56 protein-coding genes and 2 pseudogenes (1 of these 58 only partly in view) are annotated in these 57324 nt (G+C 56.7%); 48 read left to right on the top strand and 10 right to left on the bottom strand.

All coding sequences use genetic code 11. The features are described 5' to 3' along the window. The 13 genes from flhF to DNK06_RS05385 all read left to right on the top strand — a co-directional run. A protein-coding gene (gene flhF, locus DNK06_RS05445) for a flagellar biosynthesis GTPase FlhF (protein ID WP_131179023.1) crosses the window boundary here: on the top strand, window positions 1-48 show its final stretch. 1260 nt of this gene lie to the left of the window's left edge; 48 of the gene's 1308 nt are visible here — the last part of the coding sequence; the start codon falls outside the window, past its left edge; it ends in the stop codon at window positions 46-48. A gap of 94 nt (window positions 49-142) precedes the next feature. Beyond that, window positions 143-973: a MinD/ParA family protein gene (gene fleN, locus DNK06_RS05440; protein WP_207389959.1), complete on the top strand. Its 831-nt coding sequence runs from the start codon at window positions 143-145 to the stop codon at window positions 971-973. After that, window positions 970-1713, top strand: a complete 744-nt coding sequence (fliA, locus tag DNK06_RS05435) for an RNA polymerase sigma factor FliA (protein ID WP_131179022.1) — start codon at window positions 970-972, stop codon at window positions 1711-1713. The genes fleN and fliA overlap by 4 nt, the downstream gene beginning before the upstream one ends. A 378-nt stretch (window positions 1714-2091) precedes the next feature. Next, entirely contained in the window at window positions 2092-2466 is a 375-nt protein-coding gene (locus tag DNK06_RS05430; protein WP_175154250.1) for a chemotaxis response regulator CheY, read from the top strand. A gap of 19 nt (window positions 2467-2485) precedes the next feature. After that, window positions 2486-3274 carry a protein phosphatase CheZ gene (locus tag DNK06_RS05425; RefSeq protein ID WP_131179021.1) on the top strand — a complete coding sequence of 263 codons (789 nt, stop codon included), beginning with the start codon at window positions 2486-2488 and terminating at the stop codon, window positions 3272-3274. An 11-nt stretch (window positions 3275-3285) separates the two neighbouring features. Continuing rightward, window positions 3286-5475: a chemotaxis protein CheA gene (locus DNK06_RS05420; RefSeq protein WP_131179020.1), complete on the top strand. Its 2190-nt coding sequence runs from the start codon at window positions 3286-3288 to the stop codon at window positions 5473-5475. Between the two features lie 42 nt (window positions 5476-5517). Beyond that, the gene (locus DNK06_RS05415) at window positions 5518-6633 is read left to right on the top strand and encodes a protein-glutamate methylesterase/protein-glutamine glutaminase (RefSeq protein WP_131179019.1); all 1116 of its coding nucleotides are present in this window, start codon (window positions 5518-5520) and stop codon (window positions 6631-6633) included. After that, window positions 6633-7373, top strand: a complete 741-nt coding sequence (locus tag DNK06_RS05410; RefSeq protein ID WP_131179018.1) for a flagellar motor protein — start codon at window positions 6633-6635, stop codon at window positions 7371-7373. The genes DNK06_RS05415 and DNK06_RS05410 overlap by 1 nt, the downstream gene beginning before the upstream one ends. A gap of 2 nt (window positions 7374-7375) precedes the next feature. Beyond that, entirely contained in the window at window positions 7376-8248 is an 873-nt protein-coding gene (gene motD, locus DNK06_RS05405; RefSeq protein WP_131179017.1) for a flagellar motor protein MotD, read from the top strand. Between the two features lie 52 nt (window positions 8249-8300). Beyond that, window positions 8301-9089 (top strand): ParA family protein, encoded by a 789-nt coding sequence (locus tag DNK06_RS05400; RefSeq protein ID WP_131179016.1) that lies wholly within the window; start codon window positions 8301-8303, stop codon window positions 9087-9089. A gap of 92 nt (window positions 9090-9181) precedes the next feature. After that, window positions 9182-10009 carry a CheW domain-containing protein gene (locus tag DNK06_RS05395; protein WP_131179015.1) on the top strand — a complete coding sequence of 276 codons (828 nt, stop codon included), beginning with the start codon at window positions 9182-9184 and terminating at the stop codon, window positions 10007-10009. Between the two features lie 86 nt (window positions 10010-10095). Further along, window positions 10096-10575: a chemotaxis protein CheW gene (locus DNK06_RS05390; RefSeq protein ID WP_131179014.1), complete on the top strand. Its 480-nt coding sequence runs from the start codon at window positions 10096-10098 to the stop codon at window positions 10573-10575. A 1-nt stretch (window position 10576) separates the two neighbouring features. Continuing rightward, complete coding sequence (locus DNK06_RS05385; protein WP_131179013.1) at window positions 10577-10975, top strand: DUF2802 domain-containing protein; 399 nt, start codon at window positions 10577-10579, stop codon at window positions 10973-10975. Between the two features lie 342 nt (window positions 10976-11317). Here DNK06_RS05385 and DNK06_RS05380 read toward each other — a convergent pair whose 3' ends face one another. Together DNK06_RS05380 and fliK are read right to left on the bottom strand one after the other, a co-directional pair. Continuing rightward, the gene (locus DNK06_RS05380) at window positions 11318-11659 is read right to left on the bottom strand and encodes an EscU/YscU/HrcU family type III secretion system export apparatus switch protein (RefSeq protein ID WP_131179012.1); all 342 of its coding nucleotides are present in this window, start codon (window positions 11657-11659) and stop codon (window positions 11318-11320) included. Next, entirely contained in the window at window positions 11656-13185 is a 1530-nt protein-coding gene (gene fliK / locus DNK06_RS05375) for a flagellar hook-length control protein FliK (RefSeq protein ID WP_131179011.1), read from the bottom strand. Before fliK ends, DNK06_RS05380 begins: the two co-directional genes overlap by 4 nt. Before the next feature lie 167 nt (window positions 13186-13352). Between fliK and ccmA the strand changes: the two genes are divergently transcribed. The 10 genes from ccmA (at window position 13353) to DNK06_RS05325 (ending at window position 20652) form a co-directional block, all read left to right on the top strand. Next, window positions 13353-13988, top strand: a complete 636-nt coding sequence (gene ccmA, locus DNK06_RS05370; protein WP_131179010.1) for a cytochrome c biogenesis heme-transporting ATPase CcmA — start codon at window positions 13353-13355, stop codon at window positions 13986-13988. Then, entirely contained in the window at window positions 13985-14656 is a 672-nt protein-coding gene (gene ccmB, locus DNK06_RS05365) for a heme exporter protein CcmB (protein WP_131179009.1), read from the top strand. Before ccmA ends, ccmB begins: the two co-directional genes overlap by 4 nt. A gap of 69 nt (window positions 14657-14725) precedes the next feature. Continuing rightward, window positions 14726-15484 (top strand): heme ABC transporter permease, encoded by a 759-nt coding sequence (locus tag DNK06_RS05360; RefSeq protein WP_207389960.1) that lies wholly within the window; start codon window positions 14726-14728, stop codon window positions 15482-15484. Beyond that, entirely contained in the window at window positions 15481-15657 is a 177-nt protein-coding gene (gene ccmD / locus DNK06_RS05355) for a heme exporter protein CcmD (RefSeq protein WP_131179007.1), read from the top strand. Before DNK06_RS05360 ends, ccmD begins: the two co-directional genes overlap by 4 nt. After that, entirely contained in the window at window positions 15654-16118 is a 465-nt protein-coding gene (gene ccmE / locus DNK06_RS05350; protein ID WP_131179006.1) for a cytochrome c maturation protein CcmE, read from the top strand. Before ccmD ends, ccmE begins: the two co-directional genes overlap by 4 nt. After that, on the top strand, window positions 16115-18088 hold the full coding sequence (locus DNK06_RS05345; protein ID WP_131179005.1) for a heme lyase CcmF/NrfE family subunit: 1974 nt from the start codon (window positions 16115-16117) through the stop codon (window positions 18086-18088). Before ccmE ends, DNK06_RS05345 begins: the two co-directional genes overlap by 4 nt. Further along, window positions 18085-18621: a DsbE family thiol:disulfide interchange protein gene (locus DNK06_RS05340; RefSeq protein WP_131179004.1), complete on the top strand. Its 537-nt coding sequence runs from the start codon at window positions 18085-18087 to the stop codon at window positions 18619-18621. Before DNK06_RS05345 ends, DNK06_RS05340 begins: the two co-directional genes overlap by 4 nt. Continuing rightward, window positions 18618-19103, top strand: coding sequence for a cytochrome c-type biogenesis protein (locus tag DNK06_RS05335; protein WP_131179003.1), 486 nt, complete (start codon window positions 18618-18620; stop codon window positions 19101-19103). The genes DNK06_RS05340 and DNK06_RS05335 overlap by 4 nt, the downstream gene beginning before the upstream one ends. Beyond that, window positions 19100-20311 (top strand): c-type cytochrome biogenesis protein CcmI, encoded by a 1212-nt coding sequence (gene ccmI, locus DNK06_RS05330; protein WP_131179002.1) that lies wholly within the window; start codon window positions 19100-19102, stop codon window positions 20309-20311. Before DNK06_RS05335 ends, ccmI begins: the two co-directional genes overlap by 4 nt. Beyond that, window positions 20308-20652 (top strand): hypothetical protein, encoded by a 345-nt coding sequence (locus tag DNK06_RS05325; protein ID WP_131179001.1) that lies wholly within the window; start codon window positions 20308-20310, stop codon window positions 20650-20652. Before ccmI ends, DNK06_RS05325 begins: the two co-directional genes overlap by 4 nt. Window positions 20653-21693: 1041 nt before the next feature. On the opposite strand, the gene DNK06_RS05320 is transcribed toward DNK06_RS05325, so the two are convergent. Together DNK06_RS05320 and DNK06_RS05315 are read right to left on the bottom strand one after the other, a co-directional pair. Then, window positions 21694-22455, bottom strand: coding sequence for a siderophore-interacting protein (locus tag DNK06_RS05320; protein WP_131179000.1), 762 nt, complete (start codon window positions 22453-22455; stop codon window positions 21694-21696). A gap of 4 nt (window positions 22456-22459) precedes the next feature. Then, window positions 22460-23008, bottom strand: a complete 549-nt coding sequence (locus DNK06_RS05315; protein ID WP_131178999.1) for a PadR family transcriptional regulator — start codon at window positions 23006-23008, stop codon at window positions 22460-22462. Window positions 23009-23160: 152 nt separating this feature from the next. Here DNK06_RS05315 and DNK06_RS05310 point away from each other — a divergent pair, with 152 nt between their 5' ends. The 4 genes from DNK06_RS05310 to DNK06_RS05295 all read left to right on the top strand — a co-directional run bounded on the left by DNK06_RS05310 (window position 23161) and on the right by DNK06_RS05295 (window position 27444). Then, on the top strand, window positions 23161-24000 hold the full coding sequence (locus DNK06_RS05310) for an IclR family transcriptional regulator domain-containing protein (protein WP_131178998.1): 840 nt from the start codon (window positions 23161-23163) through the stop codon (window positions 23998-24000). A 293-nt stretch (window positions 24001-24293) separates the two neighbouring features. Continuing rightward, window positions 24294-25112: an SDR family oxidoreductase gene (locus tag DNK06_RS05305; RefSeq protein ID WP_131178997.1), complete on the top strand. Its 819-nt coding sequence runs from the start codon at window positions 24294-24296 to the stop codon at window positions 25110-25112. Window positions 25113-25611: 499 nt separating this feature from the next. Next, on the top strand, window positions 25612-26784 hold the full coding sequence (locus DNK06_RS05300; protein ID WP_131178996.1) for an MFS transporter: 1173 nt from the start codon (window positions 25612-25614) through the stop codon (window positions 26782-26784). A gap of 231 nt (window positions 26785-27015) precedes the next feature. Then, entirely contained in the window at window positions 27016-27444 is a 429-nt protein-coding gene (locus DNK06_RS05295; protein WP_131178995.1) for a hypothetical protein, read from the top strand. A 110-nt stretch (window positions 27445-27554) separates the two neighbouring features. Here DNK06_RS05295 and DNK06_RS05290 read toward each other — a convergent pair whose 3' ends face one another. Continuing rightward, window positions 27555-27791, bottom strand: a complete 237-nt coding sequence (locus tag DNK06_RS05290) for a YheU family protein (RefSeq protein ID WP_131178994.1) — start codon at window positions 27789-27791, stop codon at window positions 27555-27557. Between the two features lie 512 nt (window positions 27792-28303). Between DNK06_RS05290 and ihfB the strand changes: the two genes are divergently transcribed. From ihfB to DNK06_RS05270, 4 genes and pseudogenes are all read left to right on the top strand, one after another. Continuing rightward, window positions 28304-28603 carry an integration host factor subunit beta gene (gene ihfB / locus DNK06_RS05285; RefSeq protein WP_131178993.1) on the top strand — a complete coding sequence of 100 codons (300 nt, stop codon included), beginning with the start codon at window positions 28304-28306 and terminating at the stop codon, window positions 28601-28603. A 115-nt stretch (window positions 28604-28718) separates the two neighbouring features. Continuing rightward, window positions 28719-29001: pseudogene (locus tag DNK06_RS05280) on the top strand (type II toxin-antitoxin system RelE/ParE family toxin). Beyond that, the gene (locus tag DNK06_RS05275) at window positions 29001-29288 is read left to right on the top strand and encodes a HigA family addiction module antitoxin (RefSeq protein ID WP_131178992.1); all 288 of its coding nucleotides are present in this window, start codon (window positions 29001-29003) and stop codon (window positions 29286-29288) included. Before DNK06_RS05280 ends, DNK06_RS05275 begins: the two are co-directional and overlap by 1 nt. 126 nt (window positions 29289-29414) lie before the next feature. Then, complete coding sequence (locus DNK06_RS05270; protein WP_131178991.1) at window positions 29415-30965, top strand: MBL fold metallo-hydrolase; 1551 nt, start codon at window positions 29415-29417, stop codon at window positions 30963-30965. Window positions 30966-31266: 301 nt separating this feature from the next. Here DNK06_RS05270 and DNK06_RS05265 read toward each other — a convergent pair. After that, a protein-coding gene (locus DNK06_RS05265; protein WP_131178990.1) for an IS5 family transposase occupies window positions 31267-32120 on the bottom strand; the annotation gives its coding sequence in 2 pieces (ribosomal slippage) (window positions 31267-31778 and window positions 31778-32120; 855 coding nt in all). Window positions 32121-33157: 1037 nt separating this feature from the next. Between DNK06_RS05265 and tviB the strand changes: the two genes are divergently transcribed. From tviB to DNK06_RS05180, 17 genes are all read left to right on the top strand, one after another. Beyond that, on the top strand, window positions 33158-34435 hold the full coding sequence (gene tviB / locus DNK06_RS05260) for a Vi polysaccharide biosynthesis UDP-N-acetylglucosamine C-6 dehydrogenase TviB (protein ID WP_131178989.1): 1278 nt from the start codon (window positions 33158-33160) through the stop codon (window positions 34433-34435). A gap of 73 nt (window positions 34436-34508) precedes the next feature. After that, window positions 34509-35627, top strand: a complete 1119-nt coding sequence (locus DNK06_RS05255; RefSeq protein WP_131178988.1) for a glycosyltransferase family 4 protein — start codon at window positions 34509-34511, stop codon at window positions 35625-35627. Continuing rightward, window positions 35628-36839: a glycosyltransferase family 4 protein gene (locus tag DNK06_RS05250; protein ID WP_131178987.1), complete on the top strand. Its 1212-nt coding sequence runs from the start codon at window positions 35628-35630 to the stop codon at window positions 36837-36839. It abuts the gene before it with no gap. Window positions 36840-36887: 48 nt separating this feature from the next. Further along, window positions 36888-38045 carry a UDP-N-acetylglucosamine 2-epimerase gene (gene neuC, locus DNK06_RS05245; RefSeq protein WP_131178986.1) on the top strand — a complete coding sequence of 386 codons (1158 nt, stop codon included), beginning with the start codon at window positions 36888-36890 and terminating at the stop codon, window positions 38043-38045. Continuing rightward, the gene (gene neuB / locus DNK06_RS05240; RefSeq protein WP_131178985.1) at window positions 38042-39115 is read left to right on the top strand and encodes an N-acetylneuraminate synthase; all 1074 of its coding nucleotides are present in this window, start codon (window positions 38042-38044) and stop codon (window positions 39113-39115) included. The genes neuC and neuB overlap by 4 nt, the downstream gene beginning before the upstream one ends. Further along, on the top strand, window positions 39112-39825 hold the full coding sequence (locus DNK06_RS05235) for an acylneuraminate cytidylyltransferase family protein (protein ID WP_131178984.1): 714 nt from the start codon (window positions 39112-39114) through the stop codon (window positions 39823-39825). Before neuB ends, DNK06_RS05235 begins: the two co-directional genes overlap by 4 nt. A gap of 1 nt (window position 39826) precedes the next feature. After that, window positions 39827-40798 (top strand): Gfo/Idh/MocA family oxidoreductase, encoded by a 972-nt coding sequence (locus DNK06_RS05230; RefSeq protein WP_165493612.1) that lies wholly within the window; start codon window positions 39827-39829, stop codon window positions 40796-40798. Further along, complete coding sequence (locus tag DNK06_RS05225) at window positions 40795-41754, top strand: Gfo/Idh/MocA family oxidoreductase (RefSeq protein ID WP_131178982.1); 960 nt, start codon at window positions 40795-40797, stop codon at window positions 41752-41754. The genes DNK06_RS05230 and DNK06_RS05225 overlap by 4 nt, the downstream gene beginning before the upstream one ends. Beyond that, complete coding sequence (locus DNK06_RS05220) at window positions 41747-42604, top strand: hypothetical protein (protein ID WP_131178981.1); 858 nt, start codon at window positions 41747-41749, stop codon at window positions 42602-42604. Before DNK06_RS05225 ends, DNK06_RS05220 begins: the two co-directional genes overlap by 8 nt. 525 nt (window positions 42605-43129) lie before the next feature. After that, window positions 43130-44386: a hypothetical protein gene (locus DNK06_RS05215; protein ID WP_131178980.1), complete on the top strand. Its 1257-nt coding sequence runs from the start codon at window positions 43130-43132 to the stop codon at window positions 44384-44386. Then, a complete protein-coding gene (locus tag DNK06_RS05210; protein ID WP_131178979.1) occupies window positions 44364-45782 on the top strand; it encodes a hypothetical protein in 1419 nt (472 codons plus the stop codon). The genes DNK06_RS05215 and DNK06_RS05210 overlap by 23 nt, the downstream gene beginning before the upstream one ends. A 62-nt stretch (window positions 45783-45844) precedes the next feature. Beyond that, entirely contained in the window at window positions 45845-47986 is a 2142-nt protein-coding gene (locus DNK06_RS05205; RefSeq protein WP_131178978.1) for a glycosyltransferase family protein, read from the top strand. Between the two features lie 28 nt (window positions 47987-48014). Beyond that, window positions 48015-48608: a sugar transferase gene (locus DNK06_RS05200; protein WP_131178977.1), complete on the top strand. Its 594-nt coding sequence runs from the start codon at window positions 48015-48017 to the stop codon at window positions 48606-48608. After that, complete coding sequence (locus DNK06_RS05195) at window positions 48605-49222, top strand: acetyltransferase (protein WP_131178976.1); 618 nt, start codon at window positions 48605-48607, stop codon at window positions 49220-49222. Before DNK06_RS05200 ends, DNK06_RS05195 begins: the two co-directional genes overlap by 4 nt. A gap of 11 nt (window positions 49223-49233) precedes the next feature. Then, window positions 49234-50409 (top strand): DegT/DnrJ/EryC1/StrS family aminotransferase, encoded by a 1176-nt coding sequence (locus DNK06_RS05190; protein WP_131178975.1) that lies wholly within the window; start codon window positions 49234-49236, stop codon window positions 50407-50409. Window positions 50410-50475: 66 nt separating this feature from the next. Continuing rightward, complete coding sequence (locus tag DNK06_RS05185; RefSeq protein WP_131178974.1) at window positions 50476-50925, top strand: hypothetical protein; 450 nt, start codon at window positions 50476-50478, stop codon at window positions 50923-50925. A gap of 284 nt (window positions 50926-51209) precedes the next feature. Further along, the gene (locus DNK06_RS05180) at window positions 51210-53204 is read left to right on the top strand and encodes a polysaccharide biosynthesis protein (protein ID WP_131178973.1); all 1995 of its coding nucleotides are present in this window, start codon (window positions 51210-51212) and stop codon (window positions 53202-53204) included. A 455-nt stretch (window positions 53205-53659) separates the two neighbouring features. Here the strand turns inward: DNK06_RS05180 and DNK06_RS05175 are convergent, their stop codons facing one another. From DNK06_RS05175 to DNK06_RS25265, 4 genes and pseudogenes are all read right to left on the bottom strand, one after another. After that, window positions 53660-55408 (bottom strand): GGDEF domain-containing protein, encoded by a 1749-nt coding sequence (locus DNK06_RS05175; protein WP_131178972.1) that lies wholly within the window; start codon window positions 55406-55408, stop codon window positions 53660-53662. Between the two features lie 492 nt (window positions 55409-55900). After that, on the bottom strand, window positions 55901-56302 hold the full coding sequence (locus tag DNK06_RS05170; protein WP_131178971.1) for a helix-turn-helix domain-containing protein: 402 nt from the start codon (window positions 56300-56302) through the stop codon (window positions 55901-55903). Between the two features lie 8 nt (window positions 56303-56310). Next, window positions 56311-56595, bottom strand: a complete 285-nt coding sequence (locus tag DNK06_RS05165; RefSeq protein WP_131178970.1) for a type II toxin-antitoxin system HigB family toxin — start codon at window positions 56593-56595, stop codon at window positions 56311-56313. A 612-nt stretch (window positions 56596-57207) separates the two neighbouring features. Further along, window positions 57208-57324, bottom strand: a pseudogene (locus tag DNK06_RS25265) (IS5/IS1182 family transposase); the annotation flags it as partial.

The raw sequence follows: 57324 nt of genomic DNA, 5'->3' as shown, positions 1-57324 counted from the left end.
GATATGTTTGCAGGCTTGTATCAGGATCCGGCACGACGCGCGGGATGATCATGCTGTGTGGCGAAGCGCTGGTTGCGGTCGTCCCGGCAGCGCACAATGGCCCTATGGCTTAAAGCGAAGATAGATAAGGTGTGTAGATAACATGGGTATGCATCCCGTACAGGTGATCGCGGTGACCGGCGGCAAAGGCGGCGTTGGCAAGACCAATGTGTCGGTGAATTTGTCGTTGGCGCTGGCGGATCTCGGTCGGCGCGTCATGCTCATGGATGCCGATCTGGGGCTGGCCAACGTCGACGTGCTGCTCGGTCTGACGGCCAAGCGCACCCTGGCTGACGTGATCGAGGGTGAGTGCGAGCTGCGCGATGTCATCCTGCAGGGGCCTGGCGGCATTCGTATCGTGCCTGCGGCCTCCGGCACCCAGAGCATGGTGCAGCTCACGCCCATGCAGCACGCTGGCCTCATCCAGGCATTCAGCGATATCAGCGACAACCTCGACGTACTGATCGTGGACACCGCCGCCGGTATCGGCGACTCGGTGGTGAGCTTCGTGCGCGCCGCCCAGGAAGTACTGGTGGTGGTGTGCGACGAGCCGACCTCGATCACCGATGCCTACGCGCTGATCAAGCTGCTCAATCGTGACCACGGCATGAATCGTTTCCGGGTGCTCGCCAATATGGCGCACAGCCCGCAGGAGGGCCGCAATCTGTTTGCTAAGCTGACCAAGGTCACCGACCGTTTCCTGGATGTCGCGCTGCAGTATGTGGGGGCGGTGCCTTACGACGAGTCGGTACGCAAAGCCGTACAGAAACAGCGTGCGGTGTATGAGGCGTTCCCTCGTTCGAAGTGCGCGCTGGCGTTCAAGGCGATTGCCCAGAAGGTTGACGCATGGCCGTTGCCGGCCAATCCGCGAGGCCATCTGGAGTTCTTCGTCGAGCGCTTGGTGCAACAACCGACTGCAGACACGGCTGTATGACGACAGCCTCTGGACTCCGCATGTATAGCAAGACACAGGCACGGGATTCACAGCATCAATTGATTGAGCGTTACGCGCCGTTGGTCAAGCGCATTGCCTATCACCTGCTGGCGCGTCTGCCCGCCAACGTGCAGGTGGATGACCTGATCCAGGCCGGAATGATTGGCCTGCTCGAGGCATCCCGCAACTATGACGCTGGCAAGGGCGCCAGTTTCGAGACCTTTGCCGGGATTCGCATTCGTGGCTCCATGCTCGATGAGGTGCGCAAGGGCGATTGGGCACCACGTTCGGTACACCGCAACAGCCGGATGGTCAGCGACGCAATTCGAAAAATCGAAGCGAGAACCGGAAGAGACGCTAAAGATCAGGAGGTTGCTGCCGAACTCCAATTGAGTCTCGGGGATTACTACGGCATTCTTGGCGACACTTTGGGCAGCCGCTTATTCAGTTTCGACGACCTGTTGCAGGAAGGCGAGAGTGGTGGGCTGCAGGAAGACACGAGTTCCCTGCACCACGGGCCTTCGCATGAACTGGAAGATGATCGTTTCCAGGCGGCTCTGGTCGATGCCATCAGCAATCTGCCTGAGCGTGAACGGTTGGTGTTGTCGCTGTATTACGATGAGGAATTGAACCTCAAGGAAATCGGCGAGGTACTGGGGGTTAGTGAGTCGCGAGTCAGCCAATTGCACAGTCAGTGTGCCGCGCGTTTACGCGCGCGGTTAGTGGATTGGCGCGCATAAGAGTTTTTTCAAGGGTAGAGCTCAGCAAGGGTTAGGCGCCCCCGCGAAAGCAGGTGGGGAAGCGGTCGGAGTCGCGGGCGACTTACTGTTGGTAAAAATGAGCACTACTCGCTTCTGGCCCGCACTGACGTGCGTTAGCCGCAAGCGGCTTGTCGACTGGGCTGGCAACCCAGGGTGTTTTCAACGCAGCAGGGCCGACACGCAGCAGGCCTTGCGCATATTTTTGAGAATTGGCAGGGCGCTGAAAAACACAGTGAACGCAGCAAAGCAGGGCGCAATGGTTTTGTGGCGTTCCGCCAGGCCGGTTTCACGATTTATAAGCGCTTCGGAATGCTGAACGCGTTTTAGGACTGTACGGAGGTCGACTTGGACAAGAACATGAAAATCCTCATCGTCGATGATTTCTCGACGATGCGACGGATCATCAAGAACCTCTTGCGTGATCTGGGGTTCACCAACACGGCGGAAGCTGACGACGGCACCACCGCATTGCCGATGCTGCAAAGCGGTAGCTTCGACTTTCTGGTGACCGACTGGAACATGCCGGGCATGAGCGGTATCGACTTGCTGCGTGCAGTGCGTGCGGATGAGCGCTTGAAGCAGATGCCGGTGCTGATGGTTACGGCAGAGGCCAAGCGCGATCAGATCATCGAGGCCGCCCAAGCCGGTGTGAACGGCTATGTGGTCAAGCCATTCACCGCTCAGGTGCTCAAAGAAAAGATTGAGAAAATATTCGAGCGGGTCAACGGCTGATGTCTGCCGCGAGGTTGTTATGGAACACGATGATTCTCAAGAGGCCGGCCTCGAGTCGACCCTGAAAAGCAATGCCCGCCAACTGGTAAACAGCCTTGAACAAGGCAACTTTGGTGAAGCGATACAGCTGATCAATGAACTGAACAAGGCGCGCGACCGGGGTCTTTACCACGAAGTCGGCAAGCTCACGCGTGAGCTGCATAACGCCATCGTCAATTTTCAGCTCGATCCCCGGGTGCCTCACGCCCAGGAAGTCTCGCAGATATCCGACGCCACCGAGCGGCTCAATTACGTCGTGACCATGACCGAGCGCGCAGCCAATCGCACCATGGATCTGGTCGAGCAGAGCGCGCCACTGGTCAATGACCTGAGCAGCGAAGCCGATGCCCTGAGCGAGGATTGGGGGCGTTTCATGCGCCGTGAAATGGGGGCTGAGGCTTTCCGTGAGCTGGCCAAGCGCATCGAGCTGTTTCTTGCGCGCAGCCAACGCGACAGCAGCAAGCTGTCCGGGCATCTCAACGACATTTTACTGGCGCAGGACTATCAGGATCTGACCGGGCAAGTGATCAAGCGTGTCACGCAGCTGGTGACCGAGGTAGAGAGCAACCTGCTGAAGCTCATGTTGATGGCCAGCCAGGTCGATCGCTTCGCCGGTATCGAACACAATCACGACGAGTTGCGTGTCGAGCAGAACAAACAAAAAGATGCGTCCCACGGTGAAGGTCCGCAGATTCATGCCGATAAGCGTGATGATGTCGCATCCTCCCAGGACGACGTCGACGATTTGCTGTCCAGCCTGGGATTTTAGGAGCACGTCATATGAGCTTCGGCGCCGATGAAGAAATCCTCCAGGATTTCCTGGTAGAGGCCGGCGAGATTCTCGAGCAGTTGTCCGAGCAATTGGTGGAGCTGGAAAGCCGCCCGGACGATATGAACCTGCTCAATGCGATTTTTCGGGGATTTCACACGGTAAAAGGCGGGGCCGGTTTCTTGCAGCTCAATGAGCTGGTGGAGTGCTGCCATATCGCCGAGAACGTGTTCGACATCCTGCGCAAGGGTGCGCGTCGTGTCGACTCGGAATTGATGGACGTGGTGCTCGAAGCACTGGATGCCGTCAATGGCATGTTCACCGAAGTGCGCGAGCGCACCAAGCCGACACCGGCCTCTCCCGAGCTGCTGGCAGCTCTGGCGCGCCTGGCCGAACCCGCTCCTGCCGCAGCGTCTGCCCCGGTCACGGTCGTTGCACCAGTCGAGCCGGCCGCAGAGGCATCGACGGACATTACGGACAGCGAATTCGAACAATTGCTCGATGCCCTGGGCGATGAGCCACAACCGCAGGCGAGCGGCTCGGACGACGAAATCAGCGATGATGAATTCGAATCGCTGCTTGACCAACTGCATGGCAAGGGACAGTTCGCGACCTCCGCAACGCCCGCTGTCGAGGTGCCTGCGCCGGTCAGTGCCGCGAGCGGTGGTAACGGCGACGATATAACCGACGACGAATTCGAAGCCTTGCTCGATCAGTTGCACGGTAAAGGACAATTCGCCAGCACGCCGGCTGAGGCGCCTGTATCGGCTTCTCCTGCCGCACCCGCCAGTTCTGCGGCGCAGGGCGATGAAATCACCGACGACGAGTTCGAGGCACTGCTCGATCAGCTGCACGGCAAAGGCAAGTTCGTCGAGCCGACCGCCATTGCGCCCATTGCACCTGCTCCGAAGCCCGAAGCCAAGCCCGTTGCGCCTGCCGCCAGCAAGGCAGCTCCTGCGCCGGCGGCCAAGGTCGAGCCAGCCAAGGCAAAAACAGCAGCCGCACCGGCCGCCGCCGCTGCGCCAGCGAGTGAGGCGGAAACCACGGTACGGGTCGACACCGCACGCCTGGACGAGATCATGAACATGGTCGGCGAACTGGTGCTGGTGCGTAACCGCCTGGTGCGCCTGGGGCTCAACAGCGGCGACGAGACCATGTCCAAGGCCGTCTCCAACCTCGACGTGGTCACCGCCGATCTGCAGACGGCAGTCATGAAGACCCGCATGCAGCCGATCAAGAAGGTCTTCGGGCGCTTCCCGCGGCTGGTTCGCGACCTGGCTCGTCAGCTGAAGAAGGAAATCAACCTGGAGCTGGTTGGCGAAGAGACCGATCTGGACAAGAACCTGGTCGAAGCGCTGGCCGATCCCCTGGTGCACTTGGTGCGCAACGCCGTCGACCATGGCGTGGAAAGCCCGGAAGAGCGCGAAGCCACCGGTAAGTCGCGCACCGGGCGAGTGGTGTTGTCTGCCGAGCAGGAAGGCGACCACATCCTGCTGATGATTACCGATGACGGTAAGGGGATGGACGCCGACGTGTTGCGCAGCAAGGCCGTGGAAAAAGGCCTGCTGGACAAGGATGCGGCCGACCGCCTGACCGATCTGGAATGCTACAACCTGATCTTCGCCCCCGGTTTCTCGACCAAGACCGAGATTTCCGACGTGTCCGGCCGCGGCGTCGGCATGGACGTGGTGAAGACCAAGATTTCCCAGCTCAACGGCACGGTCAACGTGTTCTCGCAGAAGGGCCAGGGCTCGAAGATCGTCATCAAGGTACCGCTGACCCTGGCGATCATGCCGACGCTGATGGTGATGCTCGGCAATCAGGCATTCGCTTTCCCGCTGGTCAACGTCAACGAGATCTTCCACCTCGATCTGTCGCGCACCAACGTGGTCGACGGGCAGGAAGTGGTGATCGTCCGCGACAAGGCGCTGCCGCTGTTCTATCTCAAGCGCTGGCTGGTGAGTAAAGCTGCCCACGAAGAGCAGGTCGAAGGCCATGTGGTGATTCTCAGCATCGGCAATCAGCGGATCGGCTTCGTCGTCGATCAGCTGGTCGGCCAGGAAGAGGTGGTGATCAAGCCGCTGGGCAAAATGCTGCAAGGCACGCCTGGCATCTCCGGTGCGACCATCACCGGCGACGGGCGGATCGCCCTGATTCTCGACGTCCCGAGCATGCTCAAGCGCTACGCACGGCGTATCTGATCGTCCGCGGCGCGGCCTCTGCTGCGCCGCTTAGGAGTGTTTATGGTTGTCAAGGTACTGGTGGTCGACGACTCCGGCTTTTTTCGGCGCAGAGTCTCGGAGATTCTCTCGTCCGATCCCAACATCACCGTGGTCGGCACCGCCACCAACGGACGTGAGGCCATCGATCAGGCGCTGGCACTCAAGCCGGACGTGATCACCATGGATTACGAGATGCCGTTGATGGACGGTATCACCGCTGTGCGTAGCATCATGCAGCGCTGCCCTACACCGGTATTGATGTTCTCTTCGCTCACCCACGAAGGCGCCCGGGTCACCCTGGACGCGCTGGATGCCGGTGCGGTGGATTTCCTGCCGAAGAATTTCGAGGACATCTCGCGCAACCCGGAAAAGGTCAAGCAACTGCTGTGCGAGAAGGTGCACAGCATTTCGCGCAGCAACCGCCGGGGGATCGGCGCGGCGTCCCTGACGCCGCCTGCCGGCGGTAGCCTGAGCCGACCTGCCAGCACTTCTGTACCTGCGCGGCCACAGCCGAGTGTCGGCCATCCGCCGGCCGAGCGTCAGCCATCGACCGGCAGCGCCGCACCCAAGCGCAAAGCCTACAAGCTGGTGGCGATCGGTACCTCGACCGGTGGCCCGGTTGCCTTGCAGCGGGTCTTGACCCAGTTGCCGGCGAATTTCCCGACGCCCATCGTGCTGATTCAACACATGCCGGCGGCCTTCACCAAGGCCTTTGCCGAGCGTCTGGACAAGCTCTGCAAGATCAACGTCAAGGAAGCTGAAGACGGCGACATCCTGCGCCCCGGGCTGGCCATTCTGGCGCCAGGTGGCAAGCAGATGATGATCGACGGGCGCGGCACCATCCGCATCCTGCCCGGCGACGAGCGCCTGAATTACAAGCCTTGCGTGGATATCACCTTCGGCTCGGCATCCAAGTCCTACCACGACAAGGTACTGGCCGTGGTGCTTACCGGCATGGGTGCTGACGGCCGTGAGGGTGCGCGTCTGCTCAAACAGGGCGGCAGCCAGGTATGGGCGCAGGACGAGGCCAGTTGTGTGATCTACGGCATGCCCATGGCGATCGTGAAGGCCAACCTGGCCGATGCTGTCTATCCGCTGGAAGATATCGGTCGCCATCTGGTCGAGGCCTGCCTCTGATGGATGTGCTGAGCCTGATCGGCGTCATACTGGCATTCGTCGCCATTCTTGGTGGCAATTACCTGGAGGGGGGGCATGTCTCGGCACTGCTTAACGGCCCGGCGGCGCTGATCGTGTTCGGCGGCACCCTCGGTGCTGCGTTCCTGCAAACGCCGGTCACGGTGTTCAAGCGCGCCATGAACATCCTGCGCTGGATTTTCTTTCCACCGCAGATCGACCTGCCCGGCGGCATTGACCGGGTGGTGAACTGGAGCATGACCGCACGCAAGGAAGGCTTGCTCGGCCTTGAGGCCGTAGCCGATGGCGAAGCCGACCCCTATGCGCGCAAGGGGTTGCAGCTGTTGGTCGACGGCGCAGAGCCGGAAGCCATTCGCAGTATTCTCGAAGTCGATCTCTACACCCAGGAAAGCCGCGATATACAGGCAGCCAAGTTCTTCGAGTGCATGGGCGGCTATGCGCCGACCATCGGCATCATCGGGGCGGTGATGGGGCTGATCCACGTGATGGGCAATCTGGCTGATCCAAGTCTGCTCGGTGGTGGGATCGCTGTTGCATTCGTCGCCACCATCTATGGTGTAGCGCTCGCCAACCTGCTGCTGCTGCCCGTTGGCGCCAAGCTCAAATCCGTGGCCATGCGTCAGTCGGCTTACCGGGAAATGCTCCTCGAAGGCATCCTGTCCATCGGCGAGGGTGAAAATCCGCGCTCCATCGAGTTGAAGCTGCAAGGCTTCATGAACTGACCATGGCTCGCCGACGTCGCCACGAAGAGCATGAGAATCACGAACGCTGGCTGGTGTCCTACGCGGACTTCATCACGCTGCTGTTCGCCTTCTTCGTGGTGATGTATTCGATTTCGTCGATCAACGAAGGCAAATACAAGATCCTCTCGGAAACCCTGACCGGCGTGTTCAACCAGCCGGATCGCGCCATCAAACCCATTCCCGTGGGGGATGAGCGACCGCGTACCACCAAACCGGATCGTTCGATGGTGGACGAGGAATCTGCGCAGCAGATCACCGCCTCGACCTTGCAGAGTATCGCCGACAACGTGCGTGATGCCTTCGGCGGCCTGCTGCAGAGCGATCAGCTCAAGGTGCGTGGCAACGAGCTGTGGATCGAGATCGAACTGAGCTCCGGCCTGCTGTTCCCCAGTGGCGATGCACTGCCGAATGATGCGGCCTTCGAGATCATCGAGAAAATTGCCAAGATTCTGGCTCCTTACGATAACCCCGTGCATGTGGAAGGCTTTACCGATAATCAGCCGATCAATACCGCGCAGTTCCCGACCAACTGGGAGCTGTCGACAGCACGTGCTGCCAGCATCGTGCGGATGCTGGCCATGGATGGCGTCGACCCGTCGCGGATGGCAGCCGTGGGGTATGGCGAATTTCAGCCGGTGGCCGACAACGCTACGGCAGAGGGCAGGGCGCATAACCGCCGCGTAGTGCTGGTGGTCTCGCGCAATCTCGATGTGCGGCGTAGTGTGAGTGGCGTGGGTAGTGCCAATGCCCAGCCCGATGCGGTGATGCAACGTGCTGGCACGCAACCTGCTTCAGCGCCTGCAGCACAGGCTCCAGCCAATGGTGCCGTCAATTCCCCGTCGCCTGCCCCATGAAGCGGGCACTCAGTCTCGGCCAGGCGCAGCCTGCTCCGGGAGGATGAAGAGTATGAGAGTTTGGGCTGTAGCCAATCAGAAAGGCGGTGTGGGTAAGACCACCTCGTCCATCGCCCTTGCAGGTCTGCTGGCCGATGCCGGCAAACGTGTGGTGGTGGTCGATCTCGACCCGCACGGATCGATGACCAGCTATTTCGGTCACGATCCCGATAGCCTCGAGCACAGCGTCTTCGATCTGTTCCTGCATCAGGGCGGCGTGCCTCAGGGCCTGCCACAGCAGTTGTTGCTGCCGACCAGCCACGAACGTATTTCCCTGCTGCCGTCGAGCACTGCCCTGGCCACGCTGGAGCGCCAGTCTCCGGGGCAGAATGGCCTCGGCCTGGTGGTCGCCAAGAGCCTGGCGCAGCTGTGGCAGGACTTCGACCATGCGGTGATCGACAGCCCACCGCTGCTCGGTGTGCTGATGGTCAACGCCCTGGCCGCCAGCCAGCAGTTGGTGATCCCGGTGCAGACCGAGTTTCTCGCCGTGAAAGGCCTGGAGCGCATGGTCAGCACCTTGGCGATGATCAACCGTTCGCGCAAGCAGGCCTTGCCTTACACCATCGTGCCGACCCTGTTCGACCGCCGTACCCAGGCGTCGATGTCCACGTTGCGGCTGCTCAAGAGCAGCTATCCCGAGAACCTCTGGCAAGCCTACATTCCGATCGACACCCGCCTGCGTGATGCCAGCCGGGCAGGGCTGACGCCTTCGCGGTTCGATGGCAATAGCCGCGGCACCATCGCCTATCGCGCGTTGCTCAAGCATTTGCTGGCGCAGCACCCTGCCTCTCAGGTGGCCTGATCGGTAATGGCTGGTTATTCTGCGCAAACTCGCTCAAGTCTGCCGCCACTGCGGCCGATAGCTCATACAGGTCTCCATTTCGGGTTGCATTCATGAGTCGTTCCATCGGCACTGCCACACGGCCCCAACTGGCGCTGCAGTCCTACCTTGACGGGTTGCTGCAGGACGCCGCGGTCGAGCTCGAACAGGAGCTGGCCGAGAGCAGCCTCGATGAGTTCGAGTCTGCCGTGCTCGAGGAGCAGATCCGTGATGCCCAGTTGGCGCCGCGTGCCGAGCCCGCGCCGCTGACGTTGGTGCAGCCCGTGACTGAGGTGGTCATCGAGCCGGTCGTGGAGGTCTTGTCTGCGCTGATCGTCGAGCCGATTGCCATGCCGCCGGTAGTCGAATCTGTGGCCGAGGTGCATCGTCCGGCGCCACAGATCGCCTCCGTACTGGCCGACGGTCGCCCCGAGTGGGCGCAGGAGCCTTTCGAGTGCCTGCTGTTCGATGTCGCCGGTCTGACGCTGGCCGTGCCGCTGGTGTGCCTGGGCTCGATCTATCCGCTGGCCGGGCAGGAACTGACCCCTTTGTTTGGCCAGCCGGATTGGTTTCTCGGCATACTGCCATCACAATCCGGCAACCTGAAGGTGCTCGACACCGCGCGCTGGGTCATGCCGGATCGTTACCGGGACGATTTCCGCCAGGGGCTGCAGTACGTGATTTCCGTTCAGGGCTACGAATGGGGGCTGGCCGTTCACCAGGTCAGTCGCTCGATTCGGCTGCATCCGGACGAGATCAAGTGGCGCAGCCAGCGTGCTCAGCGGCCTTGGCTGGCGGGTACGGTGATCGAGCACATGTGCGCGCTGCTGGATGTCGCCGCACTGGCGGAGTTGATCGCCAGCGGCGCGACCAGGCGCATGGGTAACGGACAGGTACACTGATTACTGGGCGCACGGTCGCACGTGCGCCCAATTGAATAGCGGGACTCCCGCACACCGCCACGCGCGGTCAATGACGAGGCTAGGCCATGAAGAAAAGCTCTGCACAAGGCGCTGAAGATCCGATCCTGCAGTGGGTCACGTTCCGTCTCGACAACGAAACCTACGGCATCAACGTGATGCAGGTGCAGGAAGTCCTGCGCTACACGGAAATCGCCCCGGTACCGGGTGCGCCGAGCTATGTGCTGGGTATCATCAACCTGCGCGGGAACGTGGTCACCGTGATCGATACGCGCCAGCGTTTCGGCCTGGATTATGCTGACGTGACCGACAACACCCGCATCGTCATCATCGAGGCGGACAAGCAGGTGGTGGGCATTCTGGTCGACAGCGTTGCCGAAGTGGTTTATCTGCGGCAGTCCGAAGTGGAAACCGCGCCGAATGTCGGTAACGACGAATCGGCCAAGTTCATCCAGGGCGTGTGCAACAAGAATGGCGAGCTGCTGATCCTGGTCGAGCTGGACAAGATGATGACCGAAGAAGAATGGTCGGAGCTGGAGAGCATCTGAGGTGCTTGAAGCCGCACTCATCGTTCTTGCCCTGGTCTGCGTCGGGCTGGTGACCACCTGCGTCTGGCTCGCAGGGCGCTTGCGCCTGGCCAGTCAGCTGCAGGCCGAGCGCGATGCTCAACGTGACCAGCGCATTCGGGAACTGGGCAAGCGCCTGGATACCTACCTGACCGGCAGTATCCGCATGGGCGAGGAGCTCCACGAGCTACGCCACACCGTTGCGCCACTGCCGGATAAAGTGATGCAGATCGAGCAGCGTGACCCCTCCAGCCTGTCCTTCACCCAGGCCGCTCGGCTGGTGGGCATGGGCGCCAGCGCCGAGGATCTGACCCATTCCTGTGGCCTGAGCAAGGCCGAGGCAGAACTGGTCGCCAAGCTGCACCAGTCGCGCCGCGAATAGGGCTGTCGGTCGAACGGTTTCTCGTAGGGTGGGTTAGCCGCCTGTTACATTGACTGACGGTTTTACCATCTCTTGTTGCGGCGTAACCCACCATCAGCGCAACACGGTCTATCGTCTGGTGGGTTACGCGGGGCGGCCATCCGCGACGCTCCACGATAACGGTGCCTATCAATTAGCGTCCGGCGTCGCTAACCCACCCTACGGGTTGCAATCGCAATGGTGGATGAAAAGAGCGTCAGCTACGCGCCCCGATCCACCCACATAGCGAGCGCCCGCTTCCGCTCCTTTGAGCAACCACTCAGCCCGTTCGCTCGGATACGACATTTGATCTGTGATGTGGCACTAGGGTCTGCTGCCCTTGCCATCCGGCCCGCCGAGCAGCAGCGGCCCGTCCTTCGGCTTGCCGCGTGGATCGAACCCTGGCGGGTATTTGCCCTTGAGGTACCAGGCGAAGGCGATGATTTCAGCGATGCAGCGATACAGTTGCTCGGGAATCGCTTCGCCCAGTTCCAGGCGCGCCAGCAAACGCACCAGCTCGGCGTTCTCGTAGATCGGCACATCGTGGGCGCGGGCAATGGCGAGTATCGTCTCGGCCAGCTCGTCGTCGCCCTTGGCGCTGAGGTTGGGGGCGTTCTGGCCATCGTAGGTGAGGGCAATGGCCTGGCGTGGGGTTTTATGGCTCATGCGGTTTCGTCGACCCAGCGCTGTTCCAGTGAAGTTTTCGGCCCTTGTGGCGGGATGCCCTGGCTACAGGCCAGATCGCCGACGGTAAGACCCGCCGCCACCAGGCGTTCACGCAGGTTGCCCAGCTCCCGGTCGATCAGCCCTGCGGTGCTGGCACGTTCGGCCCAGAGTTGGCTGGACAGGGTGCCCTGCGCCAGTTGTGCCTGCACCTGCAGCGGCCCCAGGGGATCCAGATCGAAAGCCAGGTCGATACGCCAGAGCGCTTCCTTGCTGTCCTGCTTGGCGGACGGTGCGGGTTCTTCGTGCTGGATTTTCACCTGCAGAGGCACCAGCTCATGTTGATTGCGCATGGGCACTTCCATCTGCCAGGTCGTCAGCAGGGCACCGTCCGGCCCGGTCTGGCTCTGAGCCAGGCTGGACAGCTGATGGGTCTGCAAGCGAGAGATGGCGGCGGCGGCGAGCTTGAGCAGCGTTTCCAGATCGGCCTCCCCATCCATGGCTTGCAGCAGGCGGCTGGGCAGGGGAAAGCTCATGGCCTGTTGGCGACCGCTGCTCTGGCCGATATTGCCGAGAATGTTGCGGGCGAAGGCGGGTAACGCCTGAGTCATTGCGCTGGCAGTCGCGGCGGCCAGGGGCGCGGCGCCGGGCAGCAACGGCAGCAGTTGGCTGACCAGGCGCAGCAGGTTGGCCTTCATGTCGGTACTCAGTGCGCCGGTTTGGCCACCCAGCAATTTGCTCTCGAGAAACAGGCCGCTGTTTTCCAGTGCTTGCATCAGCCCTTTGCCGTTACTCATCTGCTCGCCGCTAGGCAGGCCGCCGAGCAGTTTGTCGATGCTGCCGCGCAGGCCGTCGGGCAGATTGCCCATTCCCTGTAGCGCCGACAGCAAACCTTCCAATGAGCCCTGGCGGCTCTGCTGTGTGCCAAGTTGCTGGAGCAGCGCCAACTGATCGAGCCGCCCGCTGAGCGGCAGGAAGGCGAGCGATTGATCGCCCTGTACGCGCGCGCTGAGCAGGCTGCCGAGAGGCAGGTCGAGGTTGGTTTCCAGGCTCAGCTTGCTGCCGGCCAGAGAGGTGTTGAGCAGGTTCACCAGAACCTTGTAGACGGTCTGCGACGCCTGAGCGGGTAACGCTTCGCGGGAGATGACCTTGCCCTGCAGCAGGGTGCCGACGGGTAATTGTTCGAGGTCGATACTGGTCAGCGGTTTGTTGCCGCCAGCCAGAACCGCCAGGGAGAGGCGCGATTCCGACAGCGCCGTGACCGCCAGCGCCGTGCCCTGGGCGATGGCTTGCGGGCTGCTGGCCTGGAGCGTAGCCTGGCGACCGTTTTCCAGGGTCACGCGCAGCAGCAACTGAAAGTTCTGCGCGACTTCCTTGAGAGCCAGCACTTCTGCCTTGGCACTCTCGCCGCTGGCCATCAGGCCATCGAGGGGCTGCAGAAGCTTCACCGCCAGATCGGCGGCATTGGCTTGTGGCCTGCTGGTGGGGGGCGGTGCGGCAATAGGACGCGAACCACTGATCTCGGTCATTAAGTCACATACTCTGTAGCCATAAGCACACTGCGGGTGGGCTTATTGGGCATGTATAATTCCGGCCACTTGGGCACCTCCAGGCAGGTCGTTTCCAAAGGTGCTCTCCAACGTCCGCATCATTATAGCGGCCACAATCGTCTCGACTTGAACCAGGTGTCCGCGCTGTGAGCAGTCCTTTTCTCGAAGCCATGGCTCTCTCCTGCGAACGGGATTGGCGTCTGCTGTTCGAGAACCTCGATATCCACCTGGACGTGGGGCAGATGCTGCAGGTATCCGGCCCCAACGGCAGCGGCAAGACCAGCCTGCTGCGCGTGCTCGCCGGATTGAGACAACCCACTTCCGGGCAAATTCGCCTCAAGGGCCAGCCGCTGGCCAGCCGCAGCGGCGATCTGGCCAGTGATCTGCTGTGGATCGGCCATGCCGCTGGCATCAAGAGTTTGCTGAGTGCCGAGGAAAATCTCGCCTGGTTGTGCGCCCTGCATCGGCCGGCGAGCCGCGAGCAAATCTGGCAAGCCCTGGAGGCTGTGGGGCTGCGCGGTTTCGAGGATGTACCCTGTCACACCCTCTCGGCCGGCCAGCAACGTCGCGTGGCACTGGCTCGGCTCTACCTGGACAGCCCGCCCTTGTGGATTCTCGACGAGCCTTTCACCGCCCTGGACAAGCATGCCGTCAGCCAACTGGAAGACCACCTGGCCACGCACTGCAGCCAGGGTGGCCTGGTGATCCTGACCACGCACCATACGTTGAGCCGCCTGCCGGATGGTTACCGCGATCTTGATCTGGGACAGCATGCCGGATGAATAGCGTATTTATGCTGCTGGTCGTGCGCGAGGCGCGCCTGTTGTGTCGGCGCCCTGCAGAACTGGCCAACCCACTGGTGTTTTTCGCTATCGTCATCGCCCTGTTTCCGCTGGCCGTCGGGCCGCAAACGCAATTGCTGCAAAGCCTCTCGCCTGGCCTGGTGTGGGTAGCGGCCTTGCTGGCGGTGCTGCTGTCCCTCGACGGGCTGTTTCGCAGCGACTTCGAAGATGGCTCTCTCGAACAGTGGGTGCTTTCCTCGCACCCTTTGCCACTTCTGGTATTGGCCAAGGTGTCGGCACACTGGCTGTTTTCCGGCCTGGCCCTGGTGCTGCTGTCGCCTTTGCTGGCATTGATGCTCGGGCTACCGGGGCGCTGCTTGCCGGTGCTGCTCGCGTCCTTGCTGCTCGGTACGCCCATCCTCAGCCTGCTTGGCGCTGTCGGCGCCGCCCTTACCGTGGGGCTCAAGCGCGGCGGGCTGTTGCTGGCACTGCTTATTTTGCCGTTGTATATCCCGGTGCTGATTCTGGGTAGCGGGGCCTTGCAGGCGAGTCTGCAAGGGCTGCCGGTGGTTGGCCATCTGCTGTGGCTGGCCAGTCTCACCGCACTGGCGGTAACCCTGACGCCATTCGCCATTGCCGCCGGCCTGACCATCAGTGTCGGCGAATGATTCAACCGTGCTCCCGAGGACGGCCGCCGATTCCGGCTCTGGCCCTTGCCTCGAAGAATGATGAGTGACCTGATGAATTGGACATGGTTTCACAAGTTGGGCTCGCCCAAATGGTTCTATGAAATCAGTGGTCGCTGGCTGCCCGGGCTGGCGATCGCCGCCGTCGTGTTGCTGGTCGTTGGCACGCTCTGGGGACTGGCGTTCGCGCCGCCGGACTACCAGCAGGGTAACAGTTTCCGGATCATCTACATCCACGTGCCGGCCGCCTTCCTGGCTCAGTCGATCTACGTGATGCTCGCCGTGGCCGGTGTGGTCGGCCTGGTGTGGAAGATGAAACTGGCCGATGTCGCCCTGCAACAGGCCGCGCCCGTCGGCGCCTGGATGACCGCCATCGCACTGATCAGCGGAGCGATATGGGGTAAGCCGACCTGGGGTACTTACTGGATCTGGGATGCGCGTCTGACTTCGATGCTGATTCTGCTGTTCCTGTATTTCGGTGTGATCGCCCTCGGCCAGGCGATCAGCAATCGCGACAGCGCCGCCAAGGCCTGCGCGGTGCTGGCGGTAGTCGGGGTGATCAATATCCCGATCATCAAATATTCGGTGGAGTGGTGGAACACCCTGCACCAGCCCGCCACCTTCAGCGTCATCGACAAACCGGCGATGCCCATGCAGATGTGGCTGCCGCTGCTGATCATGGTGCTGGGCTTCTACTGCTTCTTCGCCGCCGTGCTGCTGATGCGCATGCGCCTCGAAGTGCTGCGCCGGGAAGCGCGCAGTAGCTGGGTGAAGGCCGAGATTCGCGCTCAGGTGGAGAGCAAACGATGAGTTTCGCGTCATTCGCCGACTTTCTCGCCATGGGCACCCACGGCCCCTATGTCTGGTCGGCCTATGGCATTTGCCTGGCTGTACTGGTGCTGAACGTGGTGTTGCCGCTGCGTGCACGGCGCCGCCATCTGCAGGATGAGGCGCGTCGTATGCGCCGGGAGGAATCACGTTGAACGCTGTTCGCAAGAAGCGCCTGTTCATCGTTCTGGCGATTGTTGTCGGGGTCGGTATCGCTGTGGCACTGGCCTTGAGTGCACTGCAGCAGAACATCAATCTGTTCTATACCCCAACCCAGATCGCCAATGGCGAAGCGCCGGTGGATACCCGTATTCGCGCCGGCGGCCTGGTGGAGAAGGGCTCGGTGAAACGCTCCAGCGATTCCCTGCAGACCGACTTCGTGGTCACCGACGGCGTGGCGCGGGTGACCATCCGCTTTCACGGCATCCTGCCGGATCTGTTTCGCGAGGGGCAGGGCATCGTCGCCATGGGCAAGGTCGAGGGCAGCGGCATCCTGCTCGCCGACGAAGTTCTGGCCAAGCACGATGAAAACTACATGCCGCCAGAGGTCAAGCAGGCCCTGGAACAGAGTGGCATGAACAAGCACTACGAGAAGGCCGGGGAGGCCGCGCAATGATTCCCGAACTCGGCCATCTGGCGATGATCCTGGCCCTGTGCCTGGCCCTGGTGCAGGCGACCCTGCCATTGATCGGCGCCTGGCGCGGCGACCGGCAGTGGATGAGCCTGGCACAACCCGCGGCGTGGGGGCAGTTCGCTTTTCTGTCGTTCGCTTTCGCTTGCCTCACCTATGCCTTTATGACCGACGATTTTTCCGTGGCCTATGTGGCGCAGAACTCCAACACGGCGCTGCCCTGGTATTACAAGTTCAGCGCCGTATGGGGCGCCCATGAAGGCTCGCTGCTGCTCTGGGCGCTGATTCTGGGCGGCTGGACGTTCGCCGTGGCGATCTTCTCCCGGCAGTTGCCCGAAGAGATGCTTGCCCGGGTGTTGGGCGTGATGGGCATCATCAGCGTCGGTTTTCTGCTGTTCCTGATCATCACCTCCAACCCATTCGCCCGCCTGCTGCCGAACGTGCCGGCCGACGGGCGCGACCTCAACCCGTTGCTGCAGGATTTCGGCCTGATCATCCATCCGCCGATGCTGTACATGGGGTATGTGGGTTTCTCCGTGGCCTTCGCTTTCGCCATTGCCGCACTGCTCGGCGGCAAGCTGGACGCTGCCTGGGCACGCTGGTCACGGCCCTGGACCATCATCGCCTGGGCGTTTCTCGGCATCGGTATCGCCCTGGGCTCCTGGTGGGCCTACTACGAACTGGGCTGGGGAGGCTGGTGGTTCTGGGATCCAGTGGAAAACGCCTCGTTCATGCCCTGGCTGGTCGGCACGGCGCTGATCCATTCCCTCGCCGTGACCGAGAAGCGTGGGGTATTCAAGAGCTGGACGGTATTGCTCGCCATCGCCGCGTTCTCCCTGAGCCTGCTGGGTACCTTCCTGGTTCGTTCCGGGGTGCTGACCTCGGTGCACGCGTTCGCCAGCGACCCGGAGCGCGGGGTGTTCATCCTGGCCTTCCTGCTGCTGGTGGTCGGCGGCTCGCTGACCCTGTTCGCTCTGCGTGCGCCGGTGGTGCGCAGCCAGGTCGGTTTCGGCTTGTGGTCGCGGGAAACCCTGCTGCTGACCAATAACCTGATCCTGGTGGTGGCGGCCTCGATGATTCTGCTCGGCACCCTCTATCCGCTGGTGCTGGATGCCTTGAGCGGCGCCAAACTGTCGGTCGGCCCGCCTTATTTCAATGCGTTGTTCGTCCCGCTGATGGGCTTGTTGATGGCGGTGCTCGCCGTTGGCGTGCTAGTGCGCTGGAAGGACACACCGCTGCGCTGGCTGCTCGGCATGCTCGCACCGGTGCTGGTCGCCAGTGTGGTACTGGCGTTGCTGGCCAGTTGGTTGTGGGGCGATTTCCACTGGGCGGTACTGGGCGTTTGCCTGTTGGCCGCATGGGTGACCCTGGCCGGGCTGCGCGACATCCAGGACAAGACCCGTCACAAGGGCTTGTTCAAAGGAATGGCCAGCCTCGGCCGCAGTTACTGGGGCATGCAGCTGGCTCACCTGGGCCTGGCGGTCTGTGCGCTGGGGGTGATCCTGACCAGCCTCGGCAGCTTCGAGCGCGACATGCGCATGGCACCGGGCGATGCCGTGGAGCTGGGCGGCTACCGATTCGTGTTCGAAGGCGCGGCGCATCATGAAGGGCCGAACTTCATTTCCGACCGCGGTACGGTGCGCATCTTCGAAGGGGAGCGGCAGATTGCCGTGCTGCACCCGGAAAAACGCCTGTACACCGTGCAACAATCGGTGATGACCGAAGCGGGCATCGACGCCGGGCTGACCCGCGACCTGTTCGTCGCCCTCGGCGAGCCGCTGGAGCAGGGCGCCTGGGCCGTGCGTGTGCATATCAAGCCCTTCGTCCGCTGGATCTGGCTGGGCGCACTGATGATGGGCTTCGGCGGCTTTCTCGCCGCTGCCGACAAGCGCTATCGGATGAAGGTCAAGACCCGCGTGCGTGACGCGCTGGGCCTGCAGGAGGCACGCGCATGAGACGGCTGATCCTGCTGTTACCGCTGTTGATCTTTCTGGGTGTGGCGGTATTCCTCTACCGCGGTCTGTTTCTCGACCCCGCCGAACTGCCGTCGGCGCTGATCGACAAACCCTTCCCGGCGTTCTCGTTGCCGGCAGTGGAGGGCGACCAATTGATCACCCAGGAAAACCTGCTGGGCAAGCCCTCACTGGTCAACGTCTGGGCCACCTGGTGCGTCGCCTGTCGTGTCGAGCATCCGGTGTTGAACAAGCTGGCGTCGATAGGCGTGACCATCCATGGCGTCAACTACAAGGACGACAACGCTGCCGCGCAGAAATGGCTGAGCGATTTCCACGATCCCTATCAGCTGAACATCAGCGACCCACGCGGCACGCTGGGGCTGGATCTGGGCGTGTACGGCGCGCCGGAGACATTCTTCGTCGATGCCAAGGGCATCATCCGCCACAAGTTCGTTGGGGTGATCGACGAGGCAATCTGGCGTGAGAAGCTCGCCCCGCTGTACCAGCAAATGGTCGACGAGGCGGGGCAATGAATCGTCTGATTACGGGGTTGATTTTTCTGCTGGCCCTGGGCGGTGTGGCCCAGGCGGCCATCGACACCTACGAATTCGCCAGCGAGGCCGAGCGTGCTCGCTACCGCCAGCTCACCGAAGAACTGCGCTGCCCGAAATGCCAGAACCAGAACATCGCCGACTCCGATGCGCCGATTGCCATGGATCTGCGCGCCGAGATCTACCGCATGCTCGAGGCGGGCGACAGCAATGCGCGGATCATCGACTACCTGGTCGCCCGTTATGGCGATTTCGTGCTCTACAAACCGCCAGTCACACGCCGCACCCTGTTGCTCTGGTATGGCCCGGCGGCCCTTCTGGTCGGCGGTTTCGTGCTGCTCGGAGTGATCGTCCTGCGTCGCCGCAAGGCTGGCGTGGAGGTCTCCACGGGATTGTCGAGCGATGAACAGCAACGTCTGGCGCAACTGCTGAAGCAGGCGCCTCTGGATAAGAAAGACCCATGATCGAATTCTGGTTGTCCGCCGGCCTGCTGTGTCTGGTCGCCGTGAGTTTTCTGCTGATTCCGCTGCTACGCGGGCGCAAGGTTCAGGCCGAAGAGGATCGCACCGCCCTGAACGTCACCCTTTACCAGGAACGCCTGCATGAGCTGGAACACCAGCATCAGGCCGGCACGCTGGACGGCGCCCAGCTGCAGGCGGCGCGTGACGAAGCCGCGCGGGAGTTGCTCGCCGATACCGAAGGTAGCGGCGAGGCGAAAGCTGGCCGCCGGTTGGGGCGCACGGTGCCACTGATCGTGGTGTTATCGATTCCGCTGGTCAGCGTGCTGCTTTATTCGCAATGGGGCGCTATTGAGGACGTTCAGCGCGCCCGCACCTTCACGGGCGAGCCGCGCAGCATCGAGGAAATGACCGCGCGCCTGGAGCAGGCCGTGCAAGGCAACCCGGAATCACCCGAAGGGTGGTATTTCCTGGGCCGCAGCTATATGGTGCAGGAGCGCCCTGCGGATGCAGCGCGAGCCTTCGAGCAGGCGGTGAAAGTAGCTGGTCACGAGCCAGAGCTACTCGGGCAGTGGGCCCAGGCCCTGTACTTTGCCGGTGACAAACAGTGGACGGCGCAACTGGATACCCTGACGGGCGAAGCCCTGCAGGCCGACCCGGAAGAAGTCACCAGCCTTGGCCTGCTGGGTATCGCCGCCTATGAGGAACAGCGTTTTCAGGATGCCATCGGCTACTGGGAACGCCTCGTCGCCGTGTTACCCGAGGGTGATCCCTCCCGCCAGGCAATCGCTGGTGGCATCGCCCGGGCCCGTCAGGAAATCGACCCGCAAGCCGGTGGCGCTGCCGCTGCGCAGACGCCGGAAATCGGCAGCCTGCAGGTGCGTGTCGAGTTGGCGGATGCGCTGCGTGACAAGGTGCAGCCGGGCGACACCGTGTTCGTCTTCGCCCGCGCCGCGTCCGGGCCGCCCATGCCGCTGGCGGTCAAGCGCCTCACTGTGGCTGACCTGCCTGCACAGGTCAGCCTGTCGGACAGCGACGCGATGATGCCGGAACTGAAACTTTCCGCGTTCGAGCAGGTTCAACTGGTGGCGCGCATTTCGCGTGCCGGCGATGCGAAAAGCGGCGAGTGGATCGGCCAGGGGCAACCGTTGGCCAATACCACCCAAACCGTGCAACGCCTGATCATCGATAGCGCTGACGGCAAACAACCATGAATAGACTGATGTCGGCTGCCCTGACAGCTACCCTGTTGAGCCTCGCCGGCTGTACCTTGCACAGCCCCGCGCCAGGCACCGATGGCCCCGCGGCACCCCCCGGCTCGCCGCCGGTGAGCAAATCCCACCCGCGCTTCGCGCCGCCACCGGGCGTTTCCAGCCACTGGGATGGCGGCCTGGGGGTCTATGTCGTCGATGCCGAGCAGGATACCTATTACCGCGAACGCACCTTCTACCGCTGGAGCGACGGTTGGCGCTGGGCGGGAACCCTGCAAGGCCCATGGCAACCCGTGGACAGCAGCGGCGTACCGCCAGCGCTGTATCGCCATCACGCGCAGTGAGTGTCGGGTTGGATCGGGGCGCGTAGCCTGGCGAAGCGTAATACGACGCCTCGCAGACATACCTGATACTGGGCACACCACGCATGTTCGATGGGAGCATTCGGCGGATTACGCCTTCGGCTAATACGCCCTACGAACTTTGAACATCCAGCTACCATCGGCGTTGAATGGCTTGGTGGGTCGGTGAAGCGTGACCCACCCTACATCCAGGGTTTCCGTCTCACGTAGGGGGATCGGGCGCGTAGCTGACGCCTTTTTCATCCATCCTGGGCGTGGTGGTTGTCCGGGCTGACAAGCTTCGCGTTGCCCACTGTTCGTATCAGATAGGTAGGATGGATTAGCGGAGCGTAATCCGTCGTTTACCGCGAATCTGCTGTATCCGCTGAGATGCCTGAACGCCTCGCCTCGCCTCGTGCGGGCGTTTTGCGTTTGGGCGCGCAATGATGCCGCTTTCTTGCGGCGGATTACGCCTTCGGCTACGCCCTACGAACTTTGAACATCCAGCTACCATTGGCGTTGAATGGCTTGGTGGGTCGGTGAAGCGTGACCCACCCTACATCCAGGATTTCCGCCTCACGTAGGGGGATCGGAGCGCGTAGCTGACGCCTTTTTCATCCATCCTGGGCGTGGTGGCCGTCCGGGCTGACAAGCTTCGCGTTGCCCACTGTTCGTATCAGATATGTAGGATGGATTAGCGGAGCGTAATCCGTCGTTTACCGCGAATCTGCTGTATCCGCTGAGATGCCTGAACGCCTCGCCTCGCCTCGCCTCGTGCGGGCGTTTTGCGTTTGGGCGCGCAATGATGCCGCTTTCTTGCGGCGGATTACGCCTTCGGCTACGCCCTACGAACTTTGAACACTCAGCTAGCATCGGCGTTGAATGGCTTGGTGGGTCGGTGAAGCGTGACCCACCCTACATCCAGGGTTTCCGTCTCACGTAGCGCGTAGCCGACGCCTTTTTCATCCACCATGGGCGCGGTGGTTGTCCGGGCTGATTGCTGAATGGAAAGGTGGACAAGCTTCGTGTTGTCCACGGTTCGTATCAGTCATCATCTCGCCGCCAGTAGCCCGCTGCCTTGATACGCTCCTCATCGATACCGTGCCGTTCGATCAGCACGCGGCGTACCTTGCGGGACTGGTTGGCTTCGCAGGCGACCCAGGCATACAGCTCACCTTCCGGCTTCGCCAGCGCGCTCGTGGCATCGACCAGGCTGCGCTCACCGCGAATCAGCCAGTGCAGATCGATACTGGCCGCGCTCGACAGCTGCTGCTTCTCGGCCTCATTCTCGATCTCTACCAGTACCGTCGCCTTGCGCCCCGGTGCCAGCTCTTCCAGCCAGCGACCGATGGCGGGCAGGGCGGTTTCGTCGCCGATCAGCAGGTAGGCATCGAAAATGTCCGGCACCACCAGGGAGCTGCGTGGGCCAGCGATGTACAACTGCTGACCCTGTTGCGCCTGGCTCGCCCAGGTCGCCGCCGGGCCGTCGCCATGCAGTACGAAGTCCACGTCCAGTTCACCGCTCTGCGCGTCATGGCGGCGTGGGGTGTAGTCGCGCATCACCGGGCGTTCGCCTTCGCGGCCCGCCAGGAAGTCGTCGAGACGGCGTTGTTCTTCTTCGTTGCGGGCGAACAGCAGCTTGATATGGTCATCGGCGGCCGCGGAAACAAAGCCCTGTAGCGCCTCGCCGGTAAAGGTCACCCGGCGCATGCGCGGCGTGATGTCAGCCACCCGAGCGACCGTCAGGCAGCGCCGGACGATGCGGTGCATGATGCGTTCCACGGTGGTTTTGGGCGTTGAACTCATGGGGTTACTCCTGTTCGTGACCGGTACTGATGGCCGTAGCGGCTGCATTGAGCACGGCGCACACGCGGGCGATCTCGCTGTCGCTCCAGCGTCCGTGATGCATCTTCAAGGCGTGGCGCAGGTTGGCCACGGCCTCGTGCACAGCCGGCGGCCTTTCGTGCCCGCGCAAGGCGTGTTTGCTCAGCTCGATGCGGGTTTTCACGCCATCGAGCGCCACCTGCTGATCTTGCAGCCACTGTGTGCCTGCGGCGCTGATGCAATAGGACTTCTTGCCACCGTCAGGGCTGCTGGAGATCAGCTCGCTTTCTTCAAGAAAGGTGAGGGTGGGGTAAATCACGCCTGGGCTCGGGCTATAACTGCCGTCGAATAGCGCTTCGATGCGGCGAATCAGGTCGTAACCATGGCTCGGTGTTTCGGCGATCAAGGCCAGCAGCAGGAGCTTCAGGTCGCCTGGGGCGAAGATGCGCGGGCCGCGTTCACGGCCGCGGTGACGATGGCCATCAAGATCGGCTGACGGGTGACGGGTGTCTCGGAGGGGATCTGTATTTTTCATAAGCACCGTAAGTAGGTTTTTAAGAATAGATCGTAAGATATATCTTTTATTCGCAAATGCAAGACCCTATCGGAGATCGCCGCATACTATCTTGCGATTATCGAACTGTGGTTCGATAATCGCTCACATTGCCTGGACGAGTTGATAGCCCCATGACCGAATCCCGTTCTCTGCCAAGCCCAATGGCACCGCCGATCATCGCTTCGCCGGCGAAGCGCATTGAAGCCTTTACCGGTGACCCGAACTTCATGACATCCCTGGCGCGCGGGCTGGCGGTCATCCATGCCTTCCAGGAGCGCAAGCGCCACCTGACCATCGCGCAGATCAGCCACCGCACCGAGATTCCCCGCGCCGCTGTGCGGCGTTGTCTGCACACGCTGATGAAGCTGGGCTACGTGACCACCGACGGGCGCGTCTATTCATTGCTACCCAAGGTGCTGACGCTGGGCCATGCGTACCTGTCCTCGACACCCATGGCGGTCACGGCCCAACCGATCCTCGATCGCCTCAGCGAGCAACTGCACGAGGCCTGTTCCATGGCCACGCTGGAGGGTGATGAGATTCTCTATATCGCCCGTTCAGCTACGCCGCAGCGGCTGATCTCCGTTGACCTGAGCGTGGGTAGCCGTTTGCCGGCCTACTGCACCTCCATGGGCCGCATCCTTCTCGCGGCGTTGGACGATGCGGCGCTCGATGACTACCTGAGCCACGCCGATCTGCAGGTAAAGACCAGCCGCACGTTGCATACGCCTGAAGACTTGCGCGCCAACATCGAGGAGATTCGCCGTCAGGGCTGGGTCATCATCGATCAGGAGCTGGAAGTCAGCCTGCGTTCCATCGCGGTACCGCTCAAGGATTCCGCCGGCCAGGTGCTGGCGGCGCTCAACGTCGGCACCCACGTGGGGCGCGTCTCACGACAGGAACTGGAAAATCGCTTCCTGCCGATCCTGCTGGAAGCCAGCCATGAATTGAGCACGCGGTTGTTCCAGTAGGCTTTTGATCCTCATCCGTAGGATGGGTCGAGGAGCACAGCGACGATACCCATCAGGGGCTGACACTCACCCAGGTTCTGTGGCATTGGCTCCCCAACCCCCCCAACCCATGGCTGACAGGCCGTAGCCTGGGTGGAGCGAAGCGATACCCGATAGATAACCGCTGAACCAGCCATTGCTCCGCCATACCCAGCCCGCGGTTTACCCATTCAACAAGCTGATGATGGCTGGGCCAGGCCCGCTGCTTCGCTACACTCGGCCTGTCTTTCATTGGCCAGCAGGGCGGGTTGCGTATGCACAATCGCATGATGATCACCGGTGCCGGATCCGGCTTGGGGCGTGAGATCGCGCTGCGCTGGGCACGTGAGGGCTGGCACCTGGCGCTGTCGGACGTCAACGATGCGGGGCTTGCCGAAACCCTGCGCCTGGTGCGCGAAGCGGGTGGGGAAGGGTTCACTCTGCGCTGCGACGTGCGCGATTACAGCCAGCTGACGGCTTTCGCGCAGGCCTGCGAAGAGAAGCTGGGCGGCATCGACGTTATCGTCAATAACGCTGGCGTTGCCTCTGGTGGTTTTTTCTCGGAGTTGTCGCTGGAGGATTGGGACTGGCAACTGGCAATCAATCTCATGGGCGTGGTCAAGGGCTGCAAGGCTTTTCTGCCGCTGCTCGAGCGCAGCCAGGGGCGCATCGTCAACATCGCTTCGATGGCGGCGTTGATGCAGGGGCCAGGCATGAGCAACTACAACGTCGCCAAGGCGGGTGTGGTGGCGCTGTCGGAGAGCCTGCTGGTCGAGCTCAAGCCGCTGCAGGTCGGTGTGCACGTGGTTTGCCCGTCGTTCTTCCAGACCAATCTGCTCGATTCCTTCCGCGGCCCCACGCCAGCGATGAAGGCCCAGGTCGGCAAGTTACTGGAGAGTTCACCTATCAGTGCCGAATTCATCGCCGACTACATCTTCCAGGCGGTGGCCGAAGGGCAATTCATGATTCTGCCCCACGAGCAGGGCCGGCAGGCCTGGGCGCTCAAGCAGAAGAACCCACAGCTGCTCTATGACGAAATGACGGTCATGTGCGAGAAGATGCGCGCCAAGGCAGCCACTCACCGCGAGCCGTGAAGGCACCACGCACCGCGTAGGAGCGTCGCCCCGGCGTGAATAGATTGCCGTCTCGCCGCGATACCGGTGTCGTTCACCCCATTCGCCGCGAGGGCGCGGCTCCCACACGTAAGAACCTGTTCACGATCTTTCGAGCAATGACAGCAGAAAGGCGGAAGCAGCCGTTCGGTGACCCGCGTTGAACCATGGATCACGGCCTTCGGCCCCGGATTACGCCTGCGGCTAATCCAGGCTACGTTCTACAGCCCGTAGGATGGGTGAAACCCATCAATTTCCGATGGGTTTCACCCATCCTACGACCGTCCGCTTCCGCCACATTGTTGCCGACCTATAGGGGTACGGTTTCCTGTTTGCCAAGTGCACAAAGATCGTGAACAGGTTCTAAGCACCAGCCACCTCGTAGGAACGCCCCGAAGCCCACCTACCAGGCTTGCTCTGAGCAAGGTCTGCCGGTAGGGTTGCCTCCTTGGCTAACCTGGCCACCTGATCAGGATCTCTCGTGAAACCCGTCTCTCGCGCTTTGTTGCTGTTGGCTCTAGTGGCTGCAGCGGTGAATCTGCGCCCTGGCATTACCTCGCTGGCGCCCCTTATCGAGCGTATCGCTCAGGAGCTGTCCCTGAGCCGCGGCTTTATCAGCCTCACCACCGCGCTGCCGGTGCTGTGCATGGGCTTGCTGGCGCCGCTGGCCCCACGTCTGGCGGTCAAGTTCGGGCTGGAACGCACCATTACCCTGTGCCTGGGCACCATTACCCTGGCGCTGGCATTGCGCCTGATCGGCCACTCCAGCGTGATACTGGTTGGCAGCGCTGTGCTGCTGGGCGCCGCGATTGCTATCGCCGGGCCGCTGCTGTCGGGGTTCATCAAGCGCCATTTCATTGGGCGCATGGGGCAGGTGCTCGCCTGGTATTCGCTGAGCATGGCCATAGGCGGAGCGGTTGGGGTTGTGCTGACCATGCCGGTTGCGCAGTTGTTCGCTGGTGACTGGAGCTACGGCTTGGCCATCTGGGCGTTGCCTGCTGCGCTGGCGGTGGCGATCTGGTGTTACCTGCCCAAGCAGCGGGTCGAGCCGCTGAGCAGCGAAGATGCCTCCGCCGGCTTGCCCTGGCGCGAACCGCGGGCCTGGTTGATCAGCATCTACTTCGCCCTGCAGGCCGGTTTGTTCTACGCGATTGCGACCTGGACAGTGGCGCGCTACCAGGAAGCCGGCCTGTCGGCCATCCACAGCAACACGCTATTCAGCCTGGCGATGTTGATGGGCCTGCCGAGTTCTTTCCTGTTGCCGTGGCTGGTACAGCGCGTCAGCAATCATTACCTGCTGATGGTCGCCTGCGGCTCCATGACGCTCATCAGCCTGAGCATGATCACCTTCCTGCCCACCTTCGTGCCCGAGCTCTGGGCGCTGACATTGGGGTTCGGCATGAGTGGCTCATTCGCCCTGTCGCTGCTGCTGCCGATCTACGAAGCGGGCTCGCCCATGGCCGTAAGCCGCTGGACGGCGATGATGCTGGGCACTGGTTACAGCGTGGCTTGCCTGACGCCAGTGCTCAGCGGCCTGGCCCGGGACGTGGCTGGCACCTACCAGGTGCCATTCATGGTGCTGACCAGCATGGCGGCGGTAATGGTGCTGCTGGCCTGGTCGATGCGCAAAGGCCCACGCCGCCCCAACACCTAGGATGGGGGCAGGAGCGCAGCGACTATTCCATCGCAAGTATCTCGAAAATTTGATGGGTATCGCTTTGTTCAATCGCATCCTGCGTAACACTCCGGCTCAGTAGGATGGAGCGGGTCGCGTAGGTTGAGGAGCGAAGCGACGACACCCATCACAGCCAGCTCACGGGGCCTCAGAGTTCCCCTGAATCACCCGGTATGATAGAAGGCAGCCAGTTTTTTGCGGAGTGACCCCGTGGAATCGGAATCCATCGTCTATGGCAGCATTCGTGACTGGCCATCGGACAGCCCATCGGAGAGCCGCTTGCGGCGCCTGCTCAACCAGCAGGTGCTCGAAGCCTTGCCTGCTGGCGATGCCTGGCCGTTCCTCGGGCGCGAGATGTTTTCCTGCTGCCAGCGGCCGGGCGGTGGCTTGTACCAGACCCAGGTCATCCACTTCGGCGCGAGTTACCAGACCATCGAATACGAATGGAAGCTCTGGGTCGCCGAGTTCGAAGGCCTGCTCAAACGCCTTTACTGGGCCAGTGCCGTGGTGCACCTGGAGACTGAATTGAACGGCACCCATACCTTCCGCTGGGAATCGGACAACGGCCTGCACAGCCCCCATGACGGCACCTTGCGCGTGCGTTGTGCCTGGGAAAGAGAAGGCGGTCTGCGCGGTTAGCCACCCGAGGAGCGCGGCCCCAGCGCGAAGCGATTGCAGCCTGACCGCAATATCGGCGACGTTCGCGCTATTCGCCGCGGGGCGCGGCTTACACATAGCGGACGCAGCAGTTATTCATCCTCCACCAGCCACTCTTTCGGCACATCGCGCTTGAGCGCCAACTGGCATTGCTGGCTCTCCGGGTCGAACACGATCACCGCTTCGCCCTTATCCAGCGCACGGCGCACGCGGATGACCCGAGTTTCCAGCGGTGTTTCGTCGCCATTGTCGGTGCCGTCACGGGTGACGAAATCCTCGATCAGGCGGGTAAGGGTCTCTGCTTCAAGCAGGTGGGCGGGAATCAGCACGGTTTTCTCCTTAGAACCTGTTCACGATCTCTCGAGCAATGACAGCAGAAAAGCGGGAGCGGACGGTCGGTGACCCGCGTTGAATCATGGATCACGGCCTTCGGCCCCGGATTACGCCTGCGGCTAATCCAGGCTACTTCGTGCCATGGCTCCGTAGGCTGGATCGGGGCGCGTAGCCTAGCGAAGCGTAATCCGACATTTGGCCTGAGGCGCTCGCAGCCTCTGACCATCAAATGCGTTAGTCCTGTTGGACGGCGCTTGTGCGGTTTTGATCACCTCTTTCGCACATCAGTAAGTCGGGCAGGGCGCGTATAACCCGCGCAAACCACCCGAGAAAGCAACATGCCTGCCCATACAACGACTTACGTTCATCCGTTGGAATCCACCATGGCCGTTTCAGGAACCGAACCACATTTTCCGGGTTGGTGGTTTTTTAGGCTGTTCAAAAGCTGATCAGCGTGCTACAACCATTCCATCGAGTGACATAGCCGCTTGAAAACGAAGGGAAAAGTATGACCAAGTCGGAGTTGATCGAAAGAATCGTCACCCACCAAGGACAGCTTTCAAACAAAGATGTCGAGCTGGCCATCAAGACCATGCTGGAACAGATGTCCCAGGCGCTGGCGACTGGCGATCGCATCGAGATCCGTGGTTTCGGTAGTTTTTCCCTTCACTACCGCGCGCCTCGCGTTGGTCGCAACCCCAAGACCGGCCAGTCCGTGCGCCTGGATGGCAAGTTCGTCCCGCACTTCAAGCCCGGCAAGGAACTACGCGACCGGGTGAATGAAGACGAAGAGCTACCTACTATCTAAGCTCCTGAGCTTGGGCTTTTCAGCAAGCCTCACATTGATTAGCGGTTGCATTGGTAGCGAAGCGCAGGAGAATCCTATAATTGTTGCGTGTTGCGCAACATGCTAGGATCTCGCAATGATCAAGTCTTTCCAGCACAAAGGGTTGCGCAGACTTTTCGAAACGGGCAGCACGGTAGGCGTACAGCCAGCCCATGCCAAGCGTCTACGGATGCAGCTTGCAGCTCTGGATACGGCCATGACGATTGACGACATGGATATTCCCGGCTTTCGGCTGCACCCGCTCAAGGGGGAAATGCGTGGGCGCTGGTCGATCATGGTGAACGGCAACTGGCTGGCGCCTGACCTTCGAGTTTCGAGACGGAAATGCTTATGTTCTAGACTATGAGGATTGCCACTAATGGGCATGCATAACCCTCCCCATCCTGGTGAGTTCATCACCGATGTCTATCTGGAGCCGAACGGCTTCAGCGGTCGCGAGTTGGCAGAAAAACTAGGTGTAGCCCCTTCGACTCTAAGCCGTGTCTTGAAGGGCAGCAGCCGGGTTACTCCAGAAATGGCTCTACGCCTGTCGGTAGCACTTGGCCGTTCGCCTGAGAGTTGGCTGGCTATGCAGGATGCTTACGATCTCTGGAACGCTCGACAGCGTGTGAATTTGCAGGCGATAGGTAAGCTGGCTTTCGTTTGAGGCAGCACGTTATAGCCACTTTTCACCCAGGAATAACTAGTCAGACCGCAGCCTGGACAAGCCAAAGGCGTAATCCGGGGAACGATCTCGACTTTACCGCTTCATCACCAGTTAAAGGATTAACTGATGGACTATCCGCACATCACCCACCATGGTGCCCAGGACGGCGTAACCGGTTCCTGCCACCAACTGGATATCGCGGCGAACAGCAGCGTTCTCATTGACTGTGGCCTTTTCCAGGGCGCCGACGCATCCAGCCATGGTGCTCGAGCCAACCACCAGGTCATCGATTTTCCTCTGGATGGTATCCGCGCACTGATCGTCACCCACGTGCATATCGATCACGTGGGCCGCATTCCTTACCTGTTCGCCGCCGGCTTCAAGGGCCCGATCCTGTGCAGCGAGCCCTCCGCCAAGCTGCTGCCCATTGTGCTCGAAGACGCCTTCAAGCTGACCTTCAGCCGAGACCAGAAACAGGTCGAGCGCTATATAAAGGAAGTGCAGCAGCGAATCATCGCGCTGCCATACAACCACTGGTTCACCCTGCACGACAGCGACGGCCTGGTCAGCAAGGTACGTCTGCAGCGCGCCGCCCATATGCTCGGCTCCGCCTATGTCGAGGTGGATCTGCAGTACCACCCCGGTGAGGCCAGCAAGCGCATCGTCTTCTCCGGTGACCTCGGTGCGCCCAATGCACCCATCCTCAAACCCTGTATACCGCCACGCCGAGCCGACATCCTGGTGCTGGAAAGCACCTACGGCGACCGCCTGCACGAAGACCGCAGCACCCGCCGCCAGCGCCTGGAGCAGGTCATCGAGCATGCCTTGGCCAACAATGGCACCGTGCTGATTCCCGCGTTCAGTGTCGGCCGCACGCAAGAGCTGCTCTACGAGCTGGAAGACATCATCCACAGCAAGAAGCTCGATGCCCGAACTTCAGGCACCGCCGCACTTCCTGGATACGCCAATACCGAAGCCACCACCGACCAGTCCACCTCGCCCTCCGGGAGAGGGACTAGGGGAGAGGGCTGTGATCCAGAGAACCCTCAGGCAGTCGCCCCGGAAACCAACTGGCCTCAGCTCCCCATCATTCTCGACTCACCGCTGGCCAGCCGCTTCACCCAGGCCTACCGCGAGCTGAAAGACTTCTGGAACGACGAAGCCCAAGCCCGAGTGCAATCCGGCAGAAGGCCGCTGGCGTTCGATCAACTGATTACCGTCGACAGCCACGCCGAACATCAGAAGATCCTCAACCGCTTGGTGAGCAGCGCCCGGCCAGCCATCGTCATCGCAGGCAACGGCATGTGCTCCAGTGGCCGAATCGTCAACTACCTCAAGGCCATGCTGGGCGACCCCCGGCACGACGTGTTGTTCGTCGGCTATCAGGCCAGAGGTACGCCGGGCCATGCGATTCAGCGCTTTGGGCCTGGGAATGGGTATGTGGAGTTCGATGGCCAACGCTATGACATTCGCGCAGGTGTGGCCAGCATCGGTGGATATTCGGCCCATGCCGATCAGGCGGGGTTGGTCAGTTTCGTGACCGAGATGGAGGAGTGGCCGAGTGAAATTCGTTTGGTACATGGTGAGGCCGGGGCAAAAGCCGCCTTGCAACAAGCGTTACTGACGCAATACGCGCAAAAGGGGTTGCCCCTCATTATTGATGCAAGGCGTTCGTAGACAGAGTCTGCCAGAAGTAAGATTCGCGGCGTGCACAGCCAACATTGCGTGACACCGAATGCTCTCGCCGATTACGCGCCAGAGCTGCAGGACATTCTAGGCTACGACTAGCTCCCTGCATTCGCTAGAGTTGACTGAGAAGCTGCTCAGGTGAGGCTTCACAGTCTCGGTTCAAAGCAGAAATGGGGAGGCAATGTACCTACCAGCGCACGAGCAAAGGTGTCTCCATCTAGCCGCGATCGTTGATCTGTTTGGCCTGTTTAAAATCCTGTGGTGACTCAAGCCGATGGCGATATCGCGTCTAGGTTCTGTACGAAAAGTACTGCCGTAGGCATCGCAGCGCGCAAGCCAGCGTGACCATCGCGCCAAAACTTCTGGCGAGCTTGTCGTAGCGGGTGCCGATCCTCCGGCTCTCTTTCAGCCAGCCAAACATCCGCTCGATGATGTTCCGTTGCCGGTATTTCGGACGATCAAACAGCCGGGGTAGTCCTGGCTTGGCTTTGCGTTTCATGGTGCGCTGCGGAATCACCGGCTGCATGCGGTAACGGTCGCAGTACTGGCGCAGATGCTCGGCATCGTAACCTTTGCCTGCCAGTAACCAACGGCAGCGCTTACGAGGCCGTCCCGACTTTCCGGGGATACGCACCTGATCCAAGAGCGGCTGAGCATGTGCAATGTCGCTGGCCTGTCCTGGCGACAGCACGAAGCGAAGAGGTATCCCATTGGCATCGCAGATCAGGTGAGTCTTGGTGGTCAGGCCGCCTCGGCTACGTCCCAACGCATGGTCTACCGGTTCTTCTGGCCCCCCTTTTTCCCGGCTCCTGAAGAGGCTCGGGTTGCACGTACCGCAGTGGAGTCGATCATCCAGGTGTCCAGATCGATCAGGCCTTCCTGATTCAACCGAACGTGCAACCGCTCAAGTACTCGGTCAAACGTGCCATCGTCTCGCCAATCACGGAACCGTTGATACACCGTTGACCACGGGCCGAAGCGTTCGGGCAGGTCGCGCCAGGCGGCCCCGGAGCAGAGGATCCAGAAGATGCCGTTGAGCAACAGCCGATCATCACTGCGCGGCCGGCCCATCTTCTGTTCCGGGGAAACCAGATCCTTGATCAACTCCCATGCTGCATCGGGGAGTTCGTAGCGCTTTGCCATGCGGGCCTCCAGCCAATCATGGCGGCAATTCTACCCGCACCGACTTTTCGTACAGAACCTAGCGGCTGCCATCCTGCGTGACGGCTTACCAGAAGCTGATTTGTGCGCTTTGCCTGCGATGCAATATGAGCGTGAAAGGCAATGCCATGACAATTTTAATGCCGCGAACTTCCTCCTCAATCTGAAAGTCATATACGTCTACGCGCGAGCGTCTCACGGGCCGTGTCCAGATGTGTGAACCCGTGTTTCACGTCAGTGGTGGCTTGGCACGAAGGGCAAACCAGGCCGAAGCCTACAAGGTTCGAACGAGTGCTCAAAATGGTCTCAACACGGATGCTGGATAAGCTCAAGGAGCTTGTAATCGAACTCATTAACGGTTGGAAGAATCCGGGTAGAGCTGCTCATGAGCGGATGGTAGAAGCCTGAGAGCAGGTGAGGGTACCGGTTTTCCACTTAAGGTTCGCTTATTTGGCAATCACCGGTAAAATTCATCACTGGGGTTTTTACTAGGTATACCCTGGCTGCTTAAGGATTTATGCATGAAGCGAATGTTGTTATGTTAAGGATGAAGCTTTTATTTTTATTATGTGCTTTGGTGGTTTCTGGCTGTGATCAGGGTGATGGAGATAATATAACAAAGGCTACGCGAAATACTGAGACCTCTATTTATTTTAAAGAAAAGATAGGCGTGGATTTTGGATCCAGGCCATTATCAATAAAAAAGGAAAGAAATCAGTATGGGTGCGACAATAAGTATATTTATGAGTTTTCTGGCTCGCTAAGTGATATAGAGAAGCGTATTACATCAGTTATGATCCAGATGGGCAGCGAAAAGGTTTTGCGATCATCGACAAGGAGTAGCTTGAGTGTCGTTTATATAAGCCAAAATAAAGTCCTAGTCGCAATGAGATATCGTCAAGCTGTCCGGGATGGATTAAAAAGAAAGGTTTTTCTAACCGTTTCTTGGCGAAGTTGATCAGGTGCGACACTAAATGAATTATTGGCGATTAGTAGATTAGCAGTATAGGAAAGCAGCAATGACAGGTGATATTGAAATTGCAGTATTGGGGCTTGGCTATGTTGGTCTTCCTTTAGCTGTTGAGTTTTCTAAAAAATATAAGGTTGTAGGGTTCGATATAGATTCCGAGCGTATAGGTCAGCTGTCCATCGGTGTTGAGAGAACGGGGGAAATATCCGCTGACGAGCTGGCTCTGTCGAGAGCCCAGGGGCTCACGTTTACTGATGAGTTGAATGATATTGCGCGCTGCAACGTGTACATCGTAACGGTGCCAACCCCCATAGATAAGTATAAAAGGCCGGATCTGCATCTACTGATGGACGCCACCAGAATGGTCGCCTCGGTGTTGAACGTTGGCGACTACGTGATTTATGAATCCACCGTATACCCAGGGGTGACTGAGGGGGAGTGTGTTCCTGAGCTGGAGAGAATCTCTGGTTTGAAGTTTAATGACGACTTCTACGTGGGATATAGTCCTGAGCGTATCAATCCCGGTGATAAAAAACACCGGATAAGTAATATTGTAAAGGTTACTTCAGGGTCAACTAAAGAAGCGGCAAAGTTCGTCGATGAATTATATGGTCAAGTCGTTCTGGCGGGGACGCATCTGGCAGAAAGTATAAAGGTGGCAGAAGCGGCAAAGGTAATAGAAAACACGCAGAGGGATCTCAATATCGCCTTGGTCAATGAATTGGCGATCATATGTAATATGCTAGGGATCGACACGCAGGCAGTGTTGAATGCGGCCGGGACTAAATGGAATTTTCTACCGTTTCGTCCGGGGCTTGTCGGAGGGCACTGCATAGGGGTTGATCCTTATTATCTTACCTACAAGTCATGCCTGATGGGATACGACCCTGAAGTAATTCTTGCTGGTCGAAGGCTCAATGATGGAATGGGAACTTATGTTGTAAGCCAGTTGATTAAAACAATGCTGAAGCACCAAATGGATGTGCCATCCAGCAGGGTTTTAATAATGGGTGTGACGTTCAAGGAGAACTGTCCTGATCTGCGTAACTCCAGAATACTGGATATAGTCAGGGAGTTGTTGGACTATAACGTCAAGGTGGATATATATGATCCTGTCGCCTGTCCCCATGAAGCAAAGGCTCAGCACGCCATAACACTATTGTCGCATCCAGAAACAGGCGCTTATGACGCCATTTTGATAGCTGTGGCGCATGACGAGTTCAAGGCATTAGGGGCACCCTCTATCCGCAGTTTTGCGAAAAAGAATAGAGTCATCTACGACTTGAAATACGTCCTGGACGCGAGTGAAGCGGATTTGCGGCTTTGAAGACGCTTTCCTGGTTCGGACTGGGTTGTTTTCATATGGCGGTCAAGTAGGCACACCTGCAGCGAGTTGGGAAATGAAAACTCTACATTTGTGCTCTTATTATATTGGCTCTAAGGTTCATCGGCGTCTAATCGAGGCCGTGGCTGCCTCTGGTGGGGGCGACCAGCATGTATGGGTGCCGATTCGCAAGGCAGAGCACCGCGGAGTGAACAATATTTCCAGTCCTGGCGTCAATGTATACTACACAAAATGCTTAGGCATTTTTACGCGTTTATTCTTTTCCTGGAAATTGATTTCTTTATTTGGGGCATTCAGCTATTTGTCAAAAGGAAAAGGGCTCGAGGGCGTCGATGTCGTTCATGCGCACACGTTGTACAGCGACGGTTTTCTTGCTTATTTCTTATCTAAACGATACTCGGTGCCATATGTATTGAGTGTTAGGTCTACGGACGTAAACGTGTTTGAGCGGGCGTTGCCGCACTGGCGATGGGCTGTTCGGAAAGTGTTGGCCGAAGCGAAATATGTGCTCTTTATTTCGCCTGCACACAAAGAAGTTATTGAGAAAAAGTATCAGCTGTGCAAGTCGAAATCGCTATTCTTTGGAAGTGCCGTAGATGATTACTGGATTGAACACTTGAAGCAGCAACGGCCAGTTTGCGGGCAGGGAAGGTTCAATGCTATTTATGTGGGCGATATCAACCTAAACAAGAATATAAAAAGCGCAATCAAAGGGTTCTTTTCATTGGCGTTAGGCGAGAAGGCTACGTTTACTGTCGTTGGTGGTGACTATGTGGACTACAAGGCCGTTTATGGTGAACTCCCCGGTCATATAAGGGAAAGAGTGTTTTTTTTTCCTAGAGTCACGGAGCACGCTACGATCTGCAGGTACCTTGCAGACGCGGCAGTGCTAGTTATGCCATCGCATTTTGAAACGTTCGGATTGGTCTACATGGAGGCGATTAGCCAATGTGTCCCTATCGTCTACAGCAAGGGGCAGGGCATAGATGGGCTTTACCCTGAAGGGTACGTTGGCTTCAGTTGCGAGTCGCGTTGTGAGCGCAGCATTGCCGATGCAATATCAAGAGCATTAGCTGCTTTTCCAAACGGTTTGACGTTCCAGGATGCCGGTAACCCTGTCGAGGCGTTCAGCTGGAATCGCCGTGCAGAGTTCTTGTTGAAAAGAGTCTATTGAGTGAAGATATTATATTTGCATCAGTACTTTACGACGCCCTCCTATTATGGTGGTGTTCGGTCTTATGAGTTTGCTAAGCGGCTGGTGCAAAAAGGCAATGCAGTCGATCTTGTGACATCGACTGCATTCTATCCAGTAGAAAAGAAGGCGTGGTGGCACCTTCTCAGCAAAGAAGAAATAGACGGGGTGCGTCTTCACATTATCCATGTAAGTTACAGCAATGAAATGTCCTTTCTGCGCAGGGCCTTGTCTTTTCTTCTGTTTATTTTGATTGCTTCGTTTTATGTTCTGGCTATAAAGAAGCGCGATGTGTTGCTCGCGTCCAGCACGCCACTTACGATTGCAGTACCCGCGCTGGTGTACTGTTTTTTTAAAAGAGTTCCTCTGGTTTTCGAGGTCAGGGATCTCTGGCCGGATGTGCCGGTGGCGATGAACATTATAAGGAATAAATATATCATCAGGCTTTTATTTCTTTTTGAAGCGAAAGTCTATGCGTACTCAACAAAGGTCATCGCGCTTTCTTCCGGCATTGCCGAAGGCATCATTACGAAAGGCGTTGCTCCCGAAAAAGTCGTTGTCGTGCCAAACGCATGTGATATGGCAGCGTTTGCTTGTAAATATGAGCAGCCAGGCATTATAACTAGGTTAAAAACTGAAAATGGCACCAAGGTGTGTGTGTATGCCGGTACATTCGGGTATGTCAATGGCTTGGGGTATATTCTAGATATCGCTGCTGCACTGGAGGCGGGTGCTAGAATAAAATTTTTACTTATTGGCGAGGGTGCAGAAAAAGGTCATTTGCAGCGTCGCATCAAGGAGGAACACCTCGAAGATCGGGTCTTCATACTGGATAGTATGAGCAAGAAACAGGTTATTGCATACATACAACATGCCGATGCTTGTTTTTCTACAGTAAAGAACATTCCCGCCTTATATAATAATTCAGCAAATAAATTCTTCGATGCACTTGCTGCCGGCAAGCCAATCATTATCAATCATTTGGGGTGGCAGGCGAAGGTCATTGAAGATAATAAGCTGGGGTTAGTCCTGACTCAAGATGTGCGCGCCAGTGCGGAGCGACTCAGGTGTTATCTTGCAAACGAGCGCATTAGTTCTAAGCTGATACATGAGTACGCGATGAATCACTATTCGCGCGATGTGTTATTTGAACGGTTTTATAATGAAGCCATTATCAAGTCGGCTTCACTGTAGAGGTCACTTATTTGAAGGAGCGTCAGCTAGGGCTGTCCAGGGAGAAGTATGCAAAAAATAGCTGTGTTCACTAGCACGCGTGCAGAATATGGTCTTCTTTATTGGCTTGTTAAAGAGCTGGATGAGAGTGAGGACTTTGATCTGCAGCTCATTGTCAGTGGTACTCATCTTTCGCATGAGTATGGATATACCGTCGCCGATATTATAAAAGATGGCTTCAAGCCGACAGAGTGTTTCGCTAATTTGATTGCAGATGATTCGCCTCAGGCGATTACGCGATCTTCTGCATTATTGGCAATGTCGCTTGCTGATTACTTCGCTCGTGAAAAACCAGATTATTTCGTCGTGCTCGGTGACCGGGTCGAGCTGCTGGCTGCCTGTGAAGCCGCTATGATTGCAAAAATACCAATAGTGCATCTGCACGGCGGGGAGGTAACGGAAGGGGCGGTGGATGATAAGGTCAGGCATGCCATCACCAAGCTTGCCAGCTTGCATTTCACCTCGACCGAGGAGTATCGGCGCCGTGTGATTCAGATGGGTGAGCATCCTGATAACGTAATCAGGTGTGGCGCACTGGGGTTGGAGTCGATGAATAGACAACCCATTCTTCCCCGGGAAACTCTGGAAACGACTATCGGCCTGCCCCATGGTCAAAAATACATGCTGGTCGTATATCACCCAGAAACTAACAAGGACTCCGAGAATATCGAAGGCCTACTGCGAGCCTTGCAAGACTACCCCGATATCGTCAAAGTCATCATATACCCTAACTCGGATGCCATGAGCAGGGAAATCATCAGCGCTATAAAAGAGTTTTCTGCCGCATGTCCAGAGCAAGTCATATTGATCAAGTCATTGCACCGGGATATTTATCTTTCGCTGATGAAATATTGTGAGCTGTATATAGGTAATTCTTCCTCCGGAATTATCGAAATGCCCAGCTTCAAACGACCGATCATCAATATTGGCGATCGACAGAAAGGCCGTATCCGCTCTCCTGCCACACTTGATGTGCCGCTGGACTACCAAGGCATTGCGAATGCGATACACACGGCTTTGTCGGATGCTTATGCTGCACAACTGTCTGCAGCGGAAAACCCATACCAGGGCAGTTCTCCATCTCGTACAATTATTACCGAGTTCCGCAAGCACGGCATATCTGGTAATCTGGGTAAACAGTTCTTCGATCTGGAATTTAAATTATGAGCGTTTATATAATTGCGGAGGCTGGTGTGAACCATAATGGTTCGCTGGCCTTGGCCAAGGAATTGGTGCGTGCGGCCAGCGAGTGTGGCGCGGATGCTGTAAAATTCCAGACATTCGTCACCGAAAAACTGGTAACTGGTACGGCACGAAAGGCCGAGTATCAAAACGAGAATGATGCAAGTAGTGGTACGCAAGCAGAAATGCTCAAGAGGCTTGAGCTGAGCTATGCAGACTTTCTTGAATTGAGCGAAGAATGCAAAAAATGCGAGATAGATTTCATGACGACTTGCTTCGACAGCGAGTCACTTGAGGTCATCGTGCGGGATACCGCTCCTAAGTCTCTCAAAATCGGCTCCGGGGATCTTACCAATCTGCCTCTATTGATCGAGCACGCCCGAACTGGAATCGATGTCATCATTTCCACGGGGATGGCCACGTTGTCCGAGGTCGAAGACGCTCTTGCCGCCCTGGCATATGGCTACTTGGAGGCCACGGATGCGGAGCCCAGCAGCTACCGCTGGTTGAAGCACCATTACTTCACGGCTGAAGCGATGGAGCAGATCAAAAGCAAGGTCACCATCTTGCACTGCGTCACCGATTATCCGGCGCGCCCGGGCGATCTGAACCTCGATGCCATCCGGCAGTTGCGTGACGCCTACAAGTTCTCGGTAGGCTATTCAGACCATTCGCTAGGTATCGAGGCCTGTTGTGCCGCCGTTGCCCTGGGGGCCCGCTGCCTTGAAAAACATATCACCCTGGATAAGGGAATGGCTGGGCCGGATCACGCAGCTTCTGCTTCACCTGAAGAATTCAAGGCTTTTGTCCAGGCAATACGTAATCTGGAGCAGGCCCTCAAGCCTAAAGTCAAGGCGCCAACGCAGCGCGAACTGGCAAATCTGGAAGTGGCTCGCAAGTACATTGTTGCTGCACAGGATATCGCTGCCGGTGAACCTTTGACCCGGAACAATATCGAAATCAAGCGGTCAGCTACGGGTTTGCTACCAAACCAGTACTGGGACTTGCTTGGCAAGCCCGCATCGAAAGCTTATTCATCGGGAGAGAGTATTTGAGCTCCGTTACAGACAAGCGCTACCTTGTGGTCATTCCGGCACGTGGTGGCAGTAAGCGCTTGCCAGGTAAGAACCTGATGAAAATTGCAGAGCACTCACTTATTGGTCGAGCGATTCTCTGTGCCAAGCATGCAGGGCTCAGCGGTGATATCTGCATCACTACCGACGACCAGGCGATTGCAGATGAAGTGGTCAATTACGGGCCCTATATACACTTCATGCGTCCCGAGTCTCTGGCGACCGATAGTGCCAAAACCGTTGACGTCATCCTGCATGCCATTCAGTGGTTTGCAGAGCGCGATCACTTTTATGATGCCGTTATCGTCCTGCAGCCAACCTCGCCATTGCGTACGGAAAAGCACCTGAGGGAAGCGGTCGCACTCTTCGAGGCGCGTGAGGCAGAAGCGGTAGTGTCCGTCTGCCAACTTGAACATCCAGTCGAGTGGTGTGCCGAGCTCGGCCCGCAGGGCAGTATGGAAAAATTTGGCGAGACCCTTAACACGCAAAAACGCTCCCAGGATCTTGCTCAACGCTATCGCTTGAATGGAGCCATATATATATACGATATAAAGGCCCTCAGCATGGCCACGGGTTTTTTCTATAACGAAAAAACCTACGCCTATGAAATGGATATTCCGTCATCGACCGATGTGGATACCCATCACGACTATATGCTCGCCACCTTTTGGCACTCTTTATCTAGGCATTAAAATGAAAAACATTTTATTGGTTGGGGCAGGCAACCTTGGGCGCCGCCATTTGCAAAGCTTGAAGAACAGTCGAGGTGCCACTCGTATTTTTGTAGTGGAGCCATTTGACGAGGCGCGAGCACTGGCCGAAACAGCTTTTCAACAAGTGACTACTGATCTCCCGGAAAAAGCCATCAGCTTTCATCGCTCTCTTGATGATGTTCCTTCGGGGATCGATATCGTCATCGATGCCACGCCTGCGACTGGGCGTCTGGATGTCCTCAAGCGGGTATTGGCTCTGGGGGCTAAAGATTTGGTGCTGGAGAAAGTGGCATTCAATTCGGTATCCGATATTGACCAAGCCAGGGCATTGATCGATCAGTATGCGGCGCGTGCCTGGGTAAACTGCCCACGTCGCCTCAATCCGTTTTATATCCAGTTGCGCTCGTTACTGGCGAATACGCCCATTAGCAGCATCGAGGTTGTCGGTGAAAATTTTGGTATGGCCTGTAACGCCATCCACTTTATTGACCTGTTCAGCTTCCTGGCCGGGCGACATGTCTATGACATAAACCTGGGAGGCGTGCAGCAAATAGTACCGAGCAAACGCAGCAACTATATCGAGTTCTTCGGGGTTGCTAGCGGCAACTTTGCATCTGGTCCAGAATTCAAGATTGTCTGTAATGAGTCCGCCGCTGGCGTCAACTTCAAGATCAGGATCGTTACGCCTATCGAAGAGTATTTGATTGATGAAGTTGCAGGTCGTGCGCAGGTAACGAGTCGCGACGGTAGTGCCCGAGTCGTGGATTTCCGCCAACCTTACCAGAGCGAGCTGACAGGCCCGCTAGTCGATGCAATCATCCAGGATCAGCAGTGTGGGCTAACTGTATTTTCCGAATCGATGGCCTTGCATCGACCTTTTATCGATGCCGCCTACGAGTTGTACGCAGCGAAGCATGAAGAAAACCTTATGAGAATGGTGCCCATCACATGACAAACAATGTTCTGATCGTCGGCAGCGGAGCAATGGCCAAGGAATACATCAAGGTTCTGCGGGCCTTGGATACCTCCGTAACGGTTGTCGGGCGCAGTGCAAGCGGTGTGCAAGCGTTCGAGCGCGACACAGGCGTGGTTGCGCTGGCTGGTGGCTTGGATGCCAATCTCGCTACTCTCGATCTTACCCTTTTCAGTCATTGCATCGTTACCACCAATGTGACTCAACTGTACGATAACGTATGCAGCTTGTTGCACGCGGGAGCCAAAAGAATACTGGTCGAAAAACCTTTTGTGCTCGAGCGTCAGCAATTGGAGAATGCCAGCCAGCTAGCCAAGGAAAAGGCTGCCGAGGTTTTCATCGCTTATAATCGTCGCTTCTTCAGCTCGATTATCAAAGCGCACGAAATCATTGAGGCGGATGGTGGTCTCGAGATGGTGAAGTTCGACTTTACCGAGTGGGCTCACGTGATCGAAGGGCTGGAAAAAGATGCGCACGAGAAGGCTCGCTGGCTATTGGCCAACTCCACCCACGTGATCGATCTGGCCTTTCATTTTGCGGGAGCACCCAAAGCGCTCACGGCTTATCGCACTGGTGCGTTGGACTGGCACCCGAGTGCCAAGGTCTTCGCCGGTGCGGGCATCAGCAAGCGTGACATACTCTTTTCCTACGGCTCAGACTGGGGGTCAGCAGGTCGCTGGTGGCTTGAGCTATTCACGCCATTGCGCAAGCTGCGTTTGTGTCCGGTGGAAAAGCTGCTGGAAACCCGCAAAGGTACGGTGACAGAGCAGGAAATCCCGCTTGATGACGAGATTGAAAAAGCATTCAAACCCGGGCTATATCGTCAGACCGAGCGTTTTCTTTCGGTAGATACAGGTCATTTATGTTCGCTTGATGAACTCCAAGAGATATTCCCTTGGTTTTGCGAAATAGCGGGTTACCCAGCGCATGCTTAACTTCTACAAAAGTAAACTGGCACCTGTGCTGGTGAACTTTGTGAAAGCGGCCCCCATACTCGTGACTGCAAGTATGGGGTTTCGTTTTTTGTTTATTGCAATGCAGGTCGCTTCCATCTGGTTCATTTTTGGCTGGGTAGGCGGCCATGTTAATTCTTACATTGTAAGTTTTGTTGGGGTGTCGGTGGAGTCCTATATCTATCCATGTATTGGCGCGATAGGTTTTATTTGCTCTACAGTCTTCTCATTGTTTTCAAAAATGTGTGCGCTGAAAGCAACATTTAAGTTCGAGGGCGTAGTCGTTGAGAAGAGTATTGCTGATAAGAGCCCTATGACAAAGGGGGATCTGAAAAATATCGTCAAATTAATGATATCGGTTCTCGATGTTGTCGTACCGCTGGGGTTGATTATTGCGGTTTCCATATTGTGGGCATTCATTACACCTTATTCATTGATGATTTTTGTGTTCATTGCGTGCTCTGGGATATGGCTTCTTAGGAAAGGCGTCATTTTTTCTGCAAAGCGCTATAAGCCGGTTTCGACACGAAACAAATTGGATAGTTATGTGGGGAGTGAGGAACATTTGGGTTTTTATAAGGTACTATTGTTGCCTAATTATATAGCGTTGGTAATTATTTCAATAATATCTGTCTCCATAGTACTCAGTCTTATTGCTACCAAGCTTTATTTTTCCTCGCACGGTAGTCACGTTGGCTATATGGCTATTTTGACCGGGGTTGCCTTTCTGCAAATAAAGTCATTTGCAAGCATTATATTGAGGGCGGGTGCCTACAATAAGAGTCTGGCTGCTGTTCATGGTGTCTTAGTTTCTAAGACGGATGCGGTATGAGAGGGGCTATTGTGCTTGGTTCGCTAAATGCTATGAGCGCCTGGCAGTTGGCCGTCATGGACGTTGACTGTATTTATCATTTCTCTGCCCATGAGTCGTTGCTGCCCGAACTGCCCATACCTTGTTCGCGTTTGGATAACCCCCAACTCAATGCTCTACAAGAATCTACTATTGTTGAACGCTGTATTGATCGTAATATCGAGTGTATAGGTGACTCAAATTGTGACGCCACTCTTATGCGTCGTGCTCTGCGTCTGTCAGAGTTGAGAGTGGAGGCCCGGTGTTATCTCAATGTAATTGATTTTATTCAGAGGCAATTCAAGTCCAATGTGGAATCTATTGAGTCTTTGACTATTGTTTCGCATTATCTTGTAGCGGCAGACATTTCTCCTTTTTCATCAGGTTTGTGTATTGAGTGGGTTCACATACCTCACACTCGTTTTTTAGGGCTGATTCCTGGTTTGAATCGATTGGTTTTTCAACTGGCCACCCTCCGCAGGCGTGGCCGGCTAGGAGCCCGATAAGGTGAGTATCAAACATCGGATTTTTAGACGTGTTTCTGTTCAGGCTAACAAGGAAGTCTCCATAGCACCTGTGTTTTTGAATGTGTTGATGACAGATCTTAGACCGGCAAGCGTACAGCAAAAATTAATGAGTTTTTACGGTTTGATAGATCGCTGTTTAAAAGACCGTCGACGAGTAAATCTAGTTGTAGTTGTCGGGGGGAAAACCGGAGAAAACACGCACCATATTTACTCTGGTTATCTAGATAAATATCGGGGAAGTGAATATTTTGATTTAGTAATAATTAGACCCAGTATTTGGAGTTTCAATAGATTTTGGATGGCTTTCTATGCTGTTGGTTACTTTCTTAAGTTGCAGGGTGGATTGGCGCAGCGATTAAATTTTGCGTGTCTATCCGCGCTTAGCAGAGTACGAATTAAGGTATTTCAAGACATCTATGATGTATTGCCTTGTGGCCATTGGTTCGGGCTTACCGGCGGTGTGGAGCTCCCCACTTTTAGGTTGAGGCGCGACCTCTCTGCTACAGAGTCTTGTATCAACGCTTTGCAATTTGGTCAGGCATCCCTGGAGCAGCAGCATTTTTCCGGCTATAGCGTAGATAATTTTTTCGTCTACGATGACTTCAGCAAGCGGATATACCAAGAACTAAATATGCAGGTGGGTAATATGGTGGTTACCGGCTCGCCAGAGTTCGAGTATCACACTGGCTTGCTATGCAACGAGAGGTTGCTTGAAGAGGAGAGGCTGAACGTTCTTTTTGTAGATCAGCCTGTTCAACAGCGTGGCGAGTATACTAAAGAGTATTTGCAAGCTTGCTACAGTATGCTGGGCGCATTGAATAGTGGGTCGGATATAAATCTTAAAGTAAAGCTGCATCCGCGTGGCTCTGCATTTAGCCCTGTTCAATTAAGTAATTTTTCCGTTGTCGATGATTGGAGTGCTTGCCTCTCTAGGTCGCACGTGGTCATTGGTTTTTTCTCTAATCTGTGCGACCTTGCCCTCCTAAATGGACGAACTACTTTTTATGTGGGCAGTGAATCCATTTTGGATCAGGCCAAGCATGACTGGGTTATTAATCAAGGTGGGTACGTGACGGATGATATTGATAGCGTGCAGCAAATAATCGGACGCTTAAAAACTCAGCATGCTCAGCTTGCCAGACAAATTATCTTGCGCGCGGCAATGAAAGCTGAATTGCCATCAGAGTTGATTTATAGAAAAATGGTGGCCTGTAGTGAAACCAAAGCAGTCGCTTGAATGGATTAAGAGCTTTGAGTTCAGATATAATTATTTAAATTATAATGTATCAGGAGTCGATTGTTGGCCAGTTGTTAGGAATACATTATTGTCTATGGTTCTACCTAAGTCCAGCCAGAGGGCAGGGGTGGTACATAATATTTCTAGAACCTCAGCATTAGATTTGGTGCGGTCATTTTGGGGGTTGTTTTTATTTAGGAAGGCTGATGTATTTATTCTTTCTGACACTAAGTTCTCGGAAAGAATATCTGGGGCGCTGTACTTAAAAGACTCACATGTGGTCAGCGAAACAGCAAGGCTCAAAGGAGAGACTTCAGTTATTGCGCTGCAGAATTTGTCTGTTGATAAGGCTATTGTTGGTAATGAAAGCTGCCGATCTGTATTTGCTGTTTTGTTGGTGGCAGCCGGTGTGGCAAAATTTTCATTTCTATTAAAGCTCTTTCCAAAGTTTTCACGTTATATCGAGCCTTTATTAAATGAACTTGCCTTCGCGCCAATGCTTATTGATAGCTCTGTTAGTCGTAAAGCTTTAAAAAAACAGATTTATAAAAATATTCTGTTCTGTTTAGCTGCAAGCAAAATCTTTTCTATCATCTTGCGACGTATCAAACCAGAAAGAGCCTATGTGATTTGTTATTATTCCGCCTTAGGAATGGCACTTTGTGCTGCCTGCCGCAAATTGGGTATTCCGATAACGGATATTCAACATGGTGTTGCGGGTTCTAACATGAGGGCCTATGCTGGTTGGTGTAATGTGCCAATACAAGGCTATACGACCTTGCCAGATGCTTTCTTCTGCTGGACTCCATTTGATGCTGGGGCTATAACTCAATGGGCTCAGCATACAGTTCGTCATAGTGCTGTTGTAATCGGAAGTTTATGGCATGACTACATTATAGATCAATTTCTTTTGGATGAAGCGAAAAAGCAGTGGAATGGTTTTTTTACGCAGATAGATGTGTATGAAAAGAAAATTTTAATCACCATGCAGTCAAGCAATCTAGCTCCTTTGTTTGCTGATCTCGTGAGGCAATGTGATTCGAGTTATTGCTTTTTGATAAGGGTGCATCCTGGCTTCCCTTTAGAAAAGGATGAGGTGTATTTAGAATTAGTAAGAGACTGTCCGAATGTTTTCTTTGATCAGCCTTCTTGTATGCCGATACAGTTGATTATGGAGTATGTCGATGTGCATATCACTGAGTGGTCAGGTGCAGTTGTTGATGCATACTTTGAAGGTGTTCGTTCGGTTGTTTTGTCTGATATGGGGCTTGACTATTTTTCTGACTTTATAGCGTGCGGGCTGGTTTTCTACGCAAAAAATCTGGACGAGTTGAAGAGTTATGTGTGCGAGTTGCAGAGGTTCCCGTCAAGAGGAATGGACTCTCAAAAAAGATAGAAATGATTTTGATGCGGTGTGTCGAAGTCTTCATATAAATAAATTGTCAGGATGATATAGCAATGGGCGGCTTTATTTATTTTTTGGGCAAGAAGACTATGCCCATGTTTGTTAAGCGATTTCTGGTTCTTTCTTGGCGTAAATCGTTGGGCATACGATCTAGACTTTTCCTTTCTATACCGCGTCAACGTGAGTTGTTTTCGGCTCTCCCTGAGGAAGTTGTCGAAGTTGGTGAGGGGCTCTCAAGTGCTGTTGATACTGATGAGCAGCTTTTATCTCTTGAGGGACTATTACAGTCTCGTCAATTAGAGGTTGAGGTGGTTGATTTGCACTCATTGCCTCATTCGAATGAACATAACCTTTTGCTTTTTGTGGAGAGTGCAGCGGCAAAATTAGACTATGCTTTTTTAGTTACTTTGGCTGTGGAGTGCCGTTATTTTATCGTCTTCAGGGCGAAGAAGGATTATTTAGATTTTCTTGAGTCTTTAGCTGCTTTGGGGGTTGAGGTTGAGGCTTTTTTTGGCCGTGTGCTTTATATTCCTACGATTGATCCGGAACTCGACGAGTCGGTATATCTCCAGTCTGATGAATTTTCGAGTAGTTTCATTGAGTGTATGGAGAGCGCTTTTGAGGAGGCGGCGTTGTATACCGATTATTCCCGTTATCTGCGGTCAATGCAGGTAGGTGTGTCTGATCGATTTGTGGGGTGGGCAAGAAGCTACGCCTTTGTTCTAAAGTTTATTGGTGAGCATGAAATTCATGGGTTCTATGTTTTTGGAAGCCGGCTTGTTGATAATAATTTGATCGCTTTTGCCGTTCGTGAGTTGAAGAATATACCTTGTGCTGTAGTGCGCTTTTGGAATGCTAAGGCTTTCAAAGCTATTTCGAAAATAAAAATAGCGAGTTCTATAAGTAGGGATTGGGTTCCTTCTGATAGACTTACAGGAACTAGGTACCACATTGCACGTGACTGTGTCGCGGGTGATGATATATTGCTTTTTTTTGGAAATTTGAGAGACCCAATGTATCGAGGAACACTCCAGCCGGTATTGGAGTGCTTCTCCATGAGAGTACACAAGAAGATATTCGTTTTGCTCCCTTATGCGGATGATATGGAAAACGAGGCTGGCTCTGCTGTGGGTGCTTTTAAATATGTTCTCCCTTCCGTTCAAAGGGATGACCTTCCTGGAGTTGAAGTCTTTAATGAATGCTTTGATCATGGATTAAATGAGTTTTTGTTTTCTGAGTTTTCGCGTGATCCTGAGCGTGGACTTCTTGCGTTGTACGTTGCTCTTAATGCGAGAAAGTCCGTTCATAGAGTTTTAAGGGATTGTCATGGCTTGATGCGAGAGGTGAATGAAGTTTCCTCTAAAGCAAGAATTTCTGCGCTCATTTCGAATCCTGGACGGTTGTGGCCGTCTCAGTTTATTGTTGGTTATTTATCGGATGTTCCATCTTTTGATATACAAAGTGGAACGTTTTCTCGCTCAAGTCGATATAAAAAACCTGGGTCTTCATACGTTTTGGCTGTGGATGATTTCTCGAAGTCTGTTTATGTGGATTATCTGGGTGTCGATAAATCCCATGTTGAGGTTGTTGGTGCGCCTAGAATTGATGCTCGGCTGGCTGATATTAGAAGTTATACTAAGAAACAGAGTCGAGATTTGATCTCTGTTTGCGGTGAAGGCCATAAAATATTGTGTCTGGCTACTCAGCCATATGATATAAAATTAATGACATCTATGGTGAGTGAGGCGTGCAAATTTATAAATGAGAATCATGATTGGTTCTTGTTGGTTAGCATGCATCCTAACGAGAATGATGCATTTGCAAATTCTTATGGCGCTGTGCTGCGCGAGTCGAGCAAATTGGGGCGGGCTTTAATTTCTCGGGGTAATATATATCATAATCTTAATGCATCTGATGCGGTTGTTACTTATTTTAGTACGGCAGGTCTTGAAGCGTTTTGCCTAGACAAACCAGTTTTTGCATATAAAGCTTATGGCTATCCTTCCGTTCCATTTGATCTCTGCGAGTTAGGAGTTGCGAAGCCATTTTCAAACTGTTCTGAATTGGAGAGCGCTCTACTTGATTCAGAGCGTCCAGGGGGGATTTCTGAGGGTCTGTTGAGGCTCAAAGATGGTCGCTCCGTTGAGCGGATATGTGATTTTATTTTAAGTAAAATTAACAGGGATGATTTTTAGTTTATGCGAGCGCTTGTGGGCGTTACTTATGAAAAGAATTTTTGATTCTTGCTTTGCGATGCTGTTATTGGCAGTTTTCTTTCCACTTTACATTGTTTTAGCTGGCTTGGTTTTTTTGGACTTGGGGCGTCCGGTTTTTTTCTGTCAGCGGCGCCCTGGCTACCAAGGGCAGCCGATTACTGTTTACAAGTTCAGAACCATGCATGAGTTGGGGGCTGATGGCTTGCTTGGTGTCGGTGATGCTGAGCGTATGACCCGCGTCGGGCGCTTTTTGCGTAGTACCAGTCTCGATGAGCTTCCCCAATTATGGAATGTACTCAAGGGCGATATGAGCCTGGTCGGGCCTCGCCCTCTGTTGATGGACTATCTGCCGCTTTACAATGAGCGGCAAATGCGTCGGCATGATGTCAAGCCGGGCATTACTGGATGGGCTCAGGTCAATGGACGGAATAATCTGAGCTGGCAGGAAAAATTCGAGTTGGATATCTGGTATGTCGAGAATCATTCCTTTTGGCTGGATTTGAAGATTTTGTGCCTGACAGTAAGCAAAGTATTCAAGCGCGAGGGAATTTCTTCGCAAGAACATGTCACCTCTGTACGTTTCGAGGGTAATGACGAGTGAAAAAACTTGCGGTTTTCGGCGCGAGCGGCCACGGCAGGGTCGTGGCTGACGTTGCAGAGTGTTGTGGTTGGCAGGTGGTCTTTTTTGACGATGCTACGCCTGGGCAGGGGTCTACCCTGGGGCTACCTTATGCCGGGACGTTCAACGATCTGTTGCGCTGCAAGACAGACTTCGACGGCGCTTTCGTCGCCATTGGAAATAATCGTATACGCCTCGATAAATATCAGACCCTTCTGGCGGAAGGGATGGCTGTGCCATCCCTGATACATCCTTCAGCGATTGTCAGCCGCCATGCCCGGGTCGCAGACGCTTCTGTTATCATGCCTGGTGCTGTGGTCAATGCAGGGGCTTGTGTCGGTTTTGCCTGTATCGTGAATACGTCTGCTAGCGTCGATCACGATTGCGTGCTGGAGGACGGCGTGCATATTTCTCCAGGCGCTCGCTTGGCGGGCGAAGTGTTTGTTGGCAAGCGTAGCTGGGTGGGAATAGGCGCTTCGGTGCGACAGCAAGTGCGTATCGGTGTCTCAGCCATGGTCGCTGCCGGCGCTGTTGTAGTTAAGGATGTCGAGGATAACGCCACGGTCGCTGGCGTGCCCGCAATTAGGATGAGGTAAGCACGAGGCTTATGTTAGGTACTTCTTTTTCCCCTTGGCCAAGCTTTACCGTAGAGGAGGCTGACGCGGTTCGCGATGTCATACTCTCCAATCGGGTTAATTACTGGACTGGCCAAGAGTGCCGCGAGTTCGAGAAGGAATTTGCGCAATGGGCCGAGAGCGAATATGCCATCGCCCTCAGCAACGGTACCGTCGCGCTGGATTTGGCGTTGGAGGCGCTAGGTATCGGTTCGGGAGACGAGGTGGTGGTCACCTCGAGAACCTTCCTGGCTTCTGCTTCTTCTATCGTGACAGCCGGTGCGAAGCCGGTTTTCGCTGACGTCGATGCCGACTCGCAGAATATAACGGCTGAGAGCATTCGGGCTGTGCTGACGCCTCGTACCCGTGCGCTGATTTGCGTGCACTTGGCGGGCTGGCCTTGTGATATGGATCCGATCATGGCGTTGGCCGCCGAGCACGGTCTGATGGTAATCGAGGATTGTGCCCAGGCGCATGGTGCTCGCTATAAAGGGCGGGCTGTTGGTTCCATTGGTCATATCGGTGCCTGGTCGTTCTGCCAGGACAAGATCATGACCACAGGTGGAGAGGGGGGCATGGTTACTACCAATGATCGTGCGCTCTGGAGCAAGATGTGGTCTTTCAAGGATCACGGCAAGAGCTGGGAAGCGGTTTACGAGCGGCAGCATGCTCCTGGGTTTCGTTGGCTGCATGAAAGCTTCGGTACCAATTGGCGCATGATGGAAGTCCAGGGCGTGATTGGGCGTATCCAGTTGTATCGCATGACGGCTTGGCAGGCTGCTCGTCAGGCGAATGCCGAGAAAATTTGGTCTGTCGCTCGGAACCTGCCGGGATTGCGTGTGCCGCAGGTACCTGCGAGCGTCACTCATGCGGCCTATAAGTGCTATGTCTTTATAGAGCCAAGCCAATTGAAAGCAGGCTGGACTCGCGACCGTATTCTCAACGAGATAGCTGCACAGGGGGTTCCGTGTTTCTCGGGTTCTTGTTCAGAGGTCTATCTGGAAAAGGCATTCGACAATACTGGCTGGAGGCCTGCCGAGCCGCTAGCGGTTGCTAGGGCGCTGGGCGAAACAAGCCTGATGTTCCTTGTTCATCCTACCTTGACCGAGCAGGCGCTCGAAAAAACCTGTCAGGTGCTGGCAGATGTTATGCGCCAGGCTACTTGCTGAGTCCGAGGTTATCAGCTCGGCTGATAGCGGTTCCCTCGGTGTTTTTATGACGGTGGAAGATCGAATATGAAGGGATTTTTGCCTGTTTTCGCTGCAGCCATTTTGCTACTGCTTGGCTGTGAGCCTGCTGAGGTTTCGCCCCCCCCAAATGCCCAGGATTCGCCCACGGGCGTGAGCTTGGCGATGGATCGGGTCAGGTTGCCCGAAGGCAATGAAGTCTCCTTCAATGGGCGTATATTCCAATATCAGTTGCTGCAGAACGACCGTGGTGAATTTGACCGCTACACCATCCATTCCAGCGATAGCTTGATGGCGATGGAGGGGGCTGTTTTTACGCAACTGGCGAGGACGGGTTACACACGCCGGGTTCGATCTGAAGAACCGGGGCGCTTTGTCGTTAACTATTTGAAGCCGGGCAGCGTGACGATCATTGCCACTTACACCGATCACGCGATCAAGACTGCAGGGGCGACGGTCAAGTCACGAGCTATATTTACCTGGAAGGTTGCAGGCTGAGGGAAAGGAAGACCTACGCTAGAAAGCTGTTGCGCTGATTTTGCGAAAGGCTGTGTGGCAGGTCGACGATGCCAGAGCGCTCGCTTCAAGTCACCGCAGATGGCGTAAGCAAGGTTTTTGGGGCACTGATGGCGGGGTTGGCGATTTGAAGGTTGTGTCCATTGACGATGAGCTTCAGCCGCAAATCATTTTTCTTGGAAAGTTTCTGGCTAGAGCCCAACTAGGGGTTGGCTTCGGCCGCTCAAGGGATGTGAGGTGTTGCTGTGTTAAGGGTTGCTGAGAATATGCGCTCGCGTCTGGTTGCCATGCCACGTAGGTACAAGCGGTTGCTGCAGGTGGCGGTGGATGTAGTGCTGATATGGATCGCCCTGTGGCTGGCTTTTGTGGTGCGCTTAGGAGATTTCGATCGAGTTGATCCGCTTAATGGTCATTTGTGGCTGTTCGCTCTGGCTCCGATCATTTCTATCCCTCTCTTCGTACGTCTTGGCATGTACCGGGCCGTCATGCGTTATTTCGGTAACGATGCGCTGATCGCCATTGTCAAGGCCGTTTCCCTGTCCGCGTTGTTGTTGGCTCTGGCGGTGTATTGGCACAGGGAGGCGCCAGCGATTATTCCCCGTTCCATGGTTTTCAACTACTGGTGGCTGAGCATCATGCTGATTGGCGGGCTGCGCCTGTTGATGCGCCAGTATTTCATGGGTGATTGGTTCTCTTCGGATCGGCCCTTCAAGCTGACCAACCGTGATGCGGGACTGCCCAAGGTAGCCATCTATGGCGCGGGGGCGTCTGGTAACCAGTTGGCAGCGGCGCTGCGCATGGGGCGAGTGATGCGCCCAGTGGCATTCATCGATGACGATCCCAATATTGCCAACCGTGTCATCGCCGGCTTGCGGGTGTATTCGGCCAAGCATATCCAGCAGATGATCGATGAAACCGGGGTGGTGGAGATCCTCATGGCGATGCCTTCGGCATCCCGCACCCGTCGGCGTGAGGTGTTGGAGAACTTGCAGCAATACGCTCTGCACGTACGTACGGTGCCTGGGTTCATGGATCTGGCCAGCGGCCGCGTGAAGGTTGAAGACGTGCAGGAGGTCGAGATCGCCGACCTGCTGGGCCGTGATGCGGTGCCGCCGCAGAAGGATTTGTTCGAGCGTTGCATTCGTGGGCAGGTGGTAATGGTCACCGGCGCTGGTGGCTCGATCGGTTCTGAGCTGTGCCGGCAGATCATCGCTACAGGCCCGAAGGTCTTATTGCTGTTCGAGCACAGCGAATTCAATCTCTACGAAATTCACAGCGAGCTGGAACAGCGTATTCGTCGCGATTCGCTGGCGGTGCGGCTGGTGCCTATTCTCGGCTCGGTGCGTAATCAGGATCGCCAGGTGGAGCTGATGCGTGCCTGGGATGTAAATACCGTTTACCACGCTGCAGCCTATAAGCACGTGCCGATGGTCGAGCACAACATTGCCGAGGGCGTGCTGAACAATGTGCTGGGTTCGTTGTGCACCGCCCAGGCGGCGTTGCGGGCTGGCGTCGAGCACTTCGTGCTGATTTCCACTGACAAGGCTGTACGCCCGACCAATGTGATGGGCAGTACCAAGCGCTTGGCCGAAATGCTGATGCAGGCGTTGAGCCAGGAAACCGCTCCGGTGTTGTTCGGTGACAAAGAGGGGCTTCACCAGGTCAACAAGACCCGCTTCACCATGGTGCGCTTCGGTAACGTGCTGGGCTCATCCGGCTCGGTCATTCCGCGTTTCTATCAGCAGATCCGCAAGGGTGGCCCGGTAACGGTTACCCATCCGAACATCACCCGCTATTTCATGACCATTCCTGAGGCCGCGCAGCTGGTCATCCAGGCAGGCTCCATGGGGCAGGGCGGCGACGTGTTCGTGCTGGATATGGGGCAGCCGGTGAAGATCGCTGAGCTGGCCGAAAAGATGATTCACCTCACCGGCCTCAGTGTGGCATCGGACGAGAATCCCGGTGGCGATATCGCCATCGAGTTCACGGGGCTACGTCCCGGCGAGAAGCTGTATGAGGAGTTGTTGATCGGCGATAACGTCAGCCCCACCGATCACCCGATGATCATGCGCGCCAACGAAGAGCACCTGCCGTGGGAAGCCTTCAAGGTGGTCATGGCGGATCTGATCAAGGCTGTGGAGCAGGACGATTACGACCGTGTGCGTCAGTTGTTGCGTGACACCGTGAGCGGTTACGCGCCTGAGGGTGAGATCGTCGACTGGATGCACTTGCGACGTGCGGCGAAGAAGCCATCGGCGTAGGCCATCCGAATCGCAGATGGATCGGGGCGCGCAGTCTAGCGAAGCGTAATCCGTCGTTTACCGCGAACCGGCTGCATCCGCTGATATGTCAGAATGCCTCGCCTCATGCGGGGCGTTCTGCTGTTTGGGGGGAGCGGGGGCGGTGATGCCGTTTTCTTGCGGCGGATTACGCCTTCGGCTAATACGCCCTACGGGTTACTGCCCATAACCAGTTCGAGTTCGGATGGCCATCTTTGGTAGGCATTCATGTAGGGTGGATGACGCTGTTTTCATCCACCACCCCGGTTACGGATCGGTATACGGATCGGGCCGCGTAGGCAAGCGTCCTCCACCCTCAATGAAATCGGGAATGCCTTTTGATGCCGAATGGGCGCTTGCGAGGTAAAACGGGCAAGACGGTATCTACGAACGTCCGCGCGCGCCGGGGCGGCGCTTCCACGGTGCGAAGTCCCGCTTCAGTCCTGCGCCAGCTCGCAACGATTTCGCCCATTGTGCTTGGCGCGGTAGAGCGCTTCGTCGGCGCGCGCTATCAGTGCATCGGCGTTGGCTGCCTGTGTCGCCGGGGCTTGGGCGATGCCGAAGCTGGCAGTGATCTGCAGGGGCTGTTCCAGGCCTAGCTCGAACGGTGTCTCGTGAATCGACCTGCGCAACCGTTCGGCGAACTGCAGCGCGGTGTGTGCGCTATTGAGCCAGAGGTGAATGGCGAATTCTTCGCCGCCGATGCGGGCGATGTGCTCGCTGCCTCGCATTTGGGCCTGGCAACGTTCAGCCAGGGCCTGCAGCAGCCTATCGCCGACGAGATGGCCGTAGCTGTCGTTTACCTGTTTGAAGTGATCCACGTCGAATATGATCACGGTGAGCAAACCGGCGTCGGCCCGATCCGGAGGGGGCTTCTTGAACAGCCGGTCGAAGGCGCGTCGGTTGGCCAGCCCGGTGAGGTGATCGGTCTCTGCGTGAGCTTTGAGTTCGGTGATCAGGGCATCTCGTTCAAGGCGCACCGCCTGGGCCTGGCGCAGTTGCTGTTCGAGCTCGAGCAGAGTGTCGGAGATGCTGTAGCGATCGCTCTGGCTGGTTGCATAAGTCATGGTATCCGGATGCACCAGCGCCATCATCCTGCGCGTTCCGAGCAGCAGGGGGGCAAGCACCTGCCGTTTCAACCACAGCAGCCCGGCGCCCAGCAGCAGGAGTACGGCCAGGGCCGTTCCGGCGACGAGCGACAGGCGGATCAGTGCTGTTTGGGTGGCGCGCTGCAGTTCTATTTCAGTGAGCCGTAGCGCGGTGTCGCGTAATATCAGGATGCTGGCCATGGTTGGCACGTAACGTTCCGCGAAAGTCGCCGGACTTGGTGCGGTATCGGTATTCAGGGCGCTCACTACGGCGCGCTGGTAGTCCATGCCTTGTTGGAAATAGTCATGTTGCATGCGGGCGTAGGCAACTTGCATGTCACGCTGGTTCTCGCCCTCGAACTGCTTCGGCAGGTGGTCTACGCCTAGACTCAGTTGCATCTGCAATTGGTCGATGCGACCGTGCACGATTTGCAAACGCTCGGTCTCGATTGAGTCGATGGGCCGCTGTTCTGCGAGCGCGACGGTGAGATACGAGCCGAGCAGCCCCGCGGACTCGCGTAGTTGTGCTGCCCAGTAGGCATTGTAGAGCGGAGCGCCGGCTTGCGGGGTGCGTCGCAGCATGTCGCGGGACAGCCAGTCGATCAGCGGCAGTATCCGCGTGGCCACGTCGATCATGGCCAATAGCGCCTCGGATCGTGATTGCGACGTGCGTTCGTCCAGGGGTTGGCCAAGCACGCTGTCTACGCGCTCCCTTGCGACGATGAGCGAGCGCCTGACCTCGTCGATGTCACGGGGCATTGCCTCGCAGGGTAGGCAGGTGGCAAGGGCGGCGGCGAACTCGTCAAGTCTCTGGTCGCTGAGCAAACGGCTCTGTTCGAGCTTCTGCAGGCTGCCATCCAGCCCTCCGAGCATGCCATTGGTAGGGCCGCGCTCGATGCTTACCGCCTCCATGGCGCTAAGGCCGCTGCGCAGCACGGCCAACTGGTCGCGAGTTTGCGAATGCGCCCGATAAGTCTGGTAGGCATCGGTGACGATCAGCAGGAAGCTGAGGGAAATGCCCAGGCTGATGCCGATCAACACCACGTTTATCCAGCGATCCAGGCGGGAGGCGACGCGGAGAGAACCTTGCGCTGGCATCGAATGACCACTGCGGTTTCAGGTGAGTGAAGTGAGCGTCCTGATCAGATGCCTGCCGCGATTGTAGTGTCATCTGGCCATAGGGTAAACGTCGTATGCAGTCGGTCGCAGCCAACCCGTGTCAGCAGATTGCATGGGCTGCGTGCCAGGCGCCCACATGAGCGTGGCAGGCCACAGTCGAAGAGCCCCGCTGCAGGGGATACAGTCAGATCTGCGGTATGGCCGCTACCTACGGGAGCGTGACTAGGGGCATCGGCCCTAGGTGTTCGATGTGCTGAGGCGGTGAACGGAACACGCGTGATGGGCGATGGCAGCCATAAGGTGATGTGGCCACTGGTAGGCTGGATCGGGGCGCGTAGCTGACGCTTCACCTACGCGACCCCGACCCATCCACCGTTTTGCGATCACAATGGTGGATGAAAAGAGCGTCATCCACCCTACGCTTGCTTGGCCCGTTCGCTCGGGTACGACATTTGATCCGTGATGCGATACCTAGAGGAAAACGTCTGCGGGTACGTTGAAGCGTGCGGCCAGGGCTCGGATGTGGCGCACGTTGAGTTGGCGCTTGCCGTTCAGGATTTCGGATACCACGGATTGCGCGCCGATTTCAGGTAGGTCGCTTTGGTTGAGGCCGTGCTCTTGCATCAGGTAGCGCAGTACCTCGTGAGCTGGAGCCTCTGGGGTCGCGTAATGCTTGGCGTCGTAGCTGGCGATCAAATCGCCCATCTGTGAGGCGAGGCTGGCGAGCGGGTGATGCTCGGCACCAGCTATTTCATCGAGCAGCGCGCCCAGTTCCTCGACCAGGGTGTCGTAGTCGGCTTCGGACTGCGGAGGAGTAAGCAAGGGCGCTACGTAGCACCAGTGCTCGGCGGCTTGTTTCAGGAGCGCACTCACGGGGCACCTCACTTCCATTGGTTGCGGTCGTACTCTTTATGGTCGAGCACATCGCGAATGAAGACTTTCTTGAATGGGTAATCCACTACAGCGATCAGCCGTAGCTTGTTGCCGCCAATATCGAACACATGCTTGTTGGCCACTTTGCCTACGCTGGGGAAGAGTTGTTTCAGCTCGGCGAAATCCTTGAGCTCTACTTTACTGATCAGCCGGTACCAGGCATCGAGCGCGTTGGCGGTATTAGGCCATTTGTTCTTCGCTTCCCAAATCCGTTTCTGGGTGATGACGTGCATAGCCTACCCGTATAGCAATCTGCGATACAGATGTTAGCGGGGCTTGTAAATTATCGCAAGTTGCTATTGGCCTCGTCTTTCCCGTCGAGGGTGAGGCTGGCGTTCGCAGATCCTCACCTGTAGGGGCTGCGGGGCGCCTAGTGTCGCGATAACATTCATGTGTCGGTCAGGGTGGCAGATATGGCCGAGACGGCGAACGGGTAATCGTGGTGGGGTACGGCAGCCAAAAAGGCGATAGCGGCCGTTCGACTATCCATGTGGGAGCGGGCCTTGCCCGCGATTTCGCGCGCATGGCGCGCTCCCACAATTGCCGACAATCGGCCGCTTGCGCCTCTGAGCAACCACTCAGTCCGTTCGCTCGTATACGACATTTGATGCATGACGAGACACTAGCCTCATCGCTGAGGTCAAGTGTCAGCTCTTGCGCTTTTACTTGAGGCTTATGGCTTGCAGCTTACCGCTGCTGTTTAGGTCTTAGGATGGGTGTAACCCATCGGCCAATGATGGGTTTCACCCATCCTACGGCTGCTTTCGCCCCTTTGAGCGACCACTCAGCCCAATCGCTCGGATACGACATTTGATGTGTGACGCCACACTAGGGTCTGTTGAGATTCATCGTGAATTGATAATGGCAGCGGCAAGATTGACCATGGCGCAAAAGCTTGCATCGGTCTTGTCACAGCGCATTGCAATACGCTTGAACTCCTTGAGTTTGCAAAAGAAGTTTTC

Source organism: Phytopseudomonas daroniae, assembly GCF_004327285.1.
Lineage (GTDB): Bacteria > Pseudomonadota > Gammaproteobacteria > Pseudomonadales > Pseudomonadaceae > Aquipseudomonas > Aquipseudomonas daroniae.
Note: the sequence above shows the minus strand (reverse complement) of the source record. Positions and strands in the feature narration are given on the sequence as shown.

Bases quoted from the DNA above. Each gene is read 5' to 3' on its own strand.
- fleN (WP_207389959.1), top strand. From the start codon at position 143: ATGGGTATGCATCCCGTACAGGTGATCGCGGTGACCGGCGGCAAAGGC.
- fliA (WP_131179022.1), top strand. From the start codon at position 970: ATGACGACAGCCTCTGGACTCCGCATGTATAGCAAGACACAGGCACGG.
- DNK06_RS05430 (WP_175154250.1), top strand. From the start codon at position 2,092: ATGAAAATCCTCATCGTCGATGATTTCTCGACGATGCGACGGATCATC.
- DNK06_RS05425 (WP_131179021.1), top strand. From the start codon at position 2,486: ATGGAACACGATGATTCTCAAGAGGCCGGCCTCGAGTCGACCCTGAAA.
- DNK06_RS05420 (WP_131179020.1), top strand. From the start codon at position 3,286: ATGAGCTTCGGCGCCGATGAAGAAATCCTCCAGGATTTCCTGGTAGAG.
- DNK06_RS05415 (WP_131179019.1), top strand. From the start codon at position 5,518: ATGGTTGTCAAGGTACTGGTGGTCGACGACTCCGGCTTTTTTCGGCGC.
- DNK06_RS05410 (WP_131179018.1), top strand. From the start codon at position 6,633: ATGGATGTGCTGAGCCTGATCGGCGTCATACTGGCATTCGTCGCCATT.
- motD (WP_131179017.1), top strand. From the start codon at position 7,376: ATGGCTCGCCGACGTCGCCACGAAGAGCATGAGAATCACGAACGCTGG.
- DNK06_RS05400 (WP_131179016.1), top strand. From the start codon at position 8,301: ATGAGAGTTTGGGCTGTAGCCAATCAGAAAGGCGGTGTGGGTAAGACC.
- DNK06_RS05395 (WP_131179015.1), top strand. From the start codon at position 9,182: ATGAGTCGTTCCATCGGCACTGCCACACGGCCCCAACTGGCGCTGCAG.
- DNK06_RS05390 (WP_131179014.1), top strand. From the start codon at position 10,096: ATGAAGAAAAGCTCTGCACAAGGCGCTGAAGATCCGATCCTGCAGTGG.
- DNK06_RS05380 (WP_131179012.1), bottom strand. From the start codon at position 11,659: ATGAGCCATAAAACCCCACGCCAGGCCATTGCCCTCACCTACGATGGC.
- fliK (WP_131179011.1), bottom strand. From the start codon at position 13,185: ATGACCGAGATCAGTGGTTCGCGTCCTATTGCCGCACCGCCCCCCACC.
- ccmB (WP_131179009.1), top strand. From the start codon at position 13,985: ATGAATAGCGTATTTATGCTGCTGGTCGTGCGCGAGGCGCGCCTGTTG.
- ccmD (WP_131179007.1), top strand. From the start codon at position 15,481: ATGAGTTTCGCGTCATTCGCCGACTTTCTCGCCATGGGCACCCACGGC.
- DNK06_RS05345 (WP_131179005.1), top strand. From the start codon at position 16,115: ATGATTCCCGAACTCGGCCATCTGGCGATGATCCTGGCCCTGTGCCTG.
- DNK06_RS05340 (WP_131179004.1), top strand. From the start codon at position 18,085: ATGAGACGGCTGATCCTGCTGTTACCGCTGTTGATCTTTCTGGGTGTG.
- DNK06_RS05335 (WP_131179003.1), top strand. From the start codon at position 18,618: ATGAATCGTCTGATTACGGGGTTGATTTTTCTGCTGGCCCTGGGCGGT.
- ccmI (WP_131179002.1), top strand. From the start codon at position 19,100: ATGATCGAATTCTGGTTGTCCGCCGGCCTGCTGTGTCTGGTCGCCGTG.
- DNK06_RS05325 (WP_131179001.1), top strand. From the start codon at position 20,308: ATGAATAGACTGATGTCGGCTGCCCTGACAGCTACCCTGTTGAGCCTC.
- DNK06_RS05320 (WP_131179000.1), bottom strand. From the start codon at position 22,455: ATGAGTTCAACGCCCAAAACCACCGTGGAACGCATCATGCACCGCATC.
- DNK06_RS05315 (WP_131178999.1), bottom strand. From the start codon at position 23,008: ATGAAAAATACAGATCCCCTCCGAGACACCCGTCACCCGTCAGCCGAT.
- DNK06_RS05310 (WP_131178998.1), top strand. From the start codon at position 23,161: ATGACCGAATCCCGTTCTCTGCCAAGCCCAATGGCACCGCCGATCATC.
- DNK06_RS05305 (WP_131178997.1), top strand. From the start codon at position 24,294: ATGCACAATCGCATGATGATCACCGGTGCCGGATCCGGCTTGGGGCGT.
- ihfB (WP_131178993.1), top strand. From the start codon at position 28,304: ATGACCAAGTCGGAGTTGATCGAAAGAATCGTCACCCACCAAGGACAG.
- DNK06_RS05275 (WP_131178992.1), top strand. From the start codon at position 29,001: ATGGGCATGCATAACCCTCCCCATCCTGGTGAGTTCATCACCGATGTC.
- DNK06_RS05270 (WP_131178991.1), top strand. From the start codon at position 29,415: ATGGACTATCCGCACATCACCCACCATGGTGCCCAGGACGGCGTAACC.
- tviB (WP_131178989.1), top strand. From the start codon at position 33,158: ATGACAGGTGATATTGAAATTGCAGTATTGGGGCTTGGCTATGTTGGT.
- DNK06_RS05255 (WP_131178988.1), top strand. From the start codon at position 34,509: ATGAAAACTCTACATTTGTGCTCTTATTATATTGGCTCTAAGGTTCAT.
- neuC (WP_131178986.1), top strand. From the start codon at position 36,888: ATGCAAAAAATAGCTGTGTTCACTAGCACGCGTGCAGAATATGGTCTT.
- neuB (WP_131178985.1), top strand. From the start codon at position 38,042: ATGAGCGTTTATATAATTGCGGAGGCTGGTGTGAACCATAATGGTTCG.
- DNK06_RS05230 (WP_165493612.1), top strand. From the start codon at position 39,827: ATGAAAAACATTTTATTGGTTGGGGCAGGCAACCTTGGGCGCCGCCAT.
- DNK06_RS05225 (WP_131178982.1), top strand. From the start codon at position 40,795: ATGACAAACAATGTTCTGATCGTCGGCAGCGGAGCAATGGCCAAGGAA.
- DNK06_RS05220 (WP_131178981.1), top strand. From the start codon at position 41,747: ATGCTTAACTTCTACAAAAGTAAACTGGCACCTGTGCTGGTGAACTTT.
- DNK06_RS05205 (WP_131178978.1), top strand. From the start codon at position 45,845: ATGGGCGGCTTTATTTATTTTTTGGGCAAGAAGACTATGCCCATGTTT.
- DNK06_RS05200 (WP_131178977.1), top strand. From the start codon at position 48,015: ATGAAAAGAATTTTTGATTCTTGCTTTGCGATGCTGTTATTGGCAGTT.
- DNK06_RS05190 (WP_131178975.1), top strand. From the start codon at position 49,234: ATGTTAGGTACTTCTTTTTCCCCTTGGCCAAGCTTTACCGTAGAGGAG.
- DNK06_RS05185 (WP_131178974.1), top strand. From the start codon at position 50,476: ATGAAGGGATTTTTGCCTGTTTTCGCTGCAGCCATTTTGCTACTGCTT.
- DNK06_RS05180 (WP_131178973.1), top strand. From the start codon at position 51,210: ATGCGCTCGCGTCTGGTTGCCATGCCACGTAGGTACAAGCGGTTGCTG.
- DNK06_RS05175 (WP_131178972.1), bottom strand. From the start codon at position 55,408: ATGCCAGCGCAAGGTTCTCTCCGCGTCGCCTCCCGCCTGGATCGCTGG.
- DNK06_RS05165 (WP_131178970.1), bottom strand. From the start codon at position 56,595: ATGCACGTCATCACCCAGAAACGGATTTGGGAAGCGAAGAACAAATGG.